Raw genomic sequence first — 56,544 nt, forward strand, 5'->3', positions numbered from 1 at the left:
CGATGAAGAGCTCGTGCTCGGCGAACTGGACCGTCATCCCTCGTGCGGCGTCCGCCGTGTCGGCGCGGGCCGGACCCGTGCCGAACACCCCCGCCACCAGCGCCACCGCGCCCGCCGCCGCCGTCGCGACCGCGCGTACCCGTGATCGTCTTGCCATCCGACCGAAACCTTCCCCGCGCGCCGGGAGGGTCCCGGCCCGCCGTGCTTCACAGGTGAGACCCGCGAGGTGCGGAAATGGTTGCGGCCAGCCGGGCTCAGGTGTCCGCGCTGCCGGGCACGATGTGACGTGGTCTAGGAGGCCGGACACGGATGATCACATGACGGACCGGGAGTACCCCCGGCAGCGGGTCACTCGGGGTGAGCACGACTGGGTGATGGCCTGGACGTCCGAGAGGACCTTTCACATTGCGTGTGGGCCAGGCAACCTGACCGAGGCGCTCTCGATGTTCCGTACCTGGGCGTCTGAAGACGTCGCGGGAGTACTCTGACCGGATCTCACGCCGCGAGCGCGGGTCTGCCGCCCCAGCGGATGCTTTTCTCGCTGCGGATCCGTGCGCGCTCCCGGCGCTGGGCGGCCAACACGTCGGGGTGGCGGGCGTTGGCGTTGCGCCAGCGCAGGTAGGCGTGCAGGGCCCGGGCCTGCACCGTGTGGTTGGGGTGGTGGGAGTTGGCAAGGGTGAACTGCCGCAGCGGTCCGAAGTGCGCCTCGATCGGGTTGGCCCACGAGGCGTAGGTTGGCGTGAAGCACAACTCGACCTTGCTCTTCTTCGCCCAGCGGCGTATGTCTGCGCCCTTGTGGGCGGACAAGTTGTCCATGATCACGTAGATGGGTGCGCCGTCGGGCCGGGCGGCGCGGATCGACTTCAGCGCGGCCAGGGTGTTCGCGGCGCCTTTCCTGCGGTGGTTGACGCCCCACAGGCGGTCGTCGCCGACCGAGTAACAGCCGTGGAAGTAGCGCACTCCGTGGGTGCGGTGGTAGGTGGCCGGCAACCGGTCCGGGCGCTGCTGCCTGGCCCAGCCCGAGCCTGCAGTGGGCCGGATCCCGAGCGGGCCGAATTCGTCGCAGGCGAAGACCCGGTCCGGGAAGTGGTCCAGCACCTCTTCGATGCGGCCCAGCTTCGCCTCGCGTTCGGGGTCGGGGGACTCCTTCCACGTCTTGGTGCGCTGGAAAGTGACGCCGCGTCGAGCGAGCAGGCAGCGTAATGCTTCGCGGCCGATGCGGATCACCCGGCCGTGGACTTTCCGCAGGTAGGCGGCCAGCTTGCGCAGTGACCAGCGAGTGAAGGGCTGGTCCAGTTTGGCCGGGCGGATGGTGGCCGTCGCCACGACGAAGTCCTCGTCGTCAGGGCTGAGTCGGCGGGGACGGCCTCCCGCCCATTGAGGGTTCAGGCAGGCCAGGCCGATCTCGTTGAACCGGTGGATCACATCTCGGACAGTGTCCTCGTCGGCTTGGAGCAGCTGGGCGATCACCGGCACCCGGTTCCCGCCGGCCGAGGCGAGCAGCATCATCGCCCGCCGATAGCGCACCGTGCTGGCACTGCCCCGACGCACGATCTGCTGCAGCTTCTGCCCCTCTTGGTCGGTCAGTCTGCGCACACGGACGGGCTCAGCCACCGCGCCTCCAGTGATCGGAACGGACGTCACCGCACATCCAACCGCCACGACCACCAACCCGGCGAACCTACGCGGTCACAGCACTAGCCCGGCCGCGCACTCATCCAGGAGCGCGCTGAGGGACCGGACGTAGAGGTCCCGCCGGGCAAGGAGCCTTGTCATCATCTCGCCCACTGGGGGCGTGTACACGTTTTCGGTGTCGATTTCCTCTTCTTGGTAATCGCATAGCGAGCCTCGGGAGGTCAACGCCGTGACGCCGCAGTGGAGTTGGGTGATAGTGGGCACCGGGGTGACGGCCGCTGCTGGCGCTGCCGCACGGACCTGCGGTTACCTGCTGAGGGAATACATGCGTGCCCGGGCCATGGCCCTGATGGCGCGTGAACTGTCCGTCCGAGGAGGGCTGGCTGAGGTGAGCGATCAGGACGGCACTGCATGGAGTGTGCGCCTGGACGTGCAGGAACCTCAATGACGGCCCCGCCCGAGGAGGAGTTCGACGCGCTGTTCCGTCAGTGGTACCGGCCTTTGCTAGCGCAGGCGATCTTCGTCTGCGGAGGGCGTCGCACCCTGGCCGACGATGCCGTGCAGGAGGCATTCCTGCAGTGCTGGCGGCGCTGGAACGCTCCGCACCTCGAACCGGTGCGGGCCTGGCCGGCTTGGCTGCGCACCACTGTTGTCCGTGAGGTGCTGCGGTTGCAGAAGGAGGCTCGCGCGGTCGGCTTCGACGCGGAAAGGCATGATCAGGCCGCGGCGGAAGTGGACTTGGCGTCCTGGATGGACGCGCGCGGCGCCTACCGCACGGTTTTGGAGCGCATCGTGTCCCTCAGCGACAAGCAGCGCGAAGTCATGGGCCGCTGCGCGATTGCCGGGCAATCGCTGGGGGATGCCGCGAAAGAGATGTGTATCCAGGTGGCGACGGCACGCGTGCACCTGCACCGTGCCCGCCAGGCCTTGGAAGATGTGCGCAGGGAACTGCAGGAGCTGGGTGTCATCGACGCGGGCGAGGGGAGGCAGTGATGGTCGACCACCGGGATGATGACGATGCTGCCGCACTGTGCGAAACCCTGATGGCGAGTGAAGGACCGGTCGGTTCGTTCGTTGCCACAGCCCAGGACGTCGAGTCGGCATTGATCAGGGTCAAGCGGCGGACGAGGGCGCAGCCGGCCCCCCGGCCTGCCTACCACGCCGAACCCTCCAGCGACCGTAGCGGAGCACGGACGTTGTTCGTCGAGCTGCGCATGCTGCAGGAGGGCAGCGTCGAGTACGCGGAGCTGCGCAACCGGCTGGTTCGTATGCACCTGCCGCTCGTCGAGCATCTCGCGCGACGCTTCCGCAACCGTGGTGAGCCGCTGGACGACCTCACCCAGATCGCCACCATCGGGCTGATCAAGTCGGTGGACCGTTTCGACCCGGAGCGCGGCGTCGAGTTCTCGACCTACGCGACCCCGACGGTCGTCGGCGAGATCAAGCGGCACTTCCGTGACAAGGGCTGGGCGGTGAGCGTCCCGCGCAGGCTCCAGGAGCTGCGCCTCGCGCTGACCACGGCGACGGCGGAGCTTTCACAGCGGCATGGCCGCTCGCCCACGGTCCACGAGCTGGCCGAGAAGCTGGGCATCTCGGAGGAGGAGGTCCTGGAAGGTCTGGAGTCGGCCAACGCGTACTCCACGCTGTCCCTGGACATCCCCGACACGGACGGCGAGCGGGTGGCGGCCGCGGCGGTCGCGGACAAACTGGGGGCAGAAGAGGAGGCGCTGGAGGGCGTCGAGTACCGGGCGTCGCTCAAGCCGCTCCTGGAGGACCTGCCGCCCCGGGAGAAACAGATCCTGCTGCTGCGGTTCTTCGGCAACATGACGCTGTCGCAGATCGCGCAGGAAGTCGGGGTCTCGCAGATGCATGTGTCCCGGCTGCTGGCCCGGACGCTGGCGCAGCTGCGGGAGAAACTTCTCCTGGACGAATGAACCGCTCCGCACAGCAGATCCCCGTGCCCCCTGTCCTCGCGCCCGGGCATCGTCTTCGGGGCGCGCTGAGCGGCGAACGGCCGCTTGTGCGTGGGGCGCCTCGGCGGGCCCGGGTGTACAAGTGGCCCGGGCCCGCCAAGGCGCCCCGAATGCGGATGTTGCGGGGTCCGGCATGACCGACCACCCCCGAACCATCGGCTCTGACATGGATCTTGGGACGCATCCTGCAGGTTGGAAGTGCCCTCCGCCTGGACCGACAGAACCCCTCAGCAAGTTTCATCGTCCCAGGTCAGGAAGGCACTTTTGGCTTTGTAGGTGAGTTTTGAGGCCAGTGGTGGGTGGGTTCTGACTCCAGTGCTGTAGGTGGAGAGCTGATGTCGGTGAGTTTTGACTCCACTGGGGGCCTTGCGGTGGGAGTATCGGGGTGCATCAGCTAGCCCTGGGTGGCTCAAGTGCCCCTTTCGAAGGTCGAGTTGTACGCGGCGATACGCCATGACGCTCGGGTCGAAGGGCTGTCCAGCAGGGCTTTGTCGGCGAAGTACGGGGTGGGCCGACGGACGGTCGCGCTGGCGCTGGAGTCGGTGTGGCCGGCGCCGCGCAAGCAGCTTCCGCCCCGCAAGACGCGGCTGGATGTGTTCAAGCCGGTGATCGACCAGATGCTGCGGGCGGATCTGGACGCGCCGCGCAAGCAGCGGCACACCGTCAAGCGGATCTTCGACCGGCTGCTGGACGAGCACGGTGCGGTGGGGGTGAACCTATCCGATGGTGCGGGCCTATGTCGCTGTCCGCCGGCCGCAGATACGGATCGAGGCGGGACGCGGGCCGCTGAACGCGTTCATCCCGCAGACCCACATGCCGGGGACGGAAGCCGAGGTCGACTTCGGGGACGTGATGATCCGTCTGGCTGGCGAGCAGGTCAAGGTGTTCCTGTTCGCGATGCGTCTGTCGTATTCCGGCAAGGCGGTGCACCGCATCTTCGCCTCCTGCGGGCAGGAGGCGTTCTTCGAAGGCCACGTCCACGCTCTCAGCGTGCTGGGCGGCGTTCCCTGCGGCAAGGTGCGCTATGACAACCTGCGGGCCGCGGTCGCCCGGGTGCTGGGCCTGTCGAGAGCGAGGGTGGAGAACGAGCGCTGGACTGCGTTCCGTTCGCACTACGGCATCGAAAGCATGTACTGCCGCCGGGGACTCGAAGGGGCCCATGAGAAGGGCGGGGTGGAAGGCCAGATCGGCTGGTTCAGGCGCAACCACCTGGTCCCCGTCCCGGAAGTCGCCTCCCTCGCCGAACTCAACGCGATGGTCGAGCAATGGGACGCCGAGGACGACGACCGCCGCATCCGGTCGCGGCCCAGGACGATCGGCGAGTACTTCACCGTCGAACGCCCACTGCTGCGGCCACTGCCGGACGAGCCGTTCGAGACCGGCCGGCTGTTCAGCCTGCGGGTGGACCGATACGCACAGGTCAGCGTCCGCACGAACCGCTATTCGGTGCCCGTGGGGCTGATCGGCCGCACCGTCCGGGTGATGCTGCACGCCTCCGAGGTCGTCGTCTACGACGGTCGCAACGAGGTCGCCCGGCACGAACGGCTGATCGCCAAGGGCCAGTCCCGCCTGGACCTGGATCACTACCTGGAGGCCCTGGTCCGCAAGCCGGGTGCCTTCCCCGGCGCGACCGCGCTGGAACAGGCCCGCTCCGCAGGCAAGTTCACCCCTGTCCATGACGCCTGGTGGGCGGCGGCCTGCAAGGCCCACGGCGACCGGGACGGGACCCGGGCACTGATCGAGGTCCTGCTGCTGGGCCGGCATCTTCACCAAGAGTACCTGGTGACCGGGCTCGCCGCCGCCCTGCGGGCCGGCGCACTGACCGCGGACGCGGTCGCGCTGGAGGCCCGCAAAGCTGCCGAGGCCGACGAGGCACCGCCCTCGCCGCTTGATCCAGAGCCGGACCGGGCGAGGGTGACGTTCCTGACCGAACGGCGGCTGGCCCACTTGCCGCCCGACAACCGGCCGCTGCCGTCGGTCGCGGCCTACGACCAGCTGCTGCGGCCACGGCAGCGGCCGGACCGTCCCGCCGTCGAGGGAGACAGGCCTTGACGACGTTCAAGCGCCACCGCGGACTGACCGAACAGGCAGCCGACGCTGCCGTCGACCAGGCGTGCCGCATGCTGCGACTGCCCACCATCCGGGCCCAGTTCCCCGAGCTGGCCGAAGCAGCCGCCCGTGACCAGATGTCGTATCGCGGGTTCCTCGCCGAACTGCTGATGGCCGAGTGCGACGACCGGGCCCGCCGCCGCTCGGAACGACGGATCAAGGCCGCAGCCTTCCCCCGCGAGAAATCACTGCGGGCCTTCGACTTCGACGCGAACCCCAACGTTGACCCGGCGGTCATCCACACCCTGGCGACCTGCGAGTGGGTCAAGAAGGGCCTGCCGCTCTGCCTGATCGGCGACTCGGGCACCGGCAAGTCGCACCTGCTGATCGCACTGGGCACCGAGGCAGCGATGGCCGGCTACCGCGTCCGCTACACGCTCGCGACCAAGCTCGTCAACGAGCTGGTCGAGGCCGCGGACGAGAAGGTGCTGACCAAGACCATCGCCCGGTACGGCCGAGTCGATCTTGTGTGCATCGATGAGCTGGGCTATATGGAGCTGGACCGCAGGGGCGCTGAGCTGCTGTTCCAGGTTCTGACGGAGCGTGAGGAGAAGAACAGCGTCGCCATCGCCTCGAACGAGAGTTTCAGCGGCTGGACCAAGACCTTCACCGATCCCCGGCTCTGCGCGGCCATCGTCGACCGGCTCACCTTCGGCGGCAACCTGATACAGACCGGCACCGAATCCTATCGCCTGGCCCTCACCCAGGCCCGGGCCGCCGCACAAGACAACGCCCGCTGAGGACGTCACCCCGGGGTGAGTGCTGGGCTTGCTCGCAGATCAATCAGACGGCTCCGGCCGCGGGACGTTCACCGTCGTGGTCACCTGCGAGCAGCCCCAATGCCTCCTCCGGCCTGGTCAAGGTGGCGTCGGACGGTTCCGCACCGTCGTACTGGTGTCCCCACGCGGCAGCGGCACTGACACTTCCCGCGGCGGCGGCAGCACGCAAGTCGAGTGGGGAGTCTCCGATATAGGCCAGATCAGCTGGTGCGACGCCGAGTTGCTCAGCGGCAAGGACCAGGCCGTCGCCGGCCGGCTTGGGCCGCTGCACGTGGTCTCCGCCGATGAGTACGTCGACGTCGAGACCCGCGGCCCTCAGCAGCATCGCTCCAGCACGACTGCTGGCACCAGTGAACACCGCCACAGCACGGCCGCTTTCCCGAAGGGCGCCCAGCACATGGGCCACCCCCGGGTAAGGAGCGACCTCGACGTCCTTCAGCTTGCGGTAGTACACCTCGGTCTCGTCCAGCGCGAGTTCACGTCCGACCAGGTGAGCCAAGATCACCTCGGGCGTTCCGCGGGAGTAGGAGGCGACCACCTCTTCGGGGCCCACACTGGGCCCGCCGAGCTCTCGCACCGCAGCAACGAAGGCCGCCGGCACCACCACAGTGGAATCCAGCAGCGTGCCGTCCATGTCCCACACCAGCTCCAAAGTCGCCATCCGGCAATCCTGCGGCAAGAGCCCACACATGATCAAGACTGGTCATGGCTACGGCGGGGAGGCGACCGACCGGTGCCAGTTCTCATCGACATTTCGAGGCTCTGCGATCAACAAGTGCTGCCCAAACTCGTCGATAAGTGGTGTCCGTTCTCGACTACGAAGCCACCCATGCTTCGGCGGCGGGCACCGGTGCTCCGTTTTCAGATGTAGAGATGTAGGAGTCCCACGTCAAAACGGATCCCGGTGCCCGCGTCACATCAGCCTGCCGCCCCTACCCGCGAAACCTCTCACCAATTGACCAAACTCAGGAGCAGTCGGTGGACGTCAGCTACTTCGGTGGCCATGGGCACGTTCCGCTGCGCGTGGCCCTGCTGCTGGCCGCGGTGGCGGGCATCCTGCTCACCCCGCTGGCGGGCAGCGCGCAGATCATGCAGTTGCGCGCGACCGCCCGCAAGCACCGCCGGGCCCACCACAGGGCTGTGAAGGCCGAGGCCAAGGACTCGTCGAAGGCCCGGCGGTAGCCCGCACTACCGGGAGCCCGCCACAGGGCGCGGCTTGTAGAAGGACTCCTCCAGGTAGGCGACCTCGTGCGGCTGGTAGGGCTCCTCCAAGTAGGCGGCCTCGTCCTCGTCGAGTTCGACGTCCACCGCGGCGACCGCGTCGGCCAGCTGGGCCGGCTTGGTGACCCCGACGATGGGCGAGGTCACCGCCGGGTTGCGCATGACCCAGGCCAGGGCGACCTGGGCCGGGGACAGACCCCGCTTGCCCGCGATCTCGTGGACGCGCTCGGCCACTGCCTGGTCCTCGTCGCGGTAGAGGATCTTGCCGCCCGGGTCGGTCCCGGCACGCGCCGTGGCGGTGTCCCGGACCCGCGTCAGCCTGCCCCGCGCCAGCGGGCTCCACGGGATCACGCCGATGCCCTGGTCGGCGCAGAGCGGGAGCATCTCCCGCTCTGCTTCCCGGTGGATGAGGTTGTAGTGGTCCTGCATCGACACGAACCGGGTCCAGCCGTTCAGGTCAGCCAGATACAGGGCCTTGGCGAACTGCCAGGCGTGCATGGAAGAGGCTCCGATGTAGCGGACCTTCCCGGACTTGACTGCGTCGTGCAGCGCCTCGAGGGTTTCCTCGATCGGGGTGTCGTAGTCCCAGCGGTGGATCTGGTACAGGTCGATGTAGTCGGTCCCCAGTCGCTTCAGGGAGGCGTCGAGCTCGGCGAAGATCGCCTTGCGGGACAGCCCGGCGCCGTTCGGGCCGGGGCGCATCCGCATCCAGACCTTGGTGGAGAGAACGACCTCCTCGCGCCGGGTGAAGTCCTTGACCGCCTGGCCGACGATCTCCTCGCTGCTTCCGGCGCTGTACCCATTGGCCGTGTCGAGGAAGTTGACGCCGCCCTCGAGGGCCTGCTTGATGATGTCCCGGCTGGCGTCCGCGCCCAGCGACCAGGGCTCGCCGCCCCGGTCCGGCTCGCCGAAGCTCATGCCGCCGAGGGTGATGGCGGAGACTTCCAGTCCGGTCGTTCCGAGTTTGATGTATCGCATGCTTCCGAACCTAGGAGTCGGAGTGCGCTCTAACGCAAATTCGGAGGCGTGGGGCATGCGCGCCCTGTCAGGTTTCGACCGTTTCGGCCGGACGTACCAGAGAACCCAGTAGTAGCGAGTAACAAACTGTCAATTCTCGGCCGAGCGCGTCGGGCACTACTCAGCCCACCCCCGACGGCAAACCGCCCTCGCGGGTCCGTCGCCACGACCGATCATCGCTCGATCACTAAGAGATTCCGCTGGTCCGGGCGGCGGTATCGCGGCGCTCGCGACGGCGCCCCTACCCGCGGCATCTCTAAGTTCCAAGACCCCACAAAAGTAGGCCCGAACTTAGCACCCTCGAACACCTGCACCCGCCGCAGCGGGGCCGCCAGGTGGAGTCATTTCTCACCTACAAAATCCGGCCCCCAACGCATCGGGTGGAGTCAGAACTGACCTACAAGTGGAGTCCACCGTCACCTACGAAGCCACACTTTCGCGTTTCCGCGTCAACATCCGCCATACCCAAACGAAACGGCGAGGCTAAGAAGTCCTAACGAAATGATCTATGAACTCGACCGGCCCGTGCGCCTCGCGCTCCCAGCCGGACCTCTTCGTCGGCTTCACGATCGAAGCGGTCGGACCTCCGCTCCATCGACTCTCCCCGTAGCAAGGCCGTAGCCTGCGGGCATGAGTTGGGAACATGTCCTCGGATGGTTCTTCGCCGTCGTGTTGGGAGGACTCGCCCTCGGGTTCTTCACGGGGGCGTGGGACAAGTACCGTCTCAATGCGCGAGGACGGTGGATCGAAGCCGAGATCGTCCGTGTGGATGAGGACAAGGACACCGACGGCGACCCGCGCTTCTACCCTGTGGTCGCCTTCACCCCTCCAGACGGAGAGCCGGTCGAGGTCAAGTCCCTGTTGGGCAAGCCCTATCCACCTGAGTGGGGTTCTGACGCGGGCAGCAAGGTCAGCGTTCGGTACGACCCGGCTAAGCCAACGAGGATCGAACTGCCGGGGTACAAGGGAGAGGGCGCTCTCACGAACCTCATGGTCGGCCTGGCGATGGCTGGCGCCGTGGTGGCCATCGCCGTCGGGATGCTCCGCTGACGCAGACACCTCACGCCTTCTCACACAATGAGCCGAGTTGTCGGTGGGTGATGAGGCAGCAGGCGAGTTTGAGGAATGCTTCGTGAATGTCGGCGCGCCGTTCCCATCGGATCCGCAGACGTCGGAAGCCGTGCAGCCACGCGAAACTCCGTTCTACGACCCACCGGTAGGTGCCCAGTCCCGTGCCGTGCAGGGTGCCGCGTCTGGCGATCGCGGGCACGATGCCCCGGGCGCGGACCTGGTCACGGTAGATGTCATGGTCGTAGCCCCGGTCAGCGAACAGCGAGTCCGGCTTGCGTCGAGGACGGCCAACCCGGCCGCGGACCGGCGGGATCGCATCGAGCAGTGGCAGCAGTTGCGTGACGTCGTTGCGGTTGCCGCCGATCAGCAGCACCGCGAGCGGGGTGCCGTGCCCGTCGGTGATCAGATGGTGCTTCGAGCCGGCCCGGCCCCGGCCGACCGGCGAGGGGCCCGTATAGATCCCCCTTTTAGCGCCCTGACGTGGGAGGAATCGACCACACACCTTGACCAGTCCAGCCGCGAGGCCGCGTTCAACTCGGCCAGCAGGACCTCGTGCAGCCGCAGCCACACGCCGGCCTCGTTCCAGTCCCGCAGCCGTCGCCAGCACGTCATGCCCGACCCGAACCCCAACTCCTGCGGCAGGTACTCCCACTGGATCCCCGTATGCAGCACGTACAGGATCCCGCACAGCACTTCCCGGTCCGGCAACGGCCTGCGGCCGGGATACCGGAACCTGCGCTCACGCTGCGGCAGCAGCGGCTCCAGACGGTCCCACAACTCATCCGACACGATCCACGGCGACGTCCCCACACCAGACCGAACGCTCAACTCCCGCACCAGTCACGGCAGCCAGGAACGATCCACCTCTTTGTGTTAGCCGTTGTAAGTGGTCTGTTCCATGACTCCTTCGGGTGTTGACGGAGCGGCACCACCTGGCGCGAAAACCCGTCATGTCGCATGCGGTGGACCGGGGGCCTCCTCAACCTGGCCAACAGTGGCAGGTACGACGACAGACCTGCCGCCAACTGACCGGCCAGGGTGTCCTATTGGCCGAGCTCGGCGGCGAACAAGGTACGCACACGCGTCCAGGAATCCTCGGCGGCAGCCTTGTCGTAGACCCCACGCCCAGGGAAGAAGAAGGCATGCTGGGCCTGCGGATACACGACCGTTTCGTGGCGTACCCCCGCCGTCGTCAGCGCGTGATCGATCCGGCTGCGTTGATCCGCGTCGATGACGTGGTCGAGCTCCGCGAAGAACAAGAGCATGCGTACATCGCGGTCGGCGATACAGCTGGTTGCCTCCAGCAGCGGTTCCGGACGGCTCAGCGCGGTGCCGGCGACGGGCAGCCAGCCGGGGTAGAAGATCGCCGCTGCCGCGAGGTCGATCCGGCTTGCGGCGAAGTAGGCGATGTGGCCGCCGAGGCTGAAGCCGAGAACTCCGGTCTTCCCGGTGGCCTCCGCCTGGTCGCGGACGTAGGCGGTGCAGGCGCGCAGATCTGCCTCGACGCCCTCGCGGGTTAGCTCACCGAGCAGTTCGAAGCCGCGCTGCCGGTTCGCATCGCTCTCCTCCAGACCGGCGGCTGTCTCCGGGCCGGAGCGGTGATAGAGGTTCGGGGCGATCGCGACATAGCCGAGTGCCGCTACCTGGCGCACGACGTCCCGGACCTCCTCGGTCACACCCCACAGTTCGGAGCAGACGAGCACGGCCGGATGGCTGCCGGGCTCTGCTGGACGGGCCAGGTAAGCGGTCATCGCTATGGAGCCATCCACTTCGACGTCCACATCCTGCGTGACGATTTCATATCCCATGGAAGTCCCCTCAAGCCTGACAGTTCGACAGACTCTGTCACATCACCGAAGCCACCGGGAGCCGAATCGGGATCCGGACAGCCGGGTCGAGCGACCCCGGCGTTGCACACTTCCGTAAGCTCCATGTCAACCCCCGAAAGATTTCCAGGGCCGATCACTAAAAGCGACCCGGTGGCAGATCATCTCAAGCCATTGCCGGAGCGACATGCCTTGCGGCGGCAGAAGGTCGAGCCCCAGGGCCTCAGTTGCCGTGTCGAGTTCATGATCCGAGGACGACATGGCCAGGAGTTCACCCATCTCCTGCACTGCCTGTGCACGGTCTTCTGGTAGGGCTTCGCTGACGTACTCATCGAGAACTTCATCGCGTGAATCGTAGATGTACGAGAAGTCCCGATGAAAGTAGGCTCCGAGCAACTGACTCAATGCAGGGAATCGCTCGTTCCATTCCCACGAGTTCTGCGGATTCGCATAAGGGACGCGGGATGGGTCTTGCAGGAGCTGGTAGAGATGGCCTCTGACGATGCGCAGGCAATCCTCCACGCTCGCCCCCATTGGCGGGCGGATGCGCGGCAGGTTTTCCACTTCATCTGCAATCTCTTCGGAGAAGAGCCCGACGGAGAGTAGGTCATCAATTTGACGGAGCGCCGTTGCGGCGCGTTCAGGGTCCCTCGCGGCGATCCTGAGATACGAGGCCAGGCCGGGACCAGGGGTCTCCGCGGTGTCGGAGAAGGTGAAGCCTGTCTGTGCATAGGCTTGCAGCAGGCTGCCGAGTTCGTAGAAACGCTGTCCGGGAGGGGGCGGCTGGCTCATGAGGTGCTCCGAGGGCACTAGGGCTGGGGGAATGAGGTGAGGACGCGGTATCCGGATTTCGCCGACGGGTCGGCTTTGAGGATGACGCGAACCTTGTTCACCCATGTCGTGGGTTGTCCGTGAGTGAAGTCATAGCGAGTGAGGTGGAGCACTGTGGGCTCGTCACACTCCGCTTCCAGTCGCAGCGGATTCTTCGCGCCCTTGGTTAGCCATTCAGAGATCTTCCGCTGGTTTGGAGTTTGAGTTAGCGTCTCGTCCGTGAAGCGTTGGGCCTTATCGACGTCAACGTATCGCGAGTCCGACTTAAGTTTCGGGTCTTCGCGCAGGCGTTTGCGCATGCCGTCAGTAGTCTTGTCGACATGCTTGTCGATGGTATGAGACTTGCTCTTGCCTCCGAGGCTCTTACCTTCGTCACCGCGGACATCTGCACGGTGCTCGGGCTTGGTCCGCTCCTTGCGCTTACTCCTGGGCCACGCGTTGTGGACTCCACCGGATCCATTCGATGCACTCTGCACCATGAGTGCGATACCCGCGACGCCCAGGGCACCGGCCTGAACGGCGGCTTCAGCGGCGGCTGCTCCAGCAAGCACTCCACCTCCTGCCAGAACAAGGCCGCCGGGCGGGAAGAGCATGATCAGGGCAGCGAGCGCGAGGATGGTCAGCGCGATGCCCGCATACAACTCAAGGTCTTCCAGGAACGCCAGGAGCATCGAGACGGGTTGCTCGGTGACGTGACCGTCCAGGGGCCGGCCTTACCGGTAGTGCGCGTAGAACAGCAACCCGCCGGATATGAGCGCGCCGGTCGCGGGCCATACGCGCAACCGGATGAGCGTGAGGGTTTCCGCGATCGGCTGGCGTCGGCTCACCACCCACGCCCGGATGAGCAGGATTACAGTAACCAGCGGTCAAGTAGGAATCTCTCGGTCGGTCGACCACGCCTGCTGTCGGTCCGGGATGAGATCGTTCCCCCATGGCCGACATGGACGGAGCAGCAACCGAAACCGACGCCGAGCAGGCCGTCATCGCTCGGTATTGACTGACCGACGACGGCTTCGGCGGACAGAACCAACGGGAGACTGTCCGCCAGGCCAAGTTGCTGTTGACCGAGGCGATCGAACAAGCTGACGTCGGCGAGTTCGACGGCAACGAGTTCGGAGGCGGTGAGGTCGTGCTCTACGCCTACGGACCTCATGCCGACGCGCTCTTCGCTGTTATGGCACCCGGATCCGACTGGTTCCAGCGCAAGGCCGTCGAGAAGGATCGTCACCGTCAGCAGACTGCGCTTCCTGCATGCCCGCCAGGTGGTGCGCGTCCGCCGCAAGCGCCGCCGCATCGGCGAGAAGGAGCGGCAGGCGGAGACCGCCTACGCTGTCACCCCTCTGCGCGCCGAGCAGGCCACCGCGAAGAAGATCGCGGCCCGGGCACGCGCGCACTTAGGTCATCGAGAACACCGTCCACCGGACCGAGGACGTCACTTTCAGCGAGGGCGCCAGTCAGGTCCGCCACCACAGCCCGGTCGTCGTGAGCGGCTTGCGCACTCTGGCCCGCGCTACCGGCCACCGGGCCGGTGGGTCGGCATCGCCGGCGGATGACGTGCTTACGCCCAGTTGGAAGCAGTCCCCGCCCTCCGAGGAATCCGGTGGTCAAATCGGACGCCCACGCCGCGGCGCCCTGAGAGGATCTCGCGTGTGCCGTGGCGCTCCCCGCGGATAGGGTGGACGGTGATCGACAGGGACGGGCTGGGCGAGGGCGGCGGACGGCGTGGGCGGTGCCAAGGAGAGCAGGAGCACGGGCACCGGGCGCCCGACGTCACGGGACGTCGCCCGGCTTGCCGGCGTGTCGCACACCGCGGTGTCCTTCGTGTTCAACGGCCGGGCCGAGGGCAACCTCTCGGCCGCCACCCAGGAACGCATCCGGCAGGCCGCGGCCCGGCTGGGCTACCGTCCCGACCCGGTGGCCCGCGGTCTGCGCCGTCGCCGTACGGCCGTGATCGGGCTGGTCACCGACGAGATCGCGTCCTCGCCGTTCGCCGGTCGGCTGCTGCGCGGCGCCATGGAGACCGCCTGGGACAGCGACCATCTGGTCCTCACCGTCGACTCCGGCGGTGACCCGGCCAAGGAGGACGCGGCCGTCGCGGAACTGCTCAACCGGCGCGTGGACGGCATCATCTACGCGGCCATGTCACTGCGCCGGGTCCACGTCCCCGAGGGCCTGCACCGCACCCACTCCGTGCTGGCCAACTGCCTGCCCGAGGACGACTCCCTGCCCGCCGTGGTCCCTGCCGAGCGCGCCGGTGGCCGTACCGCCGCCCGGCTGCTGCTCGGTGCGGGCCACCGCCGGCTCGCCGTGATCGGCGGTCTGGACGACATCGCCTCGGTGGAACGTACCCGCGGCTTCCGGGACGTGCTGCGCGCCGAGGGCGTCACCGTGCCGAAGGAGTGGATCGTGCGCGGCGGCGGGGAGATCTCCGCGGGATACGCGGGGGCGCTGCGCCTGCTCGACGGGGTCGAGCCGGGCCGTCGCCCCACTGGTGTCCTGTGCTACAACGACCGGGTCGCGGCGGGTGTCCTGCACGCCGCGACCCGGCTCGGGATCGACGTGCCCGCCGATCTGTCGGTGGTCGGTTACGACGACCAGGAGCACATGGCCGCGTTCCTCACCCCGCCGCTCACCTCGGTCGCGCTGCCGCACCGGGCGATGGGCGAGGCGGCGGCCCGGCTGCTCCTGGACGCCATCGAAGCCGGCCAGGCGCCGCCCGCGACCGTCCGGCGCCTGGCCTGCCCTGTGGTCAGCCGCGCCTCCGTGGGTCCGGCGCCCACCCGGTGACCCGGGCACCCGGCCCGTCGACGACCAGTTCGGCGATGTCGCCGGGGCGCCGGTAGACGCGCTCGGTGACCATGGCCCGTTCCGCGACGAAGAGTTCGAGGAGCGAGCCGTCGACGAGTAGCCGTAGCGCGAGTTCCGGCCCCTTCGGCACGTGCACGGTGATCGGGGCGGAGCCTTCCCTGCCGGTCCGGGGCCAGGCGCTGCGGTCGAGGACGACGGTCCCCGAGGCGGGGTCCGCCCGGACGGTCAGCTCCCGGCCCGCCGCGTCCCGGAGCAGGCTTACCGTGGTCGGTTCGCATGCGGTGACCGTCAGGTCGTACGTGTGGGGAAGCGGAACCCGGCCCGGCGCGGTGACGAACGGCTCGGCCGGGCGCAGCAGGTCGAGTTCCGGGGCCGGACTCACCCGCAGTGAACCGTCGGTGTGGATGTCGACGACCCGTGGCGCGGTGAGTACGCCTGCCCATCCGGCCCGGTGTATCTCCTCTTGCGGGCGGGCCTCCCACGACCAGCCCCACAGCAGTGCGCGGTCCGGCTCCTGGAGCACGGTGGGAGCGTAGAAGTCCCGCCCCTGGTCGAGCCGGCCGCCGGCGCGCGGCACAAACCTCAACGCGCGCTGGCCATCGGCCTGCAGACGGCCGGTCAGGTATCCGGTGGAGCAGGGATCTCCGTCCCACAGGGACACCAGAAGCACGTGGTCGCCGCCTGCTGTCCGGTACAGGTGCGGGCACTCCCAGCCCACCGACTTGTCGCCGAACACACCCGCGGCCACCGGGTCCTTGCCGTCCAGCAGCACACCGGCGAACCGCCAGTCGGTCAGGTCGTCGCAGTCGTAGAGCAGGACCGACGGCGTGCCGTCGGCGTGCCCGGCCCCGACGAGGGCCCAGCGCCTGTTGGCGCGGCGGAAGACGAACGGGTCGCGGAACATCACTACGTCCAGTCCCGGCGGCGGCCCTGCCACCACCGGCGTCGGCAGCGGCTTCCACTCGGTCAGCCGCTCGTCGTCCGGGTCCGCCGCCCGCGCCAGGCAGATGGTGCCGAGTCCGGCGTGGGAATGGTCGACTCCCGTGTATACGGCGGTCGGTGTGCCGGCGTCGTCGGTCACGCAGCCCGACCAGCAGCCGGCCTCGTCGGGGCCGCCGGGCGTCGGGGTGAGGGCGATCGGGTGGTGCTCCCAGTGCGCGAGGTCGGTGCTGGAGGCATGACCCCAGTGGACGTTCGCGTGCACCGGTGCGTCGGGGTTGTGTTGGTAGAAGAGGTGGTAGCGGTCCCGCCAATGGAACGGCCCATTGGGGTCGTTGATCCAGCCGACGGGCGGACGGACCCTGAAACGCGGCGCGTTGGGGTCATTGCTCAACGGTTGACTCCTGCCGAGGTGATGCCCTCGCGCAGAGGGCGCTGGCCGACGACGAACACGGCGAGGGCGGGGAGCATCGAGAGCACGACCCCGGCCAGGACCACCGAGATCGACCCGGTGCCGAGGTTGCCCTGCAGGGAGACCAGACCCAGCGGAAGCGTGTAGTTCTGGCTGGAGGTCTCCAGGATCAGCGGGCGGAAGAACTCGTTCCAGTGGTAGTTGAAGGCCAGCACGCCGACGATCGCCAGGCCGGGTGTGGCCAGCGGCGCGTACACCGAGCGGAAGATCCGCCAGGGCCCCGCGCCGTCCAGCATGGCCGCCTCGCCCAGGTCCTTGGGCATACCGAGGAAGTACTGGCGCATCAGGAAAGTGCCGAAGGCCGTCGGGAAGGCCGGGATGATCAGGCCGAGGAGCGTGTCGGTGAGGCCCATCGACTTCAGCACCAGGAACACCGGCACGATGGTGACCTGCAACGGCACCATCATGGTCGCCAGGACCAGGCCGAAGAGCGGCTTCTTGAAACGGAACTCCAGGCGCGCGAAGGCGTATCCGGCCAGGCCCGCCGTGATCATCTGGCCGACGGCGATCAGTGCCGTCACCAGTGTGGAGTTCAGGGCGAGCAGCCACACGTCGATCTGCTGGAAGACCCCGCGGTAGGCCGCGGTCGTCGGGTGCGTCGGGATGATCTGCGGGGGCAGGTCGAAGGACTGGGCCGGAGTGCGCAGTGAGGTGGCGACGGTCCAGATGACCGGGCCCAGCGTCAGCAGGGCGCACACGGTCAGTGCGGCGATCCGGGCCCAGGGGGTGAGTGAGTGACGTACGCGACTGAGGGTCGGGGTTGCTTGGCTCATGCGGCTCACCGGCTCACTGGTAGTGGACGAAACGCCGGCTGAGCCGGAACTGGAGGGCGGTGACCGCCATGATCAGCACGAAGAGCAGCACGCCCACCGCGGATGCCTCGCCGAAGTCGAGCTGCTCGAAGGCCCTCTCGTAGATCACCATCACCACGGTGCGGGTGGCGTCGCCGGGTCCGCCGTCGGTGAGGACGTAGGGCTGTTCGAAGACCTGCAGGGCATTGATGATGCCGACCACCGACGCGACGAGCAGCGTCGGCGACAGCAGCGGCAGTGTGATGCCGAGGTGCTTGCGCAGGCCGGTCGCGCCGTCGAGAGCGGCGGCCTCGTGGATCTCCTTGGGGATGTTGTTCAGACCGCCGACGAACAGCAGGAACGAGAAACCGAACTGCTGCCAGACGTAGACCAGGATCACCGTGGCCATCGCCGCGTGCTCCGAGGTCAGCCAGGGCACGGGCGCGACGCCGACCAGGCCGATCAGCCAGTTCACCACCCCGAAGTCCTGGTTGAACAGGTACTTCATCACCACCGAGATCGAAGCGGCGGACAGCACCAGCGGGAAGAAGAACGCCGAACGGAACACCGAGCGCAGCCACACCGGCATCCGCCCGTTCAGCGCGAGCGCCAGCGCCAGCGCGATCAGCAGTTGCAGCGCGACCGCGAGGACCATGAAGAGGAGCGTGTTGCGGAAGGAGACCAGGACGGTCGAGTCCGTGAAGGTCGTGCGGTAGTTGGCGCCGCCGGCGAAACGGGGCGGGTCGATCACGTTCCAGTGGAACAGGCTCAGCACGAGGGACCCGATGATCGGCACGACCGTGAAGACGACGATGCCGACGACCGTGGGCGCCAGGAACAGCGCGGCCAGCAGCCGGGCGCCGCGGTCGCGGACGGATGGCCGCACGGCGAGGGCGGGTGGCGTGGCGGGCCGCGGACGTACGGCCGGGACCTGGGTGTTCGTCATACCTCACGCTCCATGGCCTGCTCCAGGGCGCCCTGCATCCGGCGCAGCGCGGGACCCACCGCACGCGGCGAGGCCAGCGCGGTGCCGGTGTACTTGAGCAGGACGTCGGTCACCTCGGCGACCTGCGGCGGCGCGGGGATCGGGCCGGTGTCGGGAAACCGGTCGAGGGTGTCGTAGAAGACCTGCCAGTGTGCCGGGCCGCTCGCGGCGTAGCGTGCGGCGTTCAGCATCGAACGCCGGGCCGGGGTGGTCTGGTTGCTCTGGAACAGCCGGGTCATGGTGTCCTTGCGGGCCGCGTACTTGATGAACTCCCAGGCGGCTTCCTGCTTCTTCGAGGTGCGCAGCAGCGCGTAGCCCGCCGCGCCGAACTGGTGGCGCTGGGTACGCCAGCGCGGGAAGTACTGCACGTCGTAGTCGGCGGCCCGCATGCCGGCCAGATGCAGGCCGCCCGCCCAGAATCCGCCCGCCGGTGTGACGCCGACGCGGCCGGTGGAGAACACGCCGACCAGATTGCTGCCGTTGCCGCCCTCGGGCCGGGTGCACAGGTTCTCCTGGACGAGGGAGGCGAGATAGTCGTACGCCTCCTCGACCCGGTCGGCGGTGGCCTGCGGGGTCGTCCAACGAAAGCCCCCGCCGCGCCCCTGCCGGTCGGCGGCCGGGTAGAAGGTGTCCCACAGCCAGGAGCCGCCGGGCGCCTTCGACTCCTTCAGCAGGTTCGTGCCGTTCGCGAAGAGCCAGGGCACCACGCCGCCCCACAGCCGGTTGGTCCAGAAGTACGGCGTGAAGTGCGCGTCGCCGGCGCGTTTCATCTCCCGCAGCAGCGCGGTGAAGTCGTCGCGGCTCCAGTCGGCCGCCGGGAAACCCGCGCCTGCCCGCTGCAGCACCTGCTTGTTGAGGTACATGTCGGCGGCGTTGAACTCCATCGGCAGCTGGTAGAGGTTCCCCTCGTACATCATCGACTCCACCAGCGAGGGGTGGACGTCGGCGAAGTACTCACGCAGCTGAGCCGCGTCCCGCCGCACCCAGCGGTCCAGGGACACGCCGAGCCGTTGGGCGAACAACTGCACGCCCTCGGTGGCCACATACACCAGGTCGGGGGCGGTGCCCGCGGCGATCTGGGTGAGGATCTTCGCGAAGAAATCCGACCAGTCGACGGCCTGTACCGCGTTCACCCGCAGTGGGATGTCGGGGTGGAGCCGGTGGAAGCCCTTGGTGAGGGCGTCGACGGTGGCCGGGTCGAAGGCGGCGCCGAGGGTGGCGACGACGAGGGAGCCGTCGTCACGGCCGGGGATGTCGGCTCCCGTGAGCCGGTCCCAGCTCGCGGCGGTCGCGGCCAGAGCGGCTGCTCCGGCCCCGTATGCGCCGTACCGCAGCAGCGTGCGGCGGGGGAGGTGCGAGTCAGTCATCAACGGGCCTAACTCGTGTTAGTTCAGGGGTGATGCCCCAGATGATGGGAACCGGGCAGCAGACCTGTCAAGGGTCGGGAACGCTTGACCTTTAACGGGTTAGGTCTACAGTCCTCGTTCGCAGGAGCCGATTTTTCACGCCCTTCGCGTTGTGAGCCGCACTCGCGTGCGTGACGAGCCGCCACGGGCCCTCATGGGCCGCCACGAGAGGAACGATGTGTCATGCCCGGAACATCGGGGATATCCAGGAGATCACTGTTCGCGGGATCGGCGGCGGGCACCGCCGCCGCGCTGCTGCCCACCGCAACGGCCACGGCCGCACCGAAGCCCAAGCCCGGGGCCACGGCCGAGAGCGTGACCAAGTCCGCGGCGAGCGGGGCGAGTTACCGCGCCGCGTACCACTTCACGGTCCCCGACCAGTGGAAGAACGACCCACAGCGGCCCGTCTGGATCGACGGCGAGTACCACTACTACTACCTCTACAACGCCGACTACTTCACCGGCGTCGCCGGCACCGCGTGGCGCCTGGCCACCACCAAGGACCTGGTCTCCTTTGCCGACCGCGGAGTCGCCGTGCCCAAGGACACCACGCCCAACGGCGATCTCTGGTCGGGTTCGGCGGTGGTCGACACCGGCAACACGGCCGGATTCGGCGCAGGCGCGGTGGTCATCATCGTCACCATGTCCCCCGGTGGCGGCACCGACGACCAGGAGCAATTCTTGTACTACTCGACCGACGGCGGTCTCACCTTCAACAACTACGGGACCGACCCCGTCCTGCCCAACCCCGGCGTCGCCGACTTCCGCGACCCCAAGGTGATCCGCGACGAGGACCGGGGCCGCTGGGTGATGGCCCTCGCCGAGAACGACAAGATCGGTTTCTACCACTCCGACGACCTCAAGTCCTGGACGTACGTGAACGGTTTCGTCCACGACGGCATCGGCGTCCTGGAGTGCCCCGACCTGTTCCGCATCACCGCCGGCGACGGCACCGTGAAATGGGTGCTCGGCGCGAGCGCCAACGGGAAGAGCTCGGGGCTGCCCAACACATACGCCTACTGGACGGGTTCCTTCGACGGCAGCGCATTCACCGCTGACGCGAGTGACCCGCAGTGGCTCGACCACGGCTGGGACTGGTACGCCGCCGTCACCTTCGAGAAGCGGGACGCGAGCGGCGCGGTGGACGCGGCTGCCCGGTACGCGATCGGATGGGTGAACAACTGGGACTACGCCAACACCACCCCCACCATCGACTGCGACGGCTTCAACGGCACCGACTCCATCGTCCGCGAGATCACCCTGAAGAAGGCATCCGACAACACCTACTACCTCGCCTCCCAGCCCGTCGCCGGCCTCGACTCGCATGTCTCCCGCACCGTGAACCTGGGCGACGTGACCGTGGACGGCACGAAGGTGCTCGACTACACCGGTATCTCCTACGAGGTGACGACCGAGATCACCTGGTCCCAACTCACCGGCGCCGGCCTCCAGTTGAGACGCTCACCCGACGGCGGTCGGCACATCGATGCCGGGATCTACGCCAACTACGCCTTCCTCAACCGACGCAACACGGTGAACGCCGACACGTCCGGCAAGTGGCAGGAGAGCCACACCCCGTTCGACCCGTCCGCCGGCACGGTGAAGCTGCGCATCCTGGTGGACCGCACGTCGGTGGAGATGTTCGTCGACGACGGCCGCTACGTGCACACCAGCCAGGTGTTCCCGTACCTGCTGGACACCCGGCTCGCACTGTTCACGATCGGCGGCAGCGCGGTGTTCCGCAACACGGTGATACGCGAGTTCTCGGTGTGAGGCCGGCCAGGGGCGCGGGTGCACACCCTACGCGTGCACCCGATCGGCAACACCGCAACGGGCCGCCCGGTCCTGGAAGGACCCGCGCTCCGCCCCGCTGACACGGCGAAGCCGAACGTCATCCGCATCCGGGTCGTATGGCCCATGCCGGCGAGGGTGTCGTGACCTCCCACCGCACTCCGAGATCAAACCGGGCGAACCTGGCTCTCCCCGGACCTTGCCCCGGCGGAGCCCCTGCGCGTGGGAAGGGGAATCCGCCGCGGGCGAATACGAGCCCCGTTCGCGAGCCGGCGAGACCCTCCCGCGCGGCCCTTGCGTGGCTCCGTGGGGCCTGATCGAGGCCGCGTTGAGGCCGCAAGGACAGGAACAGACCGTGGTGCTGTGGTCGATGACCATGCTCATGAGCGGTCGCCTGGCCGGAAGCCGCCCGGCCGGCTTAGGACGGTCGGCACCGCGAGCGCGATGAACATTCCCGGCCGCACCTGGAGTGCCCACCCTCGCTCCACCAGTCGTTTCGCCTTCGATCGCAGTCCCTCGACCTTCGCCGGGATGGCCTCCAGCCCCAGCGCGACGGCCAGTTGCCGGCAGCGCATGCCCTCCCGGCCCGCTTCGGATTCCGGCACCGACAAGATCCGCTGGTAGTCCGGCGCGAGGGCTGTCGCCGCCATGCCCGTCTCCCGCCGGGGCACCGTCGAACCCGTCACCGCGCTTCCCGTCGGCTCCGTGACCATCGAAGGCGGCCCGGCCAGCACCTCGGTCACTGTCACCCGGGCATCCACCTACCGCTGAAGCTCGCGTTCGGCCTCACCGAGCGCGGCCTGCACCCGCTGGGCCTCCTCCTGCAACCGCGCGATCTCCTCTCGGACCCTCTTCTCCCTGGCCTCCAACAGACCGAGAACCGACGCCACCAGCCACCTCCACGAGCCAAACGAGCGGACGAACCACGCCCATCTCTCCTGCCACCGACCGGAGTTCATGCCCACCCGCCCCGAACCAACCGATCACGTTCGGAAGGCGGATGACGTCTGATATATCCGGGCGGAGCCATCCACACTTTGGCCGATGGGGCTGCTTGCGCTGGGTGTGCATCGCGTCGCTGGTGACTACGGCTCCGGCCAGGGTCGGCCAAGATGTCCAGCAGCGGCTGGAGGCAGGTGATCTCGTTGCTCTTCTCGCCGACGTCCAACTGGGCAAGGACCAAGCCGGTGGTGTGCTCCAGTGCGGCGAGCAGATGGATCTTCCGGTCCTTCGCCTTGGCAACACCCCGCAGGCTTTATTCCACGGCCAGGCCGCGCAGCTCGACGGCCCCGTTGGCTTCGGCCGACGGTCCGCGAGCCACCTTCCAATCGCTCGGTCCAGCGCGTCGCCGGCGATGCCGGCCAGCAGTCGGCGAACGGTTGTCTCGGCGGGCAGGACCCGCCTGGGCAGGAGCGGATCGGGACGGACACCGACCTGTTGGAGCACGTACGCCGGGGCGTCGGCGATCCACTCGCCGACCGCCAGCAGTGAGGTCGCTCCGGCCAGCACCGCACACGCGGTCAGCGTGAGTACGACGGTCAGGCGGTGGCGCACCCCGCGTGGATCACATGGATCCGCGACCTCGGCCAGCCGCTCCAGGAGGCCGGGGACCTCCCTGGATACGACCTGCGGGTACTCGCGGAGCTGGCCAAGGGTCCGCGACTACTTGATGGAGCGTCAGTAACCGCTACTCGACGGCACGGCGCACGCGGTCCCATGAGAGAGCGACCCACAGCAATCGACCACTGCGGTGACGCTCCGCGACCGCTCTCCACGATCTGTGCCAGAACCGTTCAGCGGAACCCCGCTGTTCTGGACCCACGCCGCGCCGCACGACGAGGTCGAGCTCACCATGAACAGCAGACTCATTCTCGGTGGAAGCTGACCCCGAGTGGTCTGGGAGCGGCCGATTCCTTTTTGTGGTGGCCGGGATCTACATGGTGGGAGGCGCGGCCCGCACGACGGGTCGGTCGGTCTCTCTCATGTACGCCGAGAAAGAAAGGCTGATCGCCATGAGCATTCCCGCGACCATGCGCGCGCTGCAGCAGACTTCCCTCAACGGCCCGCAGGACATGCGCCTGATCACCGAGATGCCGGTGCCGAGCCCCGGCCAGGGCGAGGTCCTGATCCGCGTCACCGCCGCCGGGGTCAACTTCGCCGACATCTCGAAGGCCCACGGCACGTTCCTGGACGGCCCGCGGCCACCGTACCTGGCGGGTTTCGAGGCCGCCGGTGAGGTCGTCGCGGTGGGCGAGGCGGGGACCGGGCCGCAACCGGGGGCCCGCGTCGTCGGCGTCGGAACCGGCGCGTTCGCCGAGTACATGGTCCTGCCCGCGGCTGCCGCCGTGCCGGTGCCTTCGGGCTGGACGGAGCAGCAGGCGCTGGGTCTGGTCGTGAACTGGCCCACCGCGCTGGCCGCGCTCAAGCCTCTGGGCGATATCGCTGCCGGGCAGGTTGTGCTGATCCACGCCGCGGCGGGCGGGACCGGCCAGGCTGCGGTGAGAATGGCCAAGCACTATGGTGCGACGGTCATCGCCACCGCCTCGCCGGGCAAGCACGAGACGGTGCGGGCACTGGGAGCCGACCACGTCCTGGACTCTCTCGGCGGCGACCTCGCCGCCGAGGTGACGGAGCTGACCGGCGGTTGCGGCGTCGATGTGGTTTTGGAGTCGGCCGGCGGCGCCACCTTCGCCGCCAGCCTGGCCGCGGCCAAGCGGGTCACCGGCCGTGTCGTCGTCTACGGCGTGGCAGGCGGCGAAGCCCCGATCACCAACTGGGACCTGGTGTACACGCACCAGGTCCACATCATCGGCCTGAATATCGGTGTGCTGATCCAGGCCGCACCGCAGATCTTCGGCGAGCTGATGGGTGAGCTGTCCGCGCTGATCGCGGCCGGCGTGCTCGCCCCAAGTCAGCCCACCGTGTACGACCTGGCCGACGGCCCGAAAGTGCTCATGGAACTGGAGGCCAGGGCCACCGTCGGCAAACTGGCCCTGCTGCCCTGAGAAACTCCCAGTGCCGAGCCGGTGGTGCCGCACACCGGAGGTTCCCATGACAGGAGTTGAAACAGATGACCGCAACCGTGGACCCGGCCGCCAAGCAGATGGCGCGATTCGTCGTGCTGTACGACACCCCCTCCGACATCGACGCGTTCGAACGGCACTACAACGACGTCCACATTCCGTTGGCGAAGCAGTATCCGGGCCTGCGCCGTTACACGCGCAGTCATGAGCCGGCGGCCGTGATCGGCGAGCCGTGCTACATGGTCGTGATGCTCGACTGGGACGACATGGCTGCGCTGGAAGCCGCGCTCGGGTCGGAGACCGGCCGGCGCACCGCGGAGGATGCCGCGGCGAACCTGGCCCGCTACGCGACGTTCCGCGGCATGATCCTGCAGCTCGACGAGGTCTGATCGTGGACGCCGCCTTTGCGAGAGGGTGCCCGCCTCGTCGACAGTGGCTGAGGCGGGCCTGGCGTTGTCGGCGGCGTCGGCGCATGGACCACGCCCCGACGTGGTGCAGTACTAGGCTCGCGGCGTGACATCGCATCCGCGGGAGGCACCGCACCAAGACCGCTTCACGGCCGAGACTGAGCGGTTCCGCCGGGAGCTGTTGGCGCACTGCTACCGCATGGTCGGCTCGGCGCACGACGCCGAGGATCTGGTGCAGGAGACCTATCTGCGGGCGTGGCGGTCCTACTCCGGATTCGAGGGCCGCGCGTCGATTCGGTCCTGGCTCTACAAGATCGCCACCAACGTCTGCCTGAGGGCGTTGAAGCCGCGCCCGATCCGCGTGCTGCCCTCAGGTCTGGCAGGCGCGTACGACGGACCTGATCGCCCGCCGAGTACCGTTGGGCCGGGCGAGGTCTCGTGGCTGGAACCGCTGCCGGACGCGTGGATCGCCCCGCCCGCTGACGATCCGGCTGCGGTGGTGGTCGAACGCGAGTCGCTGCGGCTGGCGCTCATCGCCAGCCTGCAGCACCTGCCCGCCCGCCAACGCGCGATCCTCATCCTGCGCGAGGTGCTGGCGTTCTCGACGGCCGAGACCGCGGGAATCCTCGACACCACCACGGCGGCAGTCAAGAGCGGTCTGCAGCGCGCCCGCGCCCGGCTGGACGAACTGGAGCCTGAGCCCGAGGAACTGCTCGAACCGACCGACCAACGGGCACACGCGCTGCTCGATGCCTATATCGCGGCCTTCGAACGCTCCGACGCCGGCCTGCTGGAACAGGTTCTGCGTACGGACGCCACGCTGGAGGCGACGCCATTCCGCGATTGGCAGGCGGGCCGGGCGATGTGCATCCACATGCTCGACGCCTACGTGCTGGGTACACCGGGAGACTGGCGGATGATCGCCACCACAGCCAACGGCCAACCCGCCGCCGTCGTGTACCACCGGGATGCGGACGGCGCGTTCCAAGCCGACGGCGTCGTGGTGTTGGCCCCCACCGCCACCGGCGTCACCCGCGTGATCAAGTTCCACGATGCCGCACTGGTCGCGACGTTCGGCGTCCCGGACGTACTCGCGCACTGACCCGCCAACGGATACAGCCAGAGCCAGCCTGCTCGAACTCCAGGCGTTTCGCATCGGCGTCGCCAAGTTCCCGCAACTGCTCGGCCGGATGACGGATCCGGGTGTCCGGGCGACGCTCAGTGCTCCGGGCGGGGCCGACCGCGTACGCGGTGCGTTCCGGCCGATTCCCGCTGCGCATCCTTCTCCTTCGGCACGGCCCAGCCTTCCGCGACACCGGCCGCGATCACGTCGTCGTTCCACTTTCGCGCCCCAGGCCGCGGAACCACCGTGCGTCTACCGCCGCCCCAGCTCTCGGAACTTCACACGGGTGGTGGTGGCGCGCGGGCACATGCGGGAGAACGACGCCAACCTGAGCTCGGCGGCCCGGGAGGAGTTGGAGGAGGAGTACGCCGGCACCCGGCTGAGGCGGCAAGAACTGTCCGGCGAGCTCCTTGAAGACGTAAAGGGGGTGCTGTGGAAAGGGTGGATGCTAGACGTCGAGGCGAGGCGCAGCCAGCGTCGGGCACGCATCTCGTCGATCATGGCGAGGGATGTGCTTGTCGAGCTGGGCCTCGTCGGGACGCCGAGACGCCTGCTTCCAGAATTCCCAGTGAAGGTGGCTGATTGCAGTCCAAGGCCCTGGTGTTTCTCTGCGGCTGAGGCCCTCAATGCGGCTACGGCCTGTGGCTGGCCCATCAGCTGTGCGATCACCTCCCGCTGGACCATCCCGACGGGCTCCGCGGCGAGATCGATGCCAGCTGTCATCATCTCCTCGCGACGGAGAACTCCGCCTGGTTCAAGGTCGGGACCGGTCCCGGCCCCCCAGTGGTCGCATGTGCTGATGTCAGGGGTGCCCGCCTGGTCACTGACCGAGGTCGGCCTCGCAGGTCACGGAATGCGGAGACTGGGATGAGAAGTCCGGTACGTGAAGGTGTCAGTGCTCTGGCTGCAGTGGCTCTGTTGGCCTCGTGCACCGGAGGCCCGACGGAGGAAGGCGACAGTCCGGCGGCCACCGGCTCACCCACCCGGAAGGCCCTCGACCTCAGCGGCGATCCACGGGCTGCGGCGCCATTGGCGTTCGACAGCACAGCGGAACATGTCCTGCCGACCGGCCCGAAGGGCTTCCCTCCCATCACTTTGTACGGGCGTGCGGCCTGGCTCACGCACGCGTCCGGCGTGACGATGTACAACCTGGCCACGGGCAAGGCCGTCACCACCATCAAGACCCAGAACACGCCCACGTACGAACTGCCGGCCCCACGCGATCTGAGCAAGAAGCAGGCCGAGATGGCACGCAGCCGCGTGTCGTTCCCTGTGCCAGTGCGGATCGGCGGAATACCGGCCGTGGTTGCCGTCGTACCGGTCCAGCTCGCCAAGCAGGGCAGCGGTTCGGCCCAGGCCGGGTTCGAGGTGATCGCCGCCCGGGCGGACAACGGCAAGCTGATCTGGCGGCTTCCCGTGGACATCTACGGTGACCCGGCCGGCAAGCTCGGCGCGTTCTTGGTTCAGCCCGGCAACGGCGTGGTGACCGTCACCTGGACGGAGGACGGCTACATGGCAGGCACCTTCGCGGTCTCCCTGGACGACGAGCCCCGCATGCTGTGGCAGCGTGCAGGCTTCTGGATGGTCGGCGCATCCGGCGACGCTGTTCTGGGGTTCCGCGAAGAGCCGGACGAGGAATACTCGATGGCCGGTGTCGCCGCGTCCAACGGCCGTGACCTGTGGGCCAAGGGGGTGCCCGCCGGAGTCACCTGGGCGGTCAAATCGACCGACACACCATTGGCCAAACTCGACGACGACAGCGAGCAGGCGCAGCTGATCGAGATCGCGACCGGCGACTTCGTCCTGTCCAAGCGGGTCGGCCTGACCAAGCGCATGAGCTGCAATCACGGCGAGGGCGGCACCGTCCTGCTGTGCGCCTCGAAGCAGGACGGGGCGCTCGCGGTGGACAAAGCCGGCAAGATCTTGTGGCGCCGGGCGGCGGGTGACGGCCCCAACGGCTGGAACGCCACCGTAGAAGCCGAGTTCAAGGATCTGTTCTACGCCAAGGACAAAGACGGAGCATTCGTCGTCGACGGGCGTACCGGACGAACGGTCAGCCCCGACGCGGGGATTGTCCCCGATCGCGTCAACGCCTACGCCGCGCTGGTCTACACCGACACCGGCACAGAGGTCCACCTCGCCAAGCGATGACGCAGACCGGCTGCTGGCGAGGAGCGACGCCAGCCGCCCTTGCCAGTGCGCAGGCCACCAACCGTGAGATTCGAGGTCCGCCCCGCCCAAATCTGTGAGAAGCATCCACGCGCAGCGAGACGGGGCAGCGGCCGCTCGGCCATCGTTCGTGAGATTCGGCCACGGGATCTGAGATCCCACAGCTCGTAGGCCGGTTGTAGGATCTCGCGCTTCGCTGCCTACGCCGAGGCTGTGACCTGCGACTTCTCGCGGTGTCTCACGCTGCTTCATCTGCGGTTGTCGCGGCTCGCGGCGCATTCCCGCCAGGTTTACTGAGGCCGCTCCGGACGGGCAGATCGCTGACCTGCGGTGCCTCACGGCCCGCTATCACCCGGGACGGCTGTGCGGTCGGCTGCGGGGGGTGCCGTACGGCGGGAAATGCGCAGGTCGTTCTCCCGCCGGATGTTCGACCGCAACATCACGCTGCGCGGGGCATCGCCCCGGTCCGCGCCCGCATTCCCAAACTCCTGCCGGATGCGCTCTCCGGGGCCCTCGATCCGGGGCCCGTCTTCGACGGTGCCGTCCCCCTGGCCGAGGGGCCGGACGGTTATCGGGCGTGGACAACCGGTCGGCGCTGAAAGTACGCATCACCGTCAGAGTGCAGGGGCCGGCGGCACGAGTGTGGTTCCTCCCGTGCCGCACGGCGCCCAAGTGATGTCAGGCGGCGCGCTTCACGTGGCGGACCAGCCACATCAGCAGGGCGTCCAGGTCGGCGGCGGCCGTGAGGACCCGGTCGACCGCCTCGGGGGTGTGCAGCCACTGCTCGCAGCCGAGGGGACGGGCGGCGATCAGCGAACGGTGGCGCAGCAGGTTCGTACGGGAGTGGTCCGTCGGATAGCCGCGCGGGGGGCGTTTCATCACGTCCCCGGAGATGTCGTAGCCCTTCTTCCGCACGTCCTCGACGATGGCGGACAGTTCGCGGCCGCTCCCCTCGGAGGCCACGGCTTTGCGGAACATGTCCACCTGGCCGGGATCGGGGTACCACCAGGCGCCCTGGATCCGCAGGCCGTCCAGGGAGAACCGGAGACCGATCTCGATCTTGCGGCCGAGCCGGATCACCGCGCCCTGGTGCTGCCACCACCAGGAGTCGGTGCGGTAGTGCCAGACGGAGAAGTCCTCGTACCGGGGATCGGTGTCCGCGACCTCGTTGAGCAGGGCGATCATCGGCTGCCGGACCAGGCGTTCGCGGTCCGCGCGGTAGCGCTCGCGGGTCGCGTGGGTCGGTTCGCCCTGGAGCTGCCACAACACGTCCATGGCCTGCTCCGGCCAGCCGGTGAACTGTCCGCGCATGCGCGCAGGTTAGCTCACCCGTGATCCGCGCGCGCCGAAAGTGAGACGGGCAGGGAGGCGTAACCCCACACAAGGTGGGAGGTGCTGCGGCGGGGCTCACCGGCGAGTTCGATGTGCCGTGCGCAGTGGGCGAGTTCGTCGAGAAGCACGGAGAGTGCAGTCGATACGAAGCGGGCGGCGAGATTGCGCAGCCGAACATGAGATCCCACACCGGTGGTGCTCGGGGCTCTTGCGGAGGTTAGCCATGCCCCGAACTGTGTGGTCAGGTGCTATCAGCTTCGGCCTCGTGACTTCTCTGAACTGGGCCATGCTGTGGTCCGGCGCTCGGCGTCGGGGTGTCGGTAGGACTCGTGCAACCACGTACACACGTTTGAGTTCGCCCAGGTCAGCGGTGCCCTATTGATCGATGGGGAGGCGTCCGACGGCGTCTTCGACGTCGGCGTGGGTGGGCAGGGTGTACCGGCGTGTGGTGTCGAGGCGGGCGTGGCCGAGCAGTTCGGCGACGACGACGATGTCGACGCCGCGCAGCAGGTTGGTGGCGAGGGTGTGGCGGAGGATGTGGGCGGACAGGGCGAGGTTGCCCGCGTCGTCGGTCAACGGCGCACCCGATAGCGCAGGTGAAGCACCCGGTTGCCCTGAATCACCACGTCAGGATCCTCCAACAGGTGCGGCGCGTGGACCGACCCGAAGTAGCGCTTGCCGGACCCGAACACGACGGGTACGACGTCCATGCGCACCTCGTCGATCAGGCCCGCGGCAAGCACCTGGCCACCGACGTCGCCAGCGGCGACCTCGACCAGGCGGTCACCCGCAAGCTCCTGCGCCTTGGCCACGGCTGCCTCGACGCCGTCGACGAAGTGAAACGGCGCCTCGCGGTCCCAGCCCTCGGGCATCGGCCGGTGCGACACGACGACCACGTGGTCGATCCCGCCCGGAGGCTTCCCGTCCCAGCCGTCCGTCAGGTCGAAGACGTGGCGGCCGACGATCGTGACTCCGATCTGGTCCCAATACGGCCGGGTGTAGTCGTAGGACGTCTGCGACACCTTCAGCTCGCCGCTCTCGTCCAACGGGACGTCACCGCTGGACAACCAGTCGAACAGTGGTCCGGGCTGGTCGTTCTCGTCCGCGACGAAGCCGTCCACCGACACCGAGCTGTACATGACCACCTTGCCCACGGGGCTCTCCTCTGCTTTGGGGTGCCCCAAATTAGCGTGTCGTGAGCTGTCGCTCTTGTAAGAAATCAATCGGCCGGCAGCGGCCAGCTGTCCAGCGCGTGGCCGGGATGTTCGCGCAGGGACCGTCGCCGGACTTCGACGTACCGGGTCGGCGTGAGCCCGGTGAACGCCCGGAACTCGTGGCCGAAGTGGGCCTGGTCGAAGTAGCCGCAGGGCCGGCTGGACAGACGTCCCTGGATCGGCCAGATCGTCACCAGCCACTTCCACGACCACGGCCTGGCGGCGCTCGCCCGGATGCTGCAGACCGCGGCCTACATCGTCATCGCCTGCCTGAGCGGCATGCGCGACAGCGAGGTCAAAGCCCTCGCCAGGGGCTGCCTGCGCACCGAGACGGACAGCACCGGAAGCCCTTATCGGTGGAAGGTGACCAGCCTGTCCTTTAAGGGTGAGGCCGATCCTCGCGGAGTGAAGGCGATCTGGAACGTCGGCGAACCCGTCGCCCGCGCGATCACCGTGCTCGAGATGCTCCAGCCACCCGACGTCGACCACCTGTCAACCGTCTCGACCACGGCGCAGGCGGCCACAAGGGACGTTGCCACGCCGCCATGACCACCGGTCAGACGAATGACAACCTCAACCACTTCGCCGCCTGGGTGAACCGCTACTGCGACAGCCACGGACGCCACGAAGCCATCCCCGCGGTCAACGGCCGCCCTTTCAAGCTGCACACGGCCCAGTTCCGCCGCACCCTGGCCTGGTGCATCGCCCGCCGCCCCGGCGGGACCATCGCCGGAGCCCTCCAATACCGCCACCACAGCATCCAGGTCTTCGAGGGATACGCAGGCACCAGCGACTCCGGCTTCCGGGCCGAGGTCGAAAGCGAACAAGCCCTGGCCCGCGGCGAACACCTTCTCACCGTGATCGACGCCCACGAACACACCCGCTTGGCCGGCCCGGCAGCCGCCGAGGCCGCCCGCCGCCTCAAGGAGTTCGGACAACGAACCCGCTTCCAGGGCACCGTCGTCCTCGACGACCGCAGACTCCGACGGATCATGAACCGGGACGACCCCGCGATCTATCCCGGCACCTACATCACCTGCGTCCACGACCCGGCCAAGGCTCTTTGCGAACGGGCCCGCCAAGGAGCCTTCGAAGGACTTGGCGACCACCCCCAGTGCCAGCCACTGGCCTGCCGCAACGTCGCCCTGACCAGGGAGAACACCGACGCCTGGCAAGGAGAGATCGAACTGGTCGACCAGCAACTGACCAGACGCCCACCGCTGCCGCCCCTCCTGCAGAACCGACTGCTTAGGCGCAAGCACCAGATCGAAGACTTCCTCGCCGCCACCCAGGAGCCCTCGTGACCCGCCGCACCGACCTCCCATCCGAAGCGCGGGTCCGCGCGGCCCTGACCCGGCTCCGCCAAACGGCCACCGACACCGGCAAGCGCCCCACCGTCCTCGCGCTGGCCCGCGAGTTCGGGCTGAGCAACACCACCTTCCGCCGCCACTTCCCCGACATCGCCCGGGACATCGCCGAAGCCGCCCGCACCAGCGCACCCGAAGCCGACACTCCAACCAGCCACTACGACCAGCTCGTTGCCCGCAACGCCAAGCTGAAGCGGCGGAACAAGGAGCTGATCGCCCACCTCACCCTGGCCGCCGCCCGCATCCAGCAAGTCACCCTGGACAACCAGCGCCTGAAGCAGCAGCTCGAAGCCGCCACCGGTGTCACCCGCATCGGAACCCACGGCCGCCGACCCCAAGCCCACTAGTTCAGGATTTCCTGAATCCATGGATTCTTGTATTGTCAGAGGGTGCTGACCGTCGCCTCCGACGTCGAAGTGCTCACGCGCTTCGGTCGTGCTCTCGCTGACCCGATCCGCTGCCAACTGCTGCTGGCCCTGCAAGATGCCCCCGCCTATCCGTCCGACCTTGCCGACAAGATCGGTGTCTCGCGGACCAGGCTGTCGAACCACCTGGCCTGTCTGCGCGACTGCGGCCTGGTCGTTACCGTCCCCGACGGCCGCCGCACCCGTTACGAGCTCGCCGACCCCCGGCTCGGTCACGCGCTAGACGACCTTCGGACCGTGGTCGTCGCCGTCGAAACCGACCGCACCTGCGTCGATGCGGACGAGAAAGGCTGCTGCTGATGACCGCGATATCCCTCGGACCCTCCCCGGCCCGCCGTGACGTCCTGACCAAGCGAATACGCTTGCTGGTCGCCGCGACGATCACCTACAACGTGATCGAGGCGATCGTCGCCATCACTGCCGGCACCCTGGCCTCCTCCACCGCGCTGATCGGCTTCGGACTCGACTCCGTGATCGAAGTCTCCTCCGCCGCCGCGGTCGCTTGGCAGTTCTCCGCGACAGATCATGACGTCCGCGAAGCCCGCGAGAAGCGCACTCTGCGGATCATTGCCGTCTCGTTCTTCGCCCTCGCCGCTTACGTCACCATCGACGCCATCCGGGCCCTGACCGGTGCCGGTGAAGCCGAGCACTCCACCCCCGGCATCATCATCGCCGCACTGTCGCTGGCGGTCATGCCGTTCCTGTCCGCCGCTCAGCGCAAGGCCGGACGCGAGCTCGGCTCCGCGACCGCCGTTGCCGACTCCAAGCAGACCCTGCTCTGCACCTACCTCTCCGCCGTCCTCCTGGTCGGCCTCGTCGCCAACAGCCTCTTCGGCTGGTCCTGGGCCGACCCGATCGCCGCCCTCGTCATCGCTGCCGTCGCCGTCAAAGAAGGCCGCGAAGCCTGGCGCGGAGATGCCTGCTGCGGCCCCATCCCCACCACCAGCACCAACGCCGCCGCGGAGACCGACGCCTGCGGGTGCAAGCCCGACTGCACTTGCTGCAACTGACCGCCGTCGCGGGAGCTCAGCAGGCGGTCAACGGTCAGTCTCAAACAGTGGCCACAACCAGATCGGCGAGGGCTACTACCTTCAGCCCGACGGGCAGGTCGCGGCGAAACCGTACAAGCTGCTGGTGCAGGCGCTGAGCCGGTCATCGAAGGTGGCCGTCGCGAAGTACGCATGGTCGGGACGGGAGCGCCTGGGTCTGCTGCGGATCCTGGACAACGTGATCGTTTTGCATGCGATGCGCTGGCTCGACGAGATCCGTGACCCTGCTGAGCTGCTGCCACCGCCGATGGAGGTCTCCGAGGAGGAGATCGAGGGTGCGCTCGCGCTGATGGAGTCGATGAGCCGCGACCACCTCGAAGGATCGGAGTTCGAGGACGCCTACACCGAAGCCATGGCGAAGATCATCGAGGCGAAGCGGGGAAACCGGGAGCTCCCCGAGGCGCCGGAGCCCGAGAAGCCGGGCAAGGTCCTCGACCTCATGGCCGCCCTGACGGAGTCCGTGCAAAAGGCCAAGGCCTCCCGCGGCGACGACGCCGATGTGCACGAGCTGCCGAAGAAGAAGACTGCCGCCAAGAAGGCGACGAAGAAGCAGCCGGCCAAGAAGGCGGCAGCAAAGAAGACGGCGGCGAAGAAGACGACCGGGCGGAAGCCTCGCAGCGCCTAAAGCGCACACTCGGATGCCGTGCTGCGTGGTCGGACAGACCCGACCCCTCCCTCCCCACCACGCCATCGACGTCAAAGACCTGTGACTGAGCGCCCTCGTTGGCCGACCGGCCAACTAGCGTGCTCAGCCACTGCTGAGGCTCCCAACCGCTGGCGCGGCGCACGCGGTCAAGCGCCGTTGATGCGGTCAAGCAGCGCCCGGGCCTCGTCGGTGCGGCGGTGGTCCAGGCCGAAGGCGGTCAGGCAGGCGTCGTGGGCGGCCGCTGCATGGGTGCGGGCCTCGGTACCGCGGCCCAGCCCCAGGAGGGCGGTGGCCATGGCCAGCTCGACAGCGCCAGTCTCCGGGCGGCGCTCGTCCTCGGGCACGCTGTGGTGCAGCTCGTCGGCGCGCTCCGCCTCGGCGAGAGCTTCCTCGTGGCGGGCCTGGCCGTTGAGGCTCCGGGCCAGGCCGAGCCGCAGGACCAGCGTGAACCGGTCCAGTGCGCGATGGGCCGCGAGGGCCTCGCCAGCGAGCGCCTCGGCCTCCGAGTGGCGGCCCTGCGCGTTGAGGGCGTAAATCAGTCCGTTGCGGGCGGCCGCCGCTATGAGCGGCAGCTCCGGCCCTGTGCCGCGGGCCGCGGCCCGGGCGACGGCCGCGCACTCTGCCTCGCATTCGGCGTGCCGGGCGAGCGCACTCAGCGCTTGGGCGCGGTCCGAGCGCAGTTTCAGGGTCAGCGGGTGTTCGGCGCCGAAGATCCTGCCGAAGACCGGCAGCAGTGCGTCGTATGCGGTGACGGCCTCGACGTGACGGCCCTGGGCGCCCGTCGCGAGCGCTGCGATGCTCAACGCCAGCGGCGCGTACACGTCGTCGCGCGGCCGGGACCCTGCGGCCACGGCGCGGGCCTCGACCTCCGCATCGGCATAGCGTCCGGCCTGGTAGAGGGCCGTGGCTTGGGCCAAGGGGGATCTCCACACCTGCCCGGCTTCGTGTCGGCCGTGCGGCCGGAAGAGCTTCATGCCGGGAGCATACGGATCCTGCGCACGCCCCTTCGAGGAACGGGCGGGAGTTTCTCGGCGGGCCCGCGCCGCCCGGGGCCGGGCGGGCGGTACGAACTCGCACTACGCCGCTGAGAAGCGAGGCGTTGCATAACAAGCTGAGCACAGTGCGGCCAACTGAAGCGCTCACTGGCCAACTGAAGCGCTCAGTCACAAGACCCCCAAGATGTATGCGCACGCGCATGCGTACGTGCATACTTGGAGATATGGCAGACACCAGCGTACGGATCAGCGCCGAGACCAGGGACCGCTTCAAGGCCCTCGCCGACAGCAGAGGAAAGAGCCTGGCCTCCTACCTCGACGAGCTGTCGCAGCAGGCCGAGAACCAGGAACGCCTTGGCCAGGCCACAGCCTTCTTCGACGCCGCCCTTGACCCCGAAACGGTCGAGGCCTTCGACGCGCACTACGGCGGGCTCCCCGCCGGCGCCCGGGCCAGCCACCGGGCGGCCTGAGCCTTGCAACTGCACATCGACATTCGCTGGCTCCTGGACCGCCAGGAACGCGTCCTGGGCAAGGACCTGGCAGTCAACGACTACTCCTCGCTGGTCGCGGCGGTGGCCCGACACCGAGTCAACACCCCGCACCTGGAGGTGGACCAACCCGACGCGTACTGGCGGGCCGCCGCGCTACTCGACACGACCGTGCTGCAGCGTCCCCTGCCCGCCCGCAACGAGCTGTACGGCTACGCCGTTGCCCTCGCCTACCTCCAAGCATCCGGGGAGACCGTCGAAGCGCCCCGGGAGCAGTGGATCCAGCTCATCGACGACATCCGCGCTCTACGGCTGGACGTGTATGACATTGCCGCCCGCCTCCGGTCCTGGCGGAGTGTGTAGATCGTCGGCAATCGGGGTGGATCTACACCGCGACCTTCTACACCGCCCAAGAGGTCAGCGGACGCTTCTGCCCCTGGTGCATCGCAGACGGCAGCGCGGCTGAGCGGTTCGCCGGCGAGTTCATGGACTCCTACGGACTCGACCTTTAGGCGGGGAGGGAATCCGATCTCAGGACTGCTCTGACCGCAGGTTACGAAGGACGTTTTTGCTGCTCGATGTACTGACGGACGATCGACAGCGGAGCCCCGCCACATGATCCGGCGAAGTAGGAGCCAGACCAGAACCGGCCGTGCATGATGAAGCGGTTGACGCGGCCGGTGAACTCCTGGCGCAGGTAGCGCGAGGACACGCCCTTGAGCGAGTTGACCAGGTTCGAGAGGGCGACCTTGGGCGGGTAGTGCACCAGCAGGTGCACATGGTCGCCCTCCCCGTTGAACTCGATCAGATCCGCGCCGAAGTCCGTGCACACGTTCCGCATGATCTCCTCGCAGCGCGTCAGCATCTCGTCGTTGAAGACCTCACGCCGGTACTTGGTCACGAAAACCCCCGGACGCGTCAACGGGCGGCGGCAGGGTCCGCAGGCGTTCGCGCAGATCGGCCACGTACTCGGCGGGACGGGCAGACGCGAGGCCCCTCACCTCATCAACGGATGCCTACGGGGCACCAGACTGAGTCCTTTACCCGCCTGACCGCTCACCCGACAACCCATCGGAGAGGTCAGTAGGAGTTCTTGTCGCCTTCCTCCGGCGACCGCGCCGACACCCAACACGACCCGGTGAGCCGTCCCGGGCACAGCACCAGGGCCCCTCTCACACCGGCGCGGCGCTGTCACCCGGAGGCCGGCGGAGCAGGTGCAGACAGATGACCGAGGCGACGACGGTCCGCCGTTCGCAGGCGTCCAGGCGAGGGTTCATTTCGACAACGTACTGCTGCAACCCGATCCACGAGTCGATGGTGCTCACCGTGACCCGGCCGAGAATCTCCGGTGCCGGGCCCCCTTCCGGATCGGTCTCCGTAAGATGCCATTCGGCGTACAGGAGACCCAGCCGCGTGAGCAGGAGTTGGCGTCCCTGCTCCGTCTGGAGGCTCAGCTGCCGGGTCTTGATGAGTCCACCGGCACCGGCGGTGCCGACCTCCCGGTCCGCGGCGTCGGTGAAGCGGAACTCCACCGGCCCGAACTGCCCGAACCGGGAACGCCTCTTGATATGAACGATGAACTCGCCGGACGTTTTCGTGAGGACGGAGTACGTGTCGTCGGTGTACGTGACCCAGGCGAGCGGGGTCCCCTTCACGGTGGACACGGCCAGGGCGGGGCCCACGTATCTGCGCCACCGTGAACGCTTCGGCTGCCCCACCACGACGGCTTCCAGCTCGAACAGACCGGGTTCCGTCATCGGTCTCCCTTCCCCCGCACGGCCTCCCCCTCGACCGAGTACGTCCACTGTGACTGAGAACCTGCTCGACTCCCATCCCTCGGGCGGACATCGACGCCAAGTTTGATCGCCGTACGGTGGACTGGTCCGAGGAGCAATGAAGGCAGGCGGAGAGGGCTACAGGCCTTCGGGGACGGCGTCTCCGGCATGCACGGCGGCCGCCGCCTCCAGCAGGGGCCAGCCGTCGACCTCCACCGCCCGCCGCTCCTCCGGTTGCCACCCACGGGCCAGCGCCACGTCGAGCAGCGCCCGGACCGCGCCCGGCTCATGCAGGTTCAGGTCTGCACCCTGGGTGAAGCCCACGTCCCCGGAGCCGAAGGGGGCCCCGCCCGGGACGTACCGGCCGGGCCCGTCGGCAAAGACAATGCGCAGCGGCCCGCCGGTGCCGGCAGGCTGAGGGGACAGGGTGAGAATCTGGCGGCAGTCCATGGACCGCCCATCGTTGCCCCTTCGGTGGCTGTGGCGCATCGTCCACATGTACACGCGCCCGTCGGCGACCAGCCGGCGGGACTTCTTCAAATGGCGAGGCACACAGACGAGGCTACGCAGCCTGACCCACAAGACACCCCGCGCGGTGAGCAAGATTCGATGAGACGAACAGGATGGTCGTCACACTTCGGCGAGACCGGTCACTGGCCAGGCACGTAGGGAGGTTCCGGGCGGATCGCTAAGGGGGGCATCTGGTCTTTGTTACGGCGCGGCCCGCTGGCCGATGTTGCCTTCACCGACGACGACCACCTTGAGCGCACCCTCCGTCGAGGCCTGCGCCATATTCAACTCCGCCCCGACCTCATCGACGGCTGCCTCGCCGCCACAGGACTCACGCTCACCCAACATGCGACAACAAACCGAAGAACTCAGTAACGAAGTCGCTGTGAGCCCCTTTCTCGTCCAGGCAGGTCCTGGACTCTGTCAGCAGCGACGGGTCTGGTACGGCACGGGGGCGGGTACCGGTTCGGGCGGTGTCGGGCACCGGCTCAAGGCGACGAGGAAGGTCAGGGCGATTCCGCCCGCCACGACGAAGAATGTGGTGCGGATCCCGTCGGCGGTGGCGATTCGCAGCTGTTCACCGGAGAGGCCATCGAGGCCGGCAGTCGCTACCAGGACGAGGATGGCGAGGCCGACAGCCGCGCCCGCGCCTGAGCCGGTGGAGGCAATGCCGGAGGCGATGCCTTGTTGTCGGTCGGAGATTCCGGTGGCGGCGGCGATGAACATGGTGGTGAAGACCACCCCGTCGCCGATGCTGAGCGCCACGAGGCCGGGGATGAGTTCGACGTATGTGCCGTTCGGCGAGATCGCGAGGCCGAGTGCGAGCGCACCGAGCGCACCGACGGCGAGGGCTGCGGCCAGCGTGCGCCTGAGACCGAACCGCGTCACGAGTTGGCCTGCGGTTGTCGAGCCGGCGACCACCACTGCCGTGGGGATAAGGAAGCCAACGCCGGTCTGCAAAGCGTCGTAGCCCAGAATCTCCTGGAAGTAAAGGGACAGGAAGTAGAGCACGGAGCCGAAGGTCGCCATGAACATGAATGCGATGACGACGCCGGTGATCAGGTTGGGGTTGGAGAGCAGCCGGAGTGGCATGAGCGGGTCGGCGCTGCGTCGCTCGATGATGACGAAAGCTCCGATCAGCAGGAGGCCTGCCGCTGCGCTGACCAGGATGCCCGGCGAAAGCCAGCCCAATCCGGGGCCTTGCACGAGGGCGAACACGATGAGTGTGACGCCGAGAGTGACGCTGAGCGCACCGGGTAGGTCGAACTTGCGGCCTTTTTCGCGTTCACCGTCCCGGGGGATCAATACGAAGGCAAGCAGCAGCGCAGGGCAGGCCAGGGCGACGTTAACGAGGAAGACCGCTTCCCAGCCGAACGCCTGCGTCAGAAGACCGCCGAGCAGCACACCGATGACAAGTCCTGCCGCGCCTGATCCTCCCCAGATTCCCAGTGCACGGTTGCGGGCGCGGCCTTCGACGAAGGTGGTGTTGATGAGTGCCAGGGTGGTGGGGAAGACGAGGGCTCCGCCGAGACCTTGGAATGCGCGGGCGGCGAGGAGCACTCCGGGGCTGGTCGCGAGTCCCCCCGCGAGCGCTGCCCCGGCATAGAGTGCGAGGCCGGTGGCCAGGATACGGCGTCGTCCGAGCAGGTCGGCGGCACGCCCGCCGAACAGTAGGAAGCCGGCCGAGGCTACTGCATAGGCGCTGATGACCGACTGGAGCGTCTGCGCGGAATAGCCAAGGTCGTGTGCGATGTCGGGGAGGGCCACGACCACGATGTACTGGTCGAGCGAAACGATCAGCATGGCGAAGGATAAGAGCGCCAGCATCGCTGTCTCACGGTTCCAACCGAGGCTGCCGGGCGCAGAGGATGTCTCTTTGGGTCGCACGGCAGCACTCCTGATGATCGGTCAAGTCTGTGCTCACGGCCTGCTGGGAAAGTCTGTCTGATGGGGGGGCGGGTGGCCCTCACCGAGAAGGACGTTTGCCAAGACCCTATCCAGCTCGCCCTCACTAATCCCGTCAACAACCCAAGCTCGTCCGAGGGCGCTCACGCGCCATTTTCTCAAGGAACCAAGTCGTTCGGGCTTCTGCCTCAGCGAACCTAATTCGCGCGACTGAGTGCGCTGGGGCGGGTGCTGGATGGCTGTACCGGCTGGGGTGGCTCCTGAATGGCCGTGCGTCGAGTTGTCATATGTGGACGTCCCGCAGCGGACGTCGTCGGCGTCCGCTGCGGGACTGTGCGACAGGCCGGTTCGAGGATGTCGCTCCGCTACGCACGTTTCGCTGGTTGCGCGGCGAGCGTCACCTCCCGGGCTGGTACTGGGCGGCGACGACCGGGCCGGGCAGCACGTCGGCTTCGCGTCGTGGCTGGTCGATGGAGCGGGTGATTCTGCCTCACCTGGGATCGCGGGGCTCCAGATGCTTCTCCAGGAAGGAGATCTCTGCCGCGACGGCCTGTTCGTGCTCCTCGAGGAACGGGGCGTAATGACTGCCCGTCAGGTGAACGACTTCGGACCGAGGCGCGTTCCGGGCGGCCCGGACGGCGGGGCCAGGGAGCACGCTCTGGTCCTGGTCGCAGACGACGACCAGCAGGGGGCACCGGATACGGGAGGCATGGCGGCCGGGCCGGTACCGGCCGATTTGCAGGGCGATCCGTGCGGCGACCGTCTGCTCCCAGTTCGCGTGGCGGCGGTCGGGATCGAGGGCCCGGTCGCCGTCCATGGCATCGGACGTGGTGAGCGAGGCGACCGCGCCGCGCGGTCCTGCGGTCGGGACCAGCAGCGGCGGACGGCCGACGAGGCCCCCGAGCGCGTCCGCGACACCCCGGCAGAACAGACGTAGCGCCGCAAGGGGCGTCATGGAGCGCAGCGCGTGGGGAGCGACTGCGGGGCCGTCGACCAGCGGGGTCTGCGCGATCGCGCAGACCAGTCGCGGGTGGTCGGCCGCGACACGGAAGACGTGGCCGCCCGCGAGCGAGAAGCCCCAGACCGAGATCCTGTCCGGGTCGACATCCGGCAGACCGGTCGCGCACTCGATCGCGGCGTGCCAGTCGGCAACCTGCTCGTCGAAGCGGACGATCTGGCGCGGCGCGCCTCCGCTCTCCCCGAACCGTCGGTGGTCGAAGGCCAGGATCGCGAAACCGGCGTCGTTGAACCGCGCGGCGAACAAGTCCGAGGCCGGCTCCTTCGTCACCGAGGTTCCGCCGGCCATGATCACGCAGCCGCCGTTTGACCCCGGATAGTGCCAGGCGGCACACGAGGTGTCACCGCTGGCGAAGCGTACTTTCTCCCGTTGCTTGAACGCGGGCACGTGGACCTCCGTGGTGAATGGTCGTTCTCGGGGTGCTCTGAAAACCGCGGGCCTGCGGCGTCGTCGCGTCGCGGGCCCCCTTCGCCGGGCCGCCGGTGGCGGCCCTGGAGAGGCCGACGGTCAGCCGATCAGGCCGGGGAACCAGATGTGCGGGTCGAGGATCATCGGGTGCTCCTTCCGTGGCTCGGGTCCGCCAACGCCGACGCGCGCCGGCGACGGGGCGGAGTGGATGCCATCCATGCTTGGGGTGTACTCCCCGAGACGGGCTCCGCACAGCGACGGAATGAGCGAAACTTTCCTTCATGGCGCGCGCATCGGCGGATTCCGTACTGAGCCTCATGGATCAGCGGCTGGTGGCCGCGCTGCAGTGGGACGGCCGCCTCACCGCGGAGCGGGCGGGCCACGTGCTGGGGCTCAGCCCCACCACCGTGCGCCGCCGCCTGCACGCGCTCGGCGCCGACGGCACCGTGCGCGTGGTGATCTCACCGGTCGCGCGACCGCGAGGCGGCGGCTCGGCCGGGGCCCTGTTCCTGCGCATCCGGGTCCTGCCAGGAAAGCTCGACACGATCGTGGCCGCGCTCGCGACGCGCGAGGACATCCCGTTCATCGACGTCACCACCTCGGGTGACGAGATCTTCGCGGTTGCCCGCACCGAGCCGGGTTCACGCGACCCGTTGGTCTTCCGCCAACTGCCCTCCACCCAGGCGGTGACGTCCCTGGAGAGCGCCACGATCCTGCACGTCTTCCGGCTCACCTCCGAGTGGCGTCACCAGGTGCTGACCGCGCCCGAACGCGCGGCGCTCAGCCCGGCCGAGCCGGTCCCCGGGGCGACGGCTTCCGGTTCTCCGGGCCCGTACGGCGTCGACACCGATGTCCTGGAACAGTCCCTCATCGACGCCCTCACCCGCGACGCGCGCCTGACTGCGGCGGCCCTGGCCGCCCGAACCGGCCACCCGGAGAGCACGGTGCGCCGCCGCCTCGCCCAACTGGCTACCCAGGGCCGCCTGATCACCCAGGTCCTTACCGATCCGCGTCGCCTCGGGCTGCCCATCGAGGCCAAGCTCCTGCTGCACGTGGCCCCCGACCATCTGGCCGCCGCCGGGCAGGCGCTGGCCGACCACCCCTCGGTGCACGGTGCGTTCGCGACGTCGGGACCCTCGAACCTGCACGCGGCCGCGTACTTCCCGGACCTGACAACCCTCTACGGCTTCCTCTCCCGCGACCTGGTCGGCCTGGGCATCACCCATGTCGAGACGGCCATCGTCAGCCGCGCCGCCAAACGCACTCCCGCGCCGGTCCAGCCGGTACCAGGTGGCCAGGACCGGGTGAACGCCACGTCGAAGAGCTGCAACTGACAATTGCGGAACGTAACCGCTACTCGTGATCATCAGAGTTTGCTCGGACGGTGCTCATGGTCACGCGGAATTGCTCACGAAACTCGGGACCAGATCGCCTGAGACGGAACACTGCAGCACGCGATGCGGCAGGCCCGAGACTTGCGGCCTGTCTCAACGAACCGAGTCCACGCGTCTCATCCAGTCCAGTCCACGCAGGTCAGCGGCGCCCGAACGATTTACTTCATCCCTCTCTTCGGAGGGAATCCCCGCCTTTGGGCGGGGAGGGAATCCGATCTCGGGACTGCTCTGACTCGCAGGTCACGACGGGCGTTTTTGCTGCTCTATGTACTGCTTGACGATCGCCAGCGGCGCGCCACCGCAGGACCCGGCGAAGTAGGAACCGGACCAGAACCGGCCGTGCAGGATGAAGCGGTTGACGCGGCCGGTGAACTCTTGGCGCAGGTAGCGCGAGGAGACGCCCTTGAGTGAGTTCACCAGCGAGGACAGGGCGACTTTCGGCGGGTAGTGCACCAGGAGGTGCACGTGATCCTCTTCGCCGTTGAACTCGATCAGGTCCGCGCCGAAGTCCGTGCACACGTTCCGCATGATCTCCTCGCAGCGCGTCAGCATCTCGTCGTTGAAGACTTCACGCCGGTACTTGGTCACGAAAACCAAGTGGACATGAAGGTGGTAGACGACGTGACGGCCCCGGCGGATATCGGTATTTGGTTCCCAGCGCGGTGACATGAACCAAGTGTAGTAGGATCAAGGAGATCGACCGGGAGGGGGTGGGCTGGGTGATCCGTGCGTACACGTTCCTCATGCGGCCCACCGTGGGCCAGCAGATCGCGCTCGGCGAGATGCTGCGGGATCACTGCTCGCTCTACAACGGGGCCTTGCAGGAGCGCCGCGACGCCTACCGGCACGTCTCCAAGACGAGCGTCAAGTACGGGCAGCAGTCCGGGCAGCTCAAGGACATCCGGGCGTTCGACCCGGAACGTCAGGGGCGTTGGTCGTTCTCCTCGCAGCAGGCGACGTTGCGCCGCCTGGACAAGGCGTTCGCCGCGTTCTTCCGCCGTATCAAGTCCGGCGATACGCCCGGCTACCCGCGCTTTCGCGGGGTGAACTGGTTCGACACGGTCGACTTCCCCAGGGACGGCGACGGCTGCCGCTGGAACTCCACCCCGCACGATCCCGTGACCCGCGTCCGCCTCCAGGGTGTCGGGCACGTCAAGGTCAACCAGCACCGGCCGGTGGTCGGCAAGGTCAAGACCGTGTCCGTCAAGCGTGAGGGCCGCAGGTGGTACGTCGTCATCACCGCCGAGCAGCCCCGGCCCGAGCCGCTGCCCAAGACCGGCAGCGTGGTCGGCATCGACCTCGGCATCGCCTCGTTCCTGACCACATCCAACGGCGTACACGTCGCCAACCCACGCCACGCCCGCAAGGCTGCCGCCAAGCTGGAGGCCGCACAGTGGGCACTGTCCCGGTATCCGAGCCGCAAGGCGAAGAACCGCACCAACAACCACCAGCGGGCCGTAGAGCGCGTCGCGGCCCTGCACGGCAAGGTGCGACGTCAGCGCCTCGACCACGCGCACAAGACCGCGCACGCCCTGGTCGCCGAGCACGATTTCATCGCGCACGAAGACCTCAAGATCCGCAACATGAGCAAGACCGTCACACCGAAGCCCGACCCCGACAAGCCGGGCGCGTTCCTGCCCAACGGGGCCGCCGCCAAGACAGGTCTGAACCGCTCGATCGCTGACGCCGGTTGGGGGGTGTTCCTGACGATCCTGCACGCCAAGGCTGAAAGCGCCGGACGAGACGTGATCGCCGTGGACCCCCGCAACACCTCCCGCCAGTGCCCCGAATGCGGGCACACCGCGAAGGAGAACCGGCCCACACAGGAGAAGTTCCACTGCATCTCGTGCGACCACCGGGCGCACGCCGACGTCGTGGGAGCAACCAACGTTCTACGGGCCGGGCTGGTCCGTCGCGACGCCAACCCGGCATAGCGAGAAGCCACCCCGTTTACGGGGTGGAGGAGTCACCAGGGGCCCAGCTACTGCTGGTCGCCGCGCGCCGGGGGCTGGATAGTCAGCACGTTTGAGATGCCGCCCTGATTCACGCAGTCTTGAGCGAGGTCGTGAACGTGCCAGTGGTAGTCCAATGCGGGCTCCACCGCGTTCACAGTTGTCTCAACAGGCGTGTAGCGATACAGCGGGGTCCCAGCGACGCAAGGGCTTGGATGTCGCCTGCGCCGGCCGCCTGTTGGAGGAGGGCCTTGGCGCCGTCGTCGTCCCCGGTCTGCTCCCGGAGCCGGGCCAGCGCGAGCAGGGCATACGTCTCGCGGGACGTAGGAGCGAGCCAGTCGGCTGCCGCAACCCCCCTTTTGTGCGCCGCGGTCCCTGTGGCCCCCAGGGGCAGATCGCCTGACGAGCGACGGTCTGACAGGTCGAAGGCGTGCCGGTTGGTGCTGCCTCAACTGGCCTTGTGGTGGTGGTGTTTGGGTGGGTGGAGTGTGTGTGGCGGGTTGGTTGGCGTGTGGGGTGGGGTTATGTCCAGGGTGGGGTGGGGGTGCCGTTGGGGTTGAGGCCGTGGGGCCATCGGTGGCGTGCGTAGGTGCGGAAGGTGTTGGAGTGGGAGATGTTTTCTGGGCTGCCGGTGTCGGCTGCGTGGAGGGCGAGGGTGTGTGCGGTGGTGTGGTCTCCGGCTTCGTCTCGTGTGCGGGCGAGTTCGAGGAGGGCGTGTGCGTTGCCGCTGTCGGCTGCCCGCCGCAGGAGGGCTTCGGCTGTGGTGTGGTTGCCGGCCTGTTTTTGGGCTGCGGCGAGGTCGAGGAGTGCGTGGATGGTGCCGGCGTGGGCTGCGCGCACGGCGAGGGTTTCGGCGCCGGTGCGGTCGCCGGTGGTGTGGCGGGTGCGGACCAGTTCCCGCAGCGGGTCGAGGTCGCCGTGGTGGGCGGCGTCGAGGACGAGGGTTTCGGCGCCGGTGCGGTCGCCGGTTTTGTCGCGTAGGCGGGCCAGGTCGGTGTGTGCGGTGCGGCTGCCGGCGTCGATGGCCTGTTGGAACAGGAGGGCTGCGGCCTCGTATTGGCCGTGGCGTTGGTGGGTTCGTGCCAGGTGGGTGAGGGCGCGGGTGTCGCCGGCGGCGGCTGCTTGGCGGGCCAGGGCTTCCGCCTCGGCGAGTTGGCCTGCCCTGGTCCGGACCCGGGCCAGGGGTGTGAGGGCGGTGGTGTCGCCGGCGTCGGCGGCCTGCTGGTAGAGGGCTTGGGCGCCCTGGTCGTCGCCGGCTCTTTCGCGGTGACGGGCCAGCGCGGTGAGGGCGTCGGTGACCGGGGCCGGGGCCGGGGCCGGGGCCGGGGCCGGGGTGGGCTGGCCGGCCGGCGTATCCCCGGCGGGCCGGGCTCCTGCGCCGCGGTGGGGCTGGTCGCTTGATGTGGAGGGTGGGTGTGGCGGGTCGAGTGGGGTGCGGGCGAGGGCTTCGGCGCTCTGCTGGTCGCCGGCTGTTTCGCGGTGGAGGGCGAGTTGTACTAGTACGTCGGTGTGGCCGGCGGCGGCCGCCTGGCGGGCGAAGGTTTGTGCGGCCGTGTGGTGGGCGGCTTGTTCGCGTAGCCAGACCAGTTCGGTCAGTGCGGTGGGGTTGCCGAGGGTGAGTGCGTGGAGGGCGAGGGCTTCGGCCTGCTGCTGGTCGCCGGCCTTCTCCCGCATCAGTGCGAGGTCGCCGAGGGCGTGGGTGTGGCCGGTGGTGGCGGCGTGGCGGGCCAGGGCCTCGGCCTGCTGCGTGCGGCCGTCCGTGTGCCAGATCCTGACCAGGTGGATTAGCGCCTGTTCGCTGCCGGCGGCGGCCTTGCGGGCGGCTTTCTCGGCGCCTTGGGTGTCCCCGGCCTGGTGGCGGATGCGCATCAGTTCCAGCAGGGCTTCGGTGCTGCCGGTGGTGGCGGCTTCCCGCACCAGGAGCTCGGCGCCCTCGCGGTTTCCCAGCTGTTGCCGTACCTGGGCGAGTCGGAGCAGCGCCCGGCTGTCCCCGGTGGCGGCTGCCTGGCGGGCGAGTGCCTCGGCGCGTTCGGTGTGGCCGGCCTTTTCCCGGGCCCGGGCCAGCTGGGTCAGTGCCCGGGTGTCGCCGGCCTGGGCGGCCTGCGCGGCCAGGGATTCGGCCGCCTCGTGGTGGCCGGATCGCTCCGTGAAGCGGGAGAGGTAGACCAGGGCGTCGGGGTCGCCTCCGTCGGCGGCGCGGGAGGTGAGGTGGTGGGCCCATTGCAGCCGGTGGCGTCGTCGGGCTGCGTCGGCGAGGGCGTTGAGGTCGTCGATCTGGGTGAGATGGGTATGGCCAGCGTGCCAGAAACTTGCCGGCGGACACCGTCGCCGGCGCACGGTGCGGCCGTACTGTTCGAGGTAGTCAGCCAGGCGGAAGACCGGCACCCCGGGGCCCGTCGAGGTGGGGGCCGGTGGGGTGTGCGGGGGGCGGCGTTCGGGACGGGGATTGATGCGGTGCAGGGGTGCCTGTTTGCCGTGGACGGGGTGGGCGAGTTCGGCGTAGGCGGCTTCGGCCCAGTCGTCGGTGAGTTGGTCGTAGTCGGTGTCGCTGAGGTAGTCGGCGGCCGCGTCGGTAAGGAACGGCTGGGGGAGGTGCAGGCCAAGTCCCAGGCGGCGGGCGTCCATCGCGGCTTCGAGGAGGGCCCGGGCGGCCGGGGTGCCGTGCTGGTAGCGGTGCAGGAGCTGGGGTGCGCCGGCGAGGTCCTGGGTCACGCGGCCGTCGCCTTCTGCCCGGGTGAGGGCATCGGCCAGCAACCGGTCACCGTCGTTGGCGAGGGTTTTCGCGCGTTGAAGGGCGGCGGCGTCGAAGGTGTCGGGCACCGTCAGGGTGCGTGCGGCGAGCAGTTCGCGCACCCGGCTGTGGGAGTCCGACCCGTTGTAGCTGGGCAGGGCCGTGTATTTGCGGGCGTAGTCGGGCCACAAGGTCCCCAGGACCAGCACCGGCCCGCGCGCGGGATCGGTGAGGAGGTTGTGCAGGGCGGCAGCGATGCGTTCGCCGGCGTTGTGGCCCTCGAGGTAGTGCTGGGCTTCGTTGAGCCACACCACCGTGCGCGGCTGAACCCGGCTCAGGTCCTCCAGTGCGGCCTCGGCCCGGGTGGGATCGAAGGGATGCCACAGCCGCCAGCCTGTGTGGGCGAGTGGCTGCACCGCTTCCCAGCACGCCCTGGTCTTCCCGGTGGAGGAGGCCCCGACCAGCACCAGCATCCGGCTGTGGCCCTGTCCGGCCTCCCGTACCGCGTCGGCCAGTACCCGGTCGTGCTCACGGTGCACATAGCCGGACAGCAGCCGGACTTCGGGCGCAGCCGCCTCGTGTCCGTTCGCGGCGCTCCCGGCCGGGTGGACCTCCAGAGCATGCGGCTCCCATGCCTCGATGGGCCGGCCCAGCGCCGGCCCGTCGCCGGCTGTGGTTGCGGCCGGGGCGGCGGCGATCGCCTGCAGGTGCAGGAGTTCGTGCACCGGCAGGCCCAACGCCTGTGCCAGCGCCGCCACCGTCTGGGCCGACGGCGGCGGGCCATCGGGGCGCAAGGCCTCCGACACGGTGGCGCCTGCCAGCCCCGACCGGGCGGCAACCTGTGTCGTGGTCAACCCGCTGGAGGCCAGGCCGTCATGGAGCCTGCCGTGCAGCTCATGCCGGGCCGCAGCGTGCCCCGTTGCTTCTTCCGACACCCATCCACCCCTTGGACCGTTCTGCTGTCGCCGGTGTTCATGCTCCTACAGGTGCCTCCCGGCAACCACCGCCCTTAACCCACGCGGTATCAGCGCGCCCTGGCGCGCGTGGAGTTCACCCTGCGCCCGGCGCTGCTGCGTGCACTGGCCGGGTGGGCCGGCGCCGGGCAGGCCCGTCTGTGGTGCGCCTGCCGTTCACGTGACGCCCCCAGGCCGGTTTCCCGACCCCGAGGGGAAGGCTTCACCGACACACGCTCGCCTGCGGGCAGTTGCTGGCCTGCCGGCCCGGGGGGCCTGTCTGCCGCGGTGATGCGGACTCCTGAAATTCCCCAGGGCTGCTCACGCTGCCCACTTGGTTCGCAGTGAAAGGAGGGGCCGGATCCGCCCGCCAGTTGAGAGTTCGGACGGCTCCTCCCCGTCAAGGGCGCCTACGGAGGCATGTATCCGCTCTGACCGCCGGTTACGGCGTGGCATTGCCGCTCTACTGCTCGGCGGTGCCGTCCTCACCGTCAATCTCGTAGATCCGCCCTTGAAGCCGTTCACCGGCCCAGTCCAGCCCGACGCCCAGGTCAAACCAGTGCCGATCCTTGCGGACTTCGGGCGGTGCGAGGTTCACCGCCGCCCAGGAGAACACCCCCAGGAGGATGGAACGCCCGTGCTGCGTTGTGCGCACGGACAACGCAAACGGCGCGGCGATTGCCGCGCGGGTGACCAACATGACCTGTTCGTCCTCAGAGTGTCGACGCCCACCCGTGAGAAACCGGGGCGTTTCAAGGATCTTGACCCACTCGACCACTGCGTCTGCCACCTGGGCGCGCAGGGACTCTTCGATGCCCTTCCGGACGGCGGTCGCGGGATCATCGCCGAGCCAGCCAAGCCAGTGATCAGGATCAGTGAGCTTGCTGAAGTCGTCCTGTGGCACCCCGTGACGGAGATTCTCCTGGTACTCACCTGTCAGTTTCCCGCTGCTATCCACCAACCACGCGCCGCGGATTGCCTCGGGAGGTACGTAGCCGTTCGGGTCGTCGATATACGTCGGGTCGATCTCGGCGACGCTGCCACCGGGATTCTCAGCAGCCGCAGCCAGTAGCGCCGGCTCGTTCGGTATGCCCTTACGTCGGCCTCGCGAGCCAAAACGCCCCACGTTCCCACCCCCACCGTTGCCCGCCCAGTTGACCGCGATTGTGCCGTACCGGTCAGGACCGTATGAGGGGGTGTGCGTGACGGCGACGGGTGGGTGGGGAATCTCAGCGAGCAGGTCCTGTCTCACCCCCGAGCAAGGGGTGGGGGACTTTCAAAGAGCGTCATCAGCGCAACAGGGCAGACCCGCAGTGCAAGGAAAAGGAAAGGGGGGAGATGAGGGGGAGGGTGGGCTGGGGATGCCTGGGAGGCGGGCGCCTTGCACTGGCTGGCACACTGCACCGGTGGGGCAACGGGCCACAGGGCAGTGTGGGATGTCAGGGGGTTGTGTGTCGGATGCGGTGATGACGGCGTGGATCGCCGCCGGTTCGGCGGTGGCCGGTGCCCTCGCCGGCGGGGGAGTGACGGGATGGTTCACGCTGGCGGCTGCCCGCAAACAGGCGCAGAGCACGGTCGATGCCGCGGCCCGGCAGGCGGATGCGGCCTGGGCGGCCGGCCAGCGTCAGGCGGATGCGGCCTGGGAGGCGGGACGCCGGCAGGCGGATGCCGCGTGGGAGGCCGGCCGTCTGCAGGCCGATGCCCAACTCGACGTGGCCCGCCAGACGCTGACCGCCCAGCACCTGGCCGCGCAGCGTGAGGTGCGCCGGACCGCCTACGCCGCCTTCCTCGCCGCCACCGACACCTGCCATCAGCGTCGCCTCGCGTGGCAGCAGGCCCTGGGCACGTCCGAGGCGGCCGGCTGCCGCGAGCGCCACCGTGCAGCCCTGAGCGCCGTCACCGAGGCCCTTACCCTGGTCCGGTTGGAAGGCCCCGATCCGGTCAGCTTTGCGGCCGAGGCCCTGGAACGCTTGCTCGACACGAACGCCTCCCCGGGGCAGTACCCGGCCGCGCACGCCGGCTTCCTCGACGCCGCACGTGCCGCTCTTGCCGCACCCTGACCACCGTCGAAGCGCCGATCCGGCGCACGCTCGGCCCGTTGTGCGGCGGGTTTGCGGTCCACGGGGGCTCTGGGCGGCGCGGGGCCTGCATCGCTCGCGCTCGGCCATGAGGGACAGGCCATGGGGCGGCGCGGTGAGCGGTGGCGTGCTCCGGGCCGGATGAGGCGACTGCAGTGCAGGTGCACGGCAGTGGGCGTTCGTGGCGCCCGGAGCTGCGGGGTAGGGGCCCATGGCTGTCGGTGCCGGTGGCCGAGATCGCCCGGCGATGCGTTGCGCCGAGGTATTGACGCGTCTTTCCTCCGGTGCCATGGTTTCCGACACATAGACATCAGATGTCTGACGTCAGATGTGTTCATCGAACGAAGAGGTTCCGCCATGTCGCTCCCGGACGACCTCGCCGAGCAGCTGCTCACCGCGATCATCGACGGCCAGTACCCGCCGGACTCCGCCCTCCCGCCCGAGGGAGAGCTGTCGGAGCAGAGCGGGGTCAGCCGTCTGACCGTGCGTGAGGCGGTCAAGCAGCTGCGTGCCCAGAACGTCGTCAGGGTGGTGCGCGGACGGGGCACCTACGTCAATGCGCCGGACCGGTGGACCGCCCTGGAGCCGGTGGTGCGGGCGGCCTCGCGCACCTCGAGTGGTGCCCTGTCGGAGCGGCTGATCGAGGCGCGTCGGCTCATCGAGAACGGCGCGTGCGAGCTGGCCGCCTCCCGCCGTACCGAGGAGGACCTGGAAGCGCTGCGCCAGCACCTGGCGGTCATGCGCGAGGCCGCCGACGCGGGGGATACCGAGCAGTTCGTGCAGGCCGACATCGACTTCCACGACACGGTGATGCGGGCGACCGGCAACCTGTTCGTCCCGCTGCTCTTCGAGCCGTTCGGTCCGCTGCTCGTCGAGGGACGCCGGCAGACCTCGGCCGTCCCCGAGATCCGTACGAACGCCATCGCGCACCACGAGGCGGTGCTCGCCGCGCTGGAGTCCGGCAGCCCCGAGGCCGCCCGGGCCGCCATGGACGGCCACATGAACCAGACCGCCGACGACCTGCGCACCCATGTGATCAAGCCCGACCTCGACTGACGTCCCCCTCAACTCCCCGTCACAGAGCAGGAATTCGCCATGTCCCTACCCCTCCATGCCCAGACGCGGCCCGTCCCCGAGGCCACGGTGCTGGAAGGGCTTCCTCCGGTCCGCGAGGTGAGCGCCGCCGACGTGGCCGCCCGCCTCTCCGGCGGTCCCCGTCTCGTCGTCCTCGACGACGACCCGACCGGCACCCAGACGGTCGCCGACGTCCCGGTCCTGACCTCCTGGACGGTGGACGACCTGCGCTGGGCGCTGCGCCAGGACAGCACCGCCTTCTTCGTCCTCACCAACACCCGCAGCCTGTCGCCCGAGGACGCCGCCACCCGCAACCAAGAGGTTGTCCGCGCCCTGCACGCGGCGTCGGCGGCCGAAGGCACCGCCTACGTCCTGGCCAGCCGCGGCGACTCGACCCTGCGCGGCCACTTCCCGCTGGAGACCGACGTCCTCGCCGAGGAGCTGACCGAGCTGGGCGCCGGCGCCCCGGACGGGGTCGTGCTGGTCCCCGCCTACATCGAGGCGGGCCGGCTGACCGTCGGCTCCCGCCACTGGATGCGCACGGCCGACGGGCTGCTGCCGGTCGGCGAGAGCGAGTTCGCCCGCGACGCCACCTTCGGCTACCGCAGCTCCTCGCTGCCCGAGTGGGTCGAGGAGAAGACGGGCGGACGCGTGGGCGCGGACGAGGTCCTGCGCATCACCCTCGACGACCTGCGCGGCGGTGGCCCGGCGCACACGGCCCGGCTGCTGTCCTCGCTGCGCGGCGGCCGGACGGCCGTCGTCGACGCGGCGTGCGACGACGATCTGCGGGTGCTGGCCTGGGCCCTCGCCCACGCGGAGGAGAACGGCACGCGCCTGCTGTACCGGGTCGGGCCGTCCTTCGTCAGGGCCCGCGCCGGACAGGCCGGGCGACCGCCGCTCACCCCGGCGGAACTGGGCCGGCTGCGCGGGGACGCGCCGCACGGGCTGATCGCCGTAGGGTCTCATGTCTCGCTGACGACACAGCAGTTGGACCGGCTGCGGGAGCGCGGCGGGATCGCCGAGTACGAACTCGACGTCACCCTCCTGCTCGACGAGGAGCGGCGTGACGCCCACATCGCCGAGATCGCGGCCGCGGCCGCCGACGCGCTGGACTCCGCCGACGCCGTGATCCGCACCTCGCGCACCCTGGTGACGGGGGCCGACGCCGACGAAAGCCTGGCGATCTCCCGCCGGGTCTCCGCCGCGCTCGTGGAGGCCGTGCGACAGGTCAACGCCACCCGCCGGCCCGCCTTCGTCATCGCCAAGGGCGGCATCACCTCCAGCGACACCGCCACCCACGGCCTGGAGATCCGCCGCGCCTGGGCCCGGGGCACGTTGCTGCCCGGCATCGTCTCCCTCTGGCAGCCCGTGGACGGTCCCGCCACCGGCATCCCCTACATCGTCTTCGCCGGGAACGTCGGCGGCCCCGACGCCCTCGCCGACGCCCTCGACCTGCTCAGGAGCGCCTGATGCTGCTGCACGGAACCGATGCCCTGAAGCAGGCCGCGGCGGCCGGCCACGCCCTGCCGGGGTTCGTCGCCTATAACCTGGAGACGGTGCAGGGCATCACGGCCGCCGCCGAGGCCGCCGGCCGGCCCGTCCTGATCCAGGCCGGCTCCAGCCCCTTCAAGCACGCCGGGCGACAGGCCCTGATGCGGCTGGCGCTGGACGCCGCCGAACACTCCGCCGCCCGCCTCGGCGTGCACCTCGACCACAGCCGGGACCTGAACGAGATCACGGCCTGTCTGGAAGCCGGTTACACCTCGGTCATGGTCGACGGCTCCCACCTGCCGTTCGCCGAGAACATCGCGCTGACGAAGGAAGCGGTCCGGCGGGCTCGCGACCACGGCGCCTGGGTGGAGGCCGAACTGGGCGCCCTGCCGGGCGACGAGGACGTCTCCACCGACGCCGTCGCGCAGAACGAGGCGATGACCACTCCGGACCAGGCGGCCGACTTCGTGGCCGCGACGGGCGTGGACGCGCTCGCCGTCGCCGTCGGCAACGTCCACGGCTTCACCAAGCACCCGGTCCGCCTCGACCTGGAGCGGCTGGCCGCGATCCACGAGGCCGTCCCGGTCCCGCTCGTCCTGCACGGCGCCAGCGGTCTGCCCGTCGAGGAGCTGCACGGCGCCCTCGCGCGCGGCGTCGCCAAGGTCAACGTCAACGCCGAACTGCGCCGCGCCTACCTGGAAGCCGTCCGCGCGGCCCTGCCGACCGCGCTGCCCGGCTCCGACGTCGTCTCCCTGTGGGCGGCGGGCCGCGACGCGGTCCGGGACACCGCCCTGGAGGTCATCGGCCGCCTCACCCCCCGAGCCGAGGGGGGAAGCGCGTGACCTTAGCCCGGCCCCGCTGACACCAAGCCGCACTGCGCGGTCGTAGGACACGAGACCGCCGTACGACCACCCGCCGCATCGCACCACCCTCGCGAGCCACCGGGCCTGCGCCATCCCCTCGCAGGCCCGCTCTCTCCGCTGCCGGGGCTTCCCCACCCCTGGCGGCCACCTGCTCCGCTCCTCTCCTCGTTTCTCCCCAGGAGGACAAAGATGTCTCCGCACTCCCGTCCCCATACGGCCGTCATAGGCCTCGGCGCCATGGGACTGCCCATGGCACGCCGCCTGAACGGCCAACTCCCCGTCTGCGTCTACGACATCGCCGCCGACCGGCGCTCCGCTCTGGCCGCCGAGGGCGCCCGCGACGCCGCCTCACCGGCCAAGGCCGCCCGTGACGCCGACGTCGTCGTGCTCGCCGTACGCGACCAGACGCAGGTCGAGGGCGCGCTGTTCGGCGAGAACGGCGCCGCCGAGGCCCTCCGCCCCGGCGCGGTCGTGATCCTCACCAGCACGGTCGGCCCCGAGGCGGCACGCACCACCGCATCGCGGCTCGCCGAGCGCGGCGTGCTGACCGTGGACGCACCGGTCAGCGGCGGCCCGGTACGGGCCGGCGACGGTGATCTGCTGATCGTCGTCGGCGCCGAGGACATGGCGCTGAAGACGGCCCGGCCGGTCCTCGACCTGCTCGCCTCGACACTCACCGTCGTCGGTCCTCGCCCCGGCGACGGCCAGGCGATGAAGGCCGTCAACCAGCTGCTGGCCGGCGTGCACATCGCGGCCGCCGCCGAGGCGATCGCGCTCGCCCGCGGCCTCGGGCTCGATCCGGGCACCGTCGTGGACAGCCTCAAGCACGGCGCCGCCGGCTCCTTCATGTTCGCCGACCGCGGGCCGCGCATGGTCCAGACGTACGACGAAGGACCCGAGCCCGAGGTCAAGTCGCGGCTCGACATCTTCGTCAAGGACATGGGCATCGTCACCGGCATCGCGAAGGGCGCCCACGTGCCGGTGCCCCTGGCCGCCGCGGCCGAACAGCTCTACCTGCTCGGTGAGCGCGCCGGGCTCGGCGCCCGCGACGACTCCTCCGTCGTCACCGTCCTGTCTCCCAAGTCGCCGGAAGGAGAGGGACGATGAGCCACACCACCCTGCTGACCATCGCCGTCGCCGGCGTCGCGGCCCTGCTCCTGCTGATCCTCAAGGCCAAGGTCCAGCCCTTCGTCGCCCTCATGGTCATCAGCATCGGCGTGGCGCTCGCCGCGGGCGTGCCCGCCGCCGACCTGGTGAAGACCATCGAGGACGGCATGGGCTCCACCCTGGGCCACATCGCCACGATCATCGCGCTCGGCGCGATGATCGGCCGGATCATCGAACTCTCCGGCGGCGCCCACGCGTTCGCCCACTCCCTCATCGAGAAGTTCGGCTCCCGGCGCACCCCGCTGGCCCTGACCGTCGCCGGGTTCGTCCTGGGCATCCCCGTCTTCTTCGAGGTCGGCCTGATCATCCTGATGCCGATCGCGTACGGAGTCGCCCGCGCCTCCCGCAAGCCGCTGCTGGTCTACGCGCTGCCGATGGGCGCCGCCATGCTCACCGTGCACGCCTTCCTGCCGCCGCACCCGGGCGCGGTCGCCGTCGCCCAGGCGATCGGTGCCAGCCAGGGCCTGGTGCTGCTGATGGGCATTCCCGTCACGGCCGTCGTCGTCCTGTTCGGTTACCTCGTCTCCCGACGCCTCACCCGCCGCGCGTACCCGATGGACCCGGCGGTGTACGCCGAGGTGTACGGCGAACCGGAGACCGCGGGCGGCACCGCGCAGGCCCCCGCGCAGACCGGCACGGGCCCCTCGGACGGCGGCCACGCCACCGCCGTACTGACCAAGCCCACCCCCTCGGACACCGACGCCCGGCCGCCGTCCTTCCCCATGGTCCTGGCGCTGATCGTCACTCCCATCCTGCTGATCCTCCTCGCCACCGTCGGCCAGAACACCCTCGCCGACGGTTCCACCCTGCGCGCCGTGCTCACCGTCCTCGGCGCCCCCATGGTGGCTCTGCTCATCGACGTCGCCCTGTGCGGCTGGTTCCTGGGCGCCCGCCGCGGCTGGAACCGCGCCCACATCGCCGAGGTCATGGGCTCCGCACTGCCGCCCGTCGCGATGGTGATCCTGGTCGCGGGCGCGGGCGGTGTCTTCGGCAAGGTCCTGGTCGCCAGCGGCATCGGCGACGCCATCGCCGACGTCCTGGAGCGCACGGGCCTGCCGGTGCTGCTGCTGGCCTTCCTCACGTCCCTCGCCCTGCGGGCCGCGCAGGGGTCGGCGACGGTGGCCCTCATCACCACCGCCGGCATCCTCACCCCGCTGCTGCACCGCGCCGAACTCTCCACCGGGCAGCTGTCGCTGGTGGCCCTGGCGATGGGCGCGGGCGCCCTCGCGCTGTCCCACATCAACGACGCCGGGTACTGGATGTTCACCAAGCTCGCCGGTCTCGACGTGGCGACCGGACTGCGCACGTGGACGGTCCTGACGACCGTCATGGG

At 69.0% G+C, this 56,544-nt stretch carries 57 protein-coding genes and 3 pseudogenes (2 of these 60 cut by a window edge); 31 read left to right on the forward strand and 29 right to left on the reverse strand.

All coding sequences use genetic code 11. The annotated features are described in order from the left end of the window. Positions 1-157 carry the beginning of a hypothetical protein gene (locus OG303_RS49605; RefSeq protein ID WP_405876743.1) on the reverse strand. The gene continues 1,358 nt to the left of window position 1, outside the view, so only the first 157 of its 1,515 coding nucleotides appear in the window; the start codon lies at positions 155-157; its stop codon lies off the left edge, out of view. Positions 158-317: 160 nt separating this feature from the next. On the opposite strand from OG303_RS49605, the gene OG303_RS49610 reads away from it, so the two are divergent. Continuing rightward, a complete protein-coding gene (locus OG303_RS49610; protein WP_327425921.1) occupies positions 318-488 on the forward strand; it encodes an Imm53 family immunity protein in 171 nt (56 codons plus the stop codon). A 7-nt stretch (positions 489-495) separates the two neighbouring features. Here the strand turns inward: OG303_RS49610 and OG303_RS49615 are convergent, their stop codons facing one another. Then, on the reverse strand, positions 496-1,614 hold the full coding sequence (locus OG303_RS49615; RefSeq protein WP_405876745.1) for an IS630 family transposase: 1,119 nt from the start codon (positions 1,612-1,614) through the stop codon (positions 496-498). Between the two features lie 465 nt (positions 1,615-2,079). On the opposite strand from OG303_RS49615, the gene OG303_RS49620 reads away from it, so the two are divergent. From OG303_RS49620 to istB, 4 genes and pseudogenes are all read left to right on the forward strand, one after another. After that, entirely contained in the window at positions 2,080-2,628 is a 549-nt protein-coding gene (locus OG303_RS49620; RefSeq protein ID WP_405876747.1) for an RNA polymerase sigma factor, read from the forward strand. Beyond that, on the forward strand, positions 2,628-3,569 hold the full coding sequence (locus tag OG303_RS49625; protein ID WP_405876749.1) for an RNA polymerase sigma factor SigF: 942 nt from the start codon (positions 2,628-2,630) through the stop codon (positions 3,567-3,569). Before OG303_RS49620 ends, OG303_RS49625 begins: the two co-directional genes overlap by 1 nt. A gap of 452 nt (positions 3,570-4,021) precedes the next feature. Further along, positions 4,022-5,660: pseudogene (gene istA, locus OG303_RS49630) on the forward strand (IS21 family transposase). Beyond that, positions 5,657-6,457 carry an IS21-like element helper ATPase IstB gene (gene istB / locus OG303_RS49635; protein WP_405876751.1) on the forward strand — a complete coding sequence of 267 codons (801 nt, stop codon included), beginning with the start codon at positions 5,657-5,659 and terminating at the stop codon, positions 6,455-6,457. The pseudogene istA and the gene istB overlap by 4 nt, the downstream one beginning before the upstream one ends. A 43-nt stretch (positions 6,458-6,500) precedes the next feature. Here istB and OG303_RS49640 read toward each other — a convergent pair whose 3' ends face one another. Next, complete coding sequence (locus OG303_RS49640; RefSeq protein ID WP_405876753.1) at positions 6,501-7,157, reverse strand: HAD family hydrolase; 657 nt, start codon at positions 7,155-7,157, stop codon at positions 6,501-6,503. A 317-nt stretch (positions 7,158-7,474) separates the two neighbouring features. On the opposite strand from OG303_RS49640, the gene OG303_RS49645 reads away from it, so the two are divergent. Continuing rightward, positions 7,475-7,678, forward strand: coding sequence for a lipopolysaccharide assembly LapA domain-containing protein (locus OG303_RS49645; protein ID WP_405876755.1), 204 nt, complete (start codon positions 7,475-7,477; stop codon positions 7,676-7,678). Between the two features lie 6 nt (positions 7,679-7,684). On the opposite strand, the gene OG303_RS49650 is transcribed toward OG303_RS49645, so the two are convergent. Further along, positions 7,685-8,695 (reverse strand): aldo/keto reductase, encoded by a 1,011-nt coding sequence (locus OG303_RS49650; protein ID WP_405876757.1) that lies wholly within the window; start codon positions 8,693-8,695, stop codon positions 7,685-7,687. Between the two features lie 669 nt (positions 8,696-9,364). On the opposite strand from OG303_RS49650, the gene OG303_RS49655 reads away from it, so the two are divergent. Beyond that, positions 9,365-9,784: a DUF3592 domain-containing protein gene (locus OG303_RS49655; RefSeq protein ID WP_405876759.1), complete on the forward strand. Its 420-nt coding sequence runs from the start codon at positions 9,365-9,367 to the stop codon at positions 9,782-9,784. Between the two features lie 10 nt (positions 9,785-9,794). Here the strand turns inward: OG303_RS49655 and OG303_RS49660 are convergent. From OG303_RS49660 to OG303_RS49680, 5 genes are all read right to left on the reverse strand, one after another. Further along, positions 9,795-10,615, reverse strand: a protein-coding gene (locus OG303_RS49660) for an IS5 family transposase (protein ID WP_405877869.1) whose coding sequence is annotated in 2 segments (ribosomal slippage) — positions 9,795-10,289 and positions 10,292-10,615 — 819 coding nt in all. Because the reading frame shifts where the segments join, the coding sequence is not laid out codon by codon here. Between the two features lie 233 nt (positions 10,616-10,848). Further along, the gene (locus OG303_RS49665) at positions 10,849-11,613 is read right to left on the reverse strand and encodes a dienelactone hydrolase family protein (RefSeq protein WP_405876761.1); all 765 of its coding nucleotides are present in this window, start codon (positions 11,611-11,613) and stop codon (positions 10,849-10,851) included. A 126-nt stretch (positions 11,614-11,739) separates the two neighbouring features. Next, on the reverse strand, positions 11,740-12,423 hold the full coding sequence (locus tag OG303_RS49670) for a contact-dependent growth inhibition system immunity protein (RefSeq protein WP_405876763.1): 684 nt from the start codon (positions 12,421-12,423) through the stop codon (positions 11,740-11,742). 17 nt (positions 12,424-12,440) lie between these two features. Continuing rightward, positions 12,441-13,133: an RNase A-like domain-containing protein gene (locus OG303_RS49675; protein WP_405876765.1), complete on the reverse strand. Its 693-nt coding sequence runs from the start codon at positions 13,131-13,133 to the stop codon at positions 12,441-12,443. Positions 13,134-13,312: 179 nt separating this feature from the next. Then, the gene (locus OG303_RS49680) at positions 13,313-13,690 is read right to left on the reverse strand and encodes a hypothetical protein (RefSeq protein ID WP_405876767.1); all 378 of its coding nucleotides are present in this window, start codon (positions 13,688-13,690) and stop codon (positions 13,313-13,315) included. Between the two features lie 494 nt (positions 13,691-14,184). Here OG303_RS49680 and OG303_RS49685 point away from each other — a divergent pair, with 494 nt between their 5' ends. Then, entirely contained in the window at positions 14,185-15,249 is a 1,065-nt protein-coding gene (locus tag OG303_RS49685) for a LacI family DNA-binding transcriptional regulator (protein ID WP_405876769.1), read from the forward strand. Here the strand turns inward: OG303_RS49685 and OG303_RS49690 are convergent. From OG303_RS49690 to OG303_RS49705, 4 genes are read right to left on the reverse strand one after another with little or no spacing between them, the layout of a single operon-like run. Continuing rightward, positions 15,212-16,603 carry a glycoside hydrolase family 32 protein gene (locus OG303_RS49690; protein ID WP_405876771.1) on the reverse strand — a complete coding sequence of 464 codons (1,392 nt, stop codon included), beginning with the start codon at positions 16,601-16,603 and terminating at the stop codon, positions 15,212-15,214. The two genes, OG303_RS49685 and OG303_RS49690, sit on opposite strands and share 38 nt — an antisense overlap. Next, a complete protein-coding gene (locus OG303_RS49695; protein ID WP_405876773.1) occupies positions 16,600-17,454 on the reverse strand; it encodes a carbohydrate ABC transporter permease in 855 nt (284 codons plus the stop codon). The genes OG303_RS49690 and OG303_RS49695 overlap by 4 nt, the downstream gene beginning before the upstream one ends. 13 nt (positions 17,455-17,467) lie before the next feature. Beyond that, positions 17,468-18,418 (reverse strand): carbohydrate ABC transporter permease, encoded by a 951-nt coding sequence (locus tag OG303_RS49700; protein ID WP_405876775.1) that lies wholly within the window; start codon positions 18,416-18,418, stop codon positions 17,468-17,470. Further along, the gene (locus tag OG303_RS49705; protein WP_405876777.1) at positions 18,415-19,824 is read right to left on the reverse strand and encodes an extracellular solute-binding protein; all 1,410 of its coding nucleotides are present in this window, start codon (positions 19,822-19,824) and stop codon (positions 18,415-18,417) included. Before OG303_RS49705 ends, OG303_RS49700 begins: the two co-directional genes overlap by 4 nt. A gap of 222 nt (positions 19,825-20,046) precedes the next feature. Here OG303_RS49705 and OG303_RS49710 point away from each other — a divergent pair, with 222 nt between their 5' ends. Further along, a complete protein-coding gene (locus OG303_RS49710) occupies positions 20,047-21,636 on the forward strand; it encodes a glycoside hydrolase family 32 protein (RefSeq protein WP_405876779.1) in 1,590 nt (529 codons plus the stop codon). 398 nt (positions 21,637-22,034) lie between these two features. Here OG303_RS49710 and OG303_RS49715 read toward each other — a convergent pair whose 3' ends face one another. The 3 genes and pseudogenes from OG303_RS49715 to OG303_RS49725 all read right to left on the reverse strand — a co-directional run. Continuing rightward, the gene (locus tag OG303_RS49715; RefSeq protein WP_405876781.1) at positions 22,035-22,403 is read right to left on the reverse strand and encodes a hypothetical protein; all 369 of its coding nucleotides are present in this window, start codon (positions 22,401-22,403) and stop codon (positions 22,035-22,037) included. Between the two features lie 12 nt (positions 22,404-22,415). Then, entirely contained in the window at positions 22,416-22,544 is a 129-nt protein-coding gene (locus tag OG303_RS49720) for a hypothetical protein (RefSeq protein ID WP_405876783.1), read from the reverse strand. 436 nt (positions 22,545-22,980) lie between these two features. Further along, positions 22,981-23,253: pseudogene (locus OG303_RS49725) on the reverse strand (transposase family protein); the annotation flags it as partial. 413 nt (positions 23,254-23,666) lie between these two features. Between OG303_RS49725 and OG303_RS49730 the strand changes: the two are divergent. From OG303_RS49730 to OG303_RS49745, 4 genes are all read left to right on the forward strand, one after another. Beyond that, positions 23,667-24,659 (forward strand): zinc-binding dehydrogenase, encoded by a 993-nt coding sequence (locus OG303_RS49730; protein ID WP_405876785.1) that lies wholly within the window; start codon positions 23,667-23,669, stop codon positions 24,657-24,659. A gap of 65 nt (positions 24,660-24,724) precedes the next feature. Then, entirely contained in the window at positions 24,725-25,066 is a 342-nt protein-coding gene (locus OG303_RS49735) for an EthD family reductase (RefSeq protein WP_405876787.1), read from the forward strand. Positions 25,067-25,190: 124 nt separating this feature from the next. Further along, a complete protein-coding gene (locus OG303_RS49740; protein ID WP_405876789.1) occupies positions 25,191-26,186 on the forward strand; it encodes an RNA polymerase subunit sigma-70 in 996 nt (331 codons plus the stop codon). Positions 26,187-27,341: 1,155 nt separating this feature from the next. Then, complete coding sequence (locus tag OG303_RS49745; RefSeq protein ID WP_405876791.1) at positions 27,342-28,358, forward strand: hypothetical protein; 1,017 nt, start codon at positions 27,342-27,344, stop codon at positions 28,356-28,358. Positions 28,359-29,054: 696 nt separating this feature from the next. On the opposite strand, the gene OG303_RS49750 is transcribed toward OG303_RS49745, so the two are convergent. The 4 genes from OG303_RS49750 to OG303_RS49765 all read right to left on the reverse strand — a co-directional run bounded on the left by OG303_RS49750 (position 29,055) and on the right by OG303_RS49765 (position 31,116). After that, a complete protein-coding gene (locus OG303_RS49750) occupies positions 29,055-29,687 on the reverse strand; it encodes a DUF2461 family protein (protein ID WP_405876793.1) in 633 nt (210 codons plus the stop codon). A 396-nt stretch (positions 29,688-30,083) separates the two neighbouring features. Further along, positions 30,084-30,284 (reverse strand): tyrosine-type recombinase/integrase, encoded by a 201-nt coding sequence (locus OG303_RS49755; protein WP_405876795.1) that lies wholly within the window; start codon positions 30,282-30,284, stop codon positions 30,084-30,086. Continuing rightward, positions 30,281-30,862, reverse strand: coding sequence for a dihydrofolate reductase family protein (locus tag OG303_RS49760; protein WP_405876797.1), 582 nt, complete (start codon positions 30,860-30,862; stop codon positions 30,281-30,283). Before OG303_RS49760 ends, OG303_RS49755 begins: the two co-directional genes overlap by 4 nt. Before the next feature lie 65 nt (positions 30,863-30,927). Continuing rightward, positions 30,928-31,116: a hypothetical protein gene (locus OG303_RS49765; protein ID WP_405876799.1), complete on the reverse strand. Its 189-nt coding sequence runs from the start codon at positions 31,114-31,116 to the stop codon at positions 30,928-30,930. 40 nt (positions 31,117-31,156) lie between these two features. Here OG303_RS49765 and OG303_RS49770 point away from each other — a divergent pair, with 40 nt between their 5' ends. Genes OG303_RS49770 through OG303_RS49795 form a run of 6 tightly spaced genes read left to right on the forward strand, consistent with a single transcriptional unit; the run spans position 31,157 to position 34,388 of the window. Further along, on the forward strand, positions 31,157-31,471 hold the full coding sequence (locus OG303_RS49770) for a hypothetical protein (protein WP_405876801.1): 315 nt from the start codon (positions 31,157-31,159) through the stop codon (positions 31,469-31,471). Then, positions 31,468-32,226, forward strand: coding sequence for a hypothetical protein (locus OG303_RS49775; protein WP_405876803.1), 759 nt, complete (start codon positions 31,468-31,470; stop codon positions 32,224-32,226). Before OG303_RS49770 ends, OG303_RS49775 begins: the two co-directional genes overlap by 4 nt. After that, positions 32,223-32,636, forward strand: a complete 414-nt coding sequence (locus OG303_RS49780; protein ID WP_405876805.1) for a hypothetical protein — start codon at positions 32,223-32,225, stop codon at positions 32,634-32,636. Before OG303_RS49775 ends, OG303_RS49780 begins: the two co-directional genes overlap by 4 nt. Positions 32,637-32,678: 42 nt before the next feature. Then, positions 32,679-33,014 (forward strand): ArsR/SmtB family transcription factor, encoded by a 336-nt coding sequence (locus OG303_RS49785; protein ID WP_405876807.1) that lies wholly within the window; start codon positions 32,679-32,681, stop codon positions 33,012-33,014. Further along, positions 33,014-33,724: a cation transporter gene (locus OG303_RS49790; protein ID WP_405876809.1), complete on the forward strand. Its 711-nt coding sequence runs from the start codon at positions 33,014-33,016 to the stop codon at positions 33,722-33,724. Before OG303_RS49785 ends, OG303_RS49790 begins: the two co-directional genes overlap by 1 nt. Beyond that, a complete protein-coding gene (locus OG303_RS49795; RefSeq protein WP_405876811.1) occupies positions 33,630-34,388 on the forward strand; it encodes a Ku protein in 759 nt (252 codons plus the stop codon). Before OG303_RS49790 ends, OG303_RS49795 begins: the two co-directional genes overlap by 95 nt. 167 nt (positions 34,389-34,555) lie before the next feature. On the opposite strand, the gene OG303_RS49800 is transcribed toward OG303_RS49795, so the two are convergent. Continuing rightward, entirely contained in the window at positions 34,556-35,326 is a 771-nt protein-coding gene (locus OG303_RS49800; RefSeq protein ID WP_405876813.1) for a tetratricopeptide repeat protein, read from the reverse strand. 302 nt (positions 35,327-35,628) lie between these two features. Between OG303_RS49800 and OG303_RS49805 the strand changes: the two genes are divergently transcribed. From OG303_RS49805 to OG303_RS49815, 3 genes are read left to right on the forward strand one after another with little or no spacing between them, the layout of a single operon-like run. After that, positions 35,629-35,874 (forward strand): antitoxin MazE7, encoded by a 246-nt coding sequence (locus OG303_RS49805; protein ID WP_405876815.1) that lies wholly within the window; start codon positions 35,629-35,631, stop codon positions 35,872-35,874. A 3-nt stretch (positions 35,875-35,877) separates the two neighbouring features. Next, positions 35,878-36,255, forward strand: coding sequence for a toxin Doc (locus OG303_RS49810; RefSeq protein ID WP_405876817.1), 378 nt, complete (start codon positions 35,878-35,880; stop codon positions 36,253-36,255). Next, positions 36,240-36,404, forward strand: coding sequence for a CbrC family protein (locus tag OG303_RS49815; protein ID WP_405877871.1), 165 nt, complete (start codon positions 36,240-36,242; stop codon positions 36,402-36,404). The genes OG303_RS49810 and OG303_RS49815 overlap by 16 nt, the downstream gene beginning before the upstream one ends. Before the next feature lie 41 nt (positions 36,405-36,445). Here the strand turns inward: OG303_RS49815 and tnpA (OG303_RS49820) are convergent, their stop codons facing one another. The 3 genes from tnpA (OG303_RS49820) to OG303_RS49830 form a co-directional block, all read right to left on the reverse strand. After that, positions 36,446-36,850 carry an IS200/IS605 family transposase gene (tnpA, locus tag OG303_RS49820; protein ID WP_405877873.1) on the reverse strand — a complete coding sequence of 135 codons (405 nt, stop codon included), beginning with the start codon at positions 36,848-36,850 and terminating at the stop codon, positions 36,446-36,448. Between the two features lie 214 nt (positions 36,851-37,064). Further along, a complete protein-coding gene (locus tag OG303_RS49825; protein ID WP_405876819.1) occupies positions 37,065-37,649 on the reverse strand; it encodes a hypothetical protein in 585 nt (194 codons plus the stop codon). Positions 37,650-37,805: 156 nt separating this feature from the next. Next, a complete protein-coding gene (locus OG303_RS49830; protein WP_405876821.1) occupies positions 37,806-38,219 on the reverse strand; it encodes a hypothetical protein in 414 nt (137 codons plus the stop codon). Positions 38,220-38,363: 144 nt separating this feature from the next. On the opposite strand from OG303_RS49830, the pseudogene OG303_RS49835 reads away from it, so the two are divergent. Beyond that, a pseudogene (locus OG303_RS49835) lies at positions 38,364-38,552 on the forward strand (IS630 family transposase); the annotation flags it as partial. Positions 38,553-38,600: 48 nt separating this feature from the next. Here the strand turns inward: OG303_RS49835 and OG303_RS49840 are convergent. Together OG303_RS49840 and OG303_RS49845 are read right to left on the reverse strand one after the other, a co-directional pair. Beyond that, entirely contained in the window at positions 38,601-40,064 is a 1,464-nt protein-coding gene (locus OG303_RS49840) for an MFS transporter (protein WP_405876823.1), read from the reverse strand. A 508-nt stretch (positions 40,065-40,572) separates the two neighbouring features. After that, positions 40,573-41,370, reverse strand: a complete 798-nt coding sequence (locus OG303_RS49845; protein ID WP_405876825.1) for an alpha/beta hydrolase — start codon at positions 41,368-41,370, stop codon at positions 40,573-40,575. Positions 41,371-41,789: 419 nt separating this feature from the next. Between OG303_RS49845 and OG303_RS49850 the strand changes: the two genes are divergently transcribed. Then, complete coding sequence (locus OG303_RS49850) at positions 41,790-42,842, forward strand: Lrp/AsnC family transcriptional regulator (RefSeq protein ID WP_405876827.1); 1,053 nt, start codon at positions 41,790-41,792, stop codon at positions 42,840-42,842. Positions 42,843-43,142: 300 nt separating this feature from the next. Here the strand turns inward: OG303_RS49850 and tnpA (OG303_RS49855) are convergent, their stop codons facing one another. Next, a complete protein-coding gene (tnpA, locus tag OG303_RS49855; protein WP_405876829.1) occupies positions 43,143-43,571 on the reverse strand; it encodes an IS200/IS605 family transposase in 429 nt (142 codons plus the stop codon). Positions 43,572-43,621: 50 nt separating this feature from the next. Between tnpA (OG303_RS49855) and OG303_RS49860 the strand changes: the two genes are divergently transcribed. Beyond that, the gene (locus OG303_RS49860; protein WP_405876831.1) at positions 43,622-44,836 is read left to right on the forward strand and encodes an RNA-guided endonuclease InsQ/TnpB family protein; all 1,215 of its coding nucleotides are present in this window, start codon (positions 43,622-43,624) and stop codon (positions 44,834-44,836) included. A gap of 540 nt (positions 44,837-45,376) precedes the next feature. On the opposite strand, the gene OG303_RS49865 is transcribed toward OG303_RS49860, so the two are convergent. Then, positions 45,377-48,520: a hypothetical protein gene (locus tag OG303_RS49865; RefSeq protein WP_405876833.1), complete on the reverse strand. Its 3,144-nt coding sequence runs from the start codon at positions 48,518-48,520 to the stop codon at positions 45,377-45,379. Between the two features lie 481 nt (positions 48,521-49,001). After that, a complete protein-coding gene (locus OG303_RS49870) occupies positions 49,002-49,664 on the reverse strand; it encodes a hypothetical protein (protein WP_405876835.1) in 663 nt (220 codons plus the stop codon). A gap of 325 nt (positions 49,665-49,989) precedes the next feature. Here OG303_RS49870 and OG303_RS49875 point away from each other — a divergent pair, with 325 nt between their 5' ends. The 6 genes from OG303_RS49875 to OG303_RS49900 form a co-directional block, all read left to right on the forward strand. Next, a complete protein-coding gene (locus OG303_RS49875; RefSeq protein WP_405876837.1) occupies positions 49,990-50,598 on the forward strand; it encodes a hypothetical protein in 609 nt (202 codons plus the stop codon). A gap of 375 nt (positions 50,599-50,973) precedes the next feature. Continuing rightward, positions 50,974-51,672 (forward strand): FadR/GntR family transcriptional regulator, encoded by a 699-nt coding sequence (locus OG303_RS49880; protein ID WP_405876839.1) that lies wholly within the window; start codon positions 50,974-50,976, stop codon positions 51,670-51,672. 39 nt (positions 51,673-51,711) lie between these two features. Further along, positions 51,712-53,160, forward strand: a complete 1,449-nt coding sequence (locus OG303_RS49885; protein ID WP_405876841.1) for a four-carbon acid sugar kinase family protein — start codon at positions 51,712-51,714, stop codon at positions 53,158-53,160. Next, the gene (locus OG303_RS49890; RefSeq protein WP_405876843.1) at positions 53,160-54,023 is read left to right on the forward strand and encodes a ketose-bisphosphate aldolase; all 864 of its coding nucleotides are present in this window, start codon (positions 53,160-53,162) and stop codon (positions 54,021-54,023) included. Before OG303_RS49885 ends, OG303_RS49890 begins: the two co-directional genes overlap by 1 nt. A 210-nt stretch (positions 54,024-54,233) precedes the next feature. Then, positions 54,234-55,151 carry an NAD(P)-dependent oxidoreductase gene (locus OG303_RS49895; RefSeq protein WP_405876845.1) on the forward strand — a complete coding sequence of 306 codons (918 nt, stop codon included), beginning with the start codon at positions 54,234-54,236 and terminating at the stop codon, positions 55,149-55,151. Beyond that, positions 55,148-56,544: the 5' portion of an SLC13 family permease gene (locus OG303_RS49900; protein ID WP_405876847.1), read on the forward strand. It continues 46 nt past the right edge of the window; only the first 1,397 of its 1,443 coding nucleotides appear in the window; the start codon lies at positions 55,148-55,150; the stop codon falls past the right edge of the window. Before OG303_RS49895 ends, OG303_RS49900 begins: the two co-directional genes overlap by 4 nt.

It is taken from the genome of Streptomyces sp. NBC_00005, from assembly GCF_045160215.1.
Classification (GTDB): domain Bacteria; phylum Actinomycetota; class Actinomycetes; order Streptomycetales; family Streptomycetaceae; genus Streptomyces.

Excerpts from the sequence above, each read along its gene's own strand:
- OG303_RS49610 (WP_327425921.1), top strand. The coding sequence starts at position 318 with ATGACGGACCGGGAGTACCCCCGGCAGCGGGTCACTCGGGGTGAGCAC.
- OG303_RS49620 (WP_405876747.1), top strand. The coding sequence starts at position 2,080 with ATGACGGCCCCGCCCGAGGAGGAGTTCGACGCGCTGTTCCGTCAGTGG.
- OG303_RS49625 (WP_405876749.1), top strand. The coding sequence starts at position 2,628 with ATGGTCGACCACCGGGATGATGACGATGCTGCCGCACTGTGCGAAACC.
- OG303_RS49640 (WP_405876753.1), bottom strand. The coding sequence starts at position 7,157 with ATGGCGACTTTGGAGCTGGTGTGGGACATGGACGGCACGCTGCTGGAT.
- OG303_RS49650 (WP_405876757.1), bottom strand. The coding sequence starts at position 8,695 with ATGCGATACATCAAACTCGGAACGACCGGACTGGAAGTCTCCGCCATC.
- OG303_RS49655 (WP_405876759.1), top strand. The coding sequence starts at position 9,365 with ATGAGTTGGGAACATGTCCTCGGATGGTTCTTCGCCGTCGTGTTGGGA.
- OG303_RS49665 (WP_405876761.1), bottom strand. The coding sequence starts at position 11,613 with ATGGGATATGAAATCGTCACGCAGGATGTGGACGTCGAAGTGGATGGC.
- OG303_RS49670 (WP_405876763.1), bottom strand. The coding sequence starts at position 12,423 with ATGAGCCAGCCGCCCCCTCCCGGACAGCGTTTCTACGAACTCGGCAGC.
- OG303_RS49675 (WP_405876765.1), bottom strand. The coding sequence starts at position 13,133 with ATGCTCCTGGCGTTCCTGGAAGACCTTGAGTTGTATGCGGGCATCGCG.
- OG303_RS49695 (WP_405876773.1), bottom strand. The coding sequence starts at position 17,454 with ATGAGCCAAGCAACCCCGACCCTCAGTCGCGTACGTCACTCACTCACC.
- OG303_RS49700 (WP_405876775.1), bottom strand. The coding sequence starts at position 18,418 with ATGACGAACACCCAGGTCCCGGCCGTACGTCCGCGGCCCGCCACGCCA.
- OG303_RS49705 (WP_405876777.1), bottom strand. The coding sequence starts at position 19,824 with ATGACTGACTCGCACCTCCCCCGCCGCACGCTGCTGCGGTACGGCGCA.
- OG303_RS49710 (WP_405876779.1), top strand. The coding sequence starts at position 20,047 with ATGCCCGGAACATCGGGGATATCCAGGAGATCACTGTTCGCGGGATCG.
- OG303_RS49730 (WP_405876785.1), top strand. The coding sequence starts at position 23,667 with ATGAGCATTCCCGCGACCATGCGCGCGCTGCAGCAGACTTCCCTCAAC.
- OG303_RS49735 (WP_405876787.1), top strand. The coding sequence starts at position 24,725 with ATGACCGCAACCGTGGACCCGGCCGCCAAGCAGATGGCGCGATTCGTC.
- OG303_RS49750 (WP_405876793.1), bottom strand. The coding sequence starts at position 29,687 with ATGCGCGGACAGTTCACCGGCTGGCCGGAGCAGGCCATGGACGTGTTG.
- OG303_RS49770 (WP_405876801.1), top strand. The coding sequence starts at position 31,157 with ATGCTGCAGACCGCGGCCTACATCGTCATCGCCTGCCTGAGCGGCATG.
- OG303_RS49775 (WP_405876803.1), top strand. The coding sequence starts at position 31,468 with ATGACCACCGGTCAGACGAATGACAACCTCAACCACTTCGCCGCCTGG.
- OG303_RS49790 (WP_405876809.1), top strand. The coding sequence starts at position 33,014 with ATGACCGCGATATCCCTCGGACCCTCCCCGGCCCGCCGTGACGTCCTG.
- OG303_RS49795 (WP_405876811.1), top strand. The coding sequence starts at position 33,630 with ATGCCTGCTGCGGCCCCATCCCCACCACCAGCACCAACGCCGCCGCGG.
- OG303_RS49805 (WP_405876815.1), top strand. The coding sequence starts at position 35,629 with ATGGCAGACACCAGCGTACGGATCAGCGCCGAGACCAGGGACCGCTTC.
- OG303_RS49825 (WP_405876819.1), bottom strand. The coding sequence starts at position 37,649 with ATGACGGAACCCGGTCTGTTCGAGCTGGAAGCCGTCGTGGTGGGGCAG.
- OG303_RS49850 (WP_405876827.1), top strand. The coding sequence starts at position 41,790 with ATGGCGCGCGCATCGGCGGATTCCGTACTGAGCCTCATGGATCAGCGG.
- tnpA (WP_405876829.1), bottom strand. The coding sequence starts at position 43,571 with ATGTCACCGCGCTGGGAACCAAATACCGATATCCGCCGGGGCCGTCAC.
- OG303_RS49880 (WP_405876839.1), top strand. The coding sequence starts at position 50,974 with ATGTCGCTCCCGGACGACCTCGCCGAGCAGCTGCTCACCGCGATCATC.
- OG303_RS49885 (WP_405876841.1), top strand. The coding sequence starts at position 51,712 with ATGTCCCTACCCCTCCATGCCCAGACGCGGCCCGTCCCCGAGGCCACG.
- OG303_RS49890 (WP_405876843.1), top strand. The coding sequence starts at position 53,160 with ATGCTGCTGCACGGAACCGATGCCCTGAAGCAGGCCGCGGCGGCCGGC.
- OG303_RS49895 (WP_405876845.1), top strand. The coding sequence starts at position 54,234 with ATGTCTCCGCACTCCCGTCCCCATACGGCCGTCATAGGCCTCGGCGCC.